Consider the following 51,243-nt stretch of genomic DNA (forward strand, 5'->3'; position numbering starts at 1 on the left):
GCAGCTTGCGCCCTTCCAGTCGCAAAGAAGGTGTCGCGGAACGCAGCGGAGAGGCAGCAGCCTAAGCAATTCAGCAAACAGCAGCTTTACGAGATACTGGCTGAAGCGGTCAAAAATACCGGCTAAGAGGTCACCGCGAGCGCCGTTGCGCTGCGCTCAGTATTCGGCTCGGCTCGGCAGTTCGGGGGTCGTGCACCTTCCCAAGTTCGTCTGCTTCGGGTCACAAGCGGTCCTGCACCGGCTGCGCGCGGCAGGTCGGCTCGGGCCAAGATGCGACGTCCCCGATTGATGAGCTTCCAGTATGAACGGCACAAAAAGCCCGGATCGTGCCGGAGCTTTGGAATGCACAATGATCAGTACTTCGCGATAGCGGAACCGCCGACTCGTGGCTCAGAGGCCCGGTTGCGGGTCTACACGGTTCCCCAATTAACAAATGACCAGAACGTTCCTCACGCAGATCGGACACGTGTGTCTGGCGCGCTACAGCAAATCCGGTGAGGTGGGGTAGCGTTTGGCACACGTTCTTAAACCTGAGAGACTCGAAATGAAAAAGTTCCTTCTCGCTACTGTCGCTTTCGCCGCCTTAGCGGGTACAGCATCGGCAGCTGATATGGCCGCGCGTCCTTACACCAAAGCCCCACCGATGGAGGCCTCGCCGATTTACAACTGGACCGGCTTTTACATCGGCGGTCACGTCGGCGGCGCATTCGGCGGCAGCAACAACATTCTGGCCCCCGGCTTCACCGGCACCAACAGCAACGATGGTGTGTTCATGGGCGGCGTGCAGGTCGGTTACGACCATCAGTTCTCACCGAACTGGGTGCTGGGCATCGAGGCGAACTACAGCTTCCTCGACACCAATGACAATGCCTTCGTCAACCGTGGGCTCGGTTCGGTCACCGGTCGCCTCGGCTACACCTGGGGTCCGGCGCTGCTGTACGTCAAAGGCGGCTATGCCTGGGCCGACTCCCGCCTTACGAACGGCTTCGGCGGCGGCACATTCACCAACAGCGGCGGTGGTCGCGACGGCTACACCGTGGGCGGTGGTCTCGAATACATGTTCGCCCAGAACTGGTCAGGCAAGGTCGAATATCAGTACTACGACTTTGGCACGCGGAACGCTCTCTTCACCAGCGCCGGTGGTGTTGTTACCGCCGTCGGCTTCCGCAATGACGAGCACACCATCAAGGCCGGCCTGAACTACCGGTTCAATTGGGGTGCCGCCTCGGCTTCTCGTTACTGACGGCTTACGTAATATACTCAAAGGGCCAGCCATACGGGCTGGCCCTTTCTCCTAAGCCGGAATGGCTGGCGCGAGTTGGCGCCTTGCGGTTTTGCCAAGCTCTCCAGCAACTACTCGAGGTCAGCTACCGGGCAACAGCGGTCCGCGACCGGCTGCGCGCGGCAAGCTGTGGACCAGAAGCGGACATATGAATTGAAAGAGAAGCCGGGCCCCAACGGGTACGCGGATGCACTTGCTTGCGCTGACGGCGCGGCAGTCCTGGCATTCACTTGGCTGCGAGCCAACTCCGCAGCGGAGCAGTTCGTCCGCTCCTTTGCCGCCCGAGCCAGAGAGCAGATGGCATCACTTGCCGTCCAATGCGCCTTCGAGCCCATCGAACACACTTGCATGTCTGATGCATGGTGGAGCAACCTGAAGCGCCCGATGCGAGCCGCACTTCCCGAGCGGGTCAGGCGCGCAAATTCCCTGGCTTACCGCCGCTCGCCCCGTTGCTTATCCTATCGCATACATTATGCAGACTGGCGTGTTGCGGACATCCGTGGTCACAGCATTCCCTGAGAGCGACCAAGGCCCTCCCCCTCACCTCTCCACCGGCACCCCCGCCCCGCGATGATACCGGCTGGAAAAGAACACCAGCGGCGTGGTGTCGCGATGGTCGCAGGTCGAGACTTCGGCGATGATCAGCGTGTGGTCGCCGACATCGACGTGCCGGGTCACCTCGCAGCCGAACCAGGCGATGCATCCCCGAAGGCGTGGCAGGCCGTCCACGATGTCGTAATCCGGACTGGCGCCGGTGTGCGGCTGGCTCGCGAAATGCCGCGACAGGTCGCGGCCATGGTCGGGCAGGACGTTGACGCAATAGCGTCCGGTCGCGGAGATCGCCCGGTGCATCCGGCCGAGCATGATGGAGACCAGCACGGTCGGCGGCGACAGGCTGACAGTGACAAAGCTGTTTGCAGTCATGCCGCAGACACGGCCGTGCTCGTCCAGCGCAGTCAGTACTGCGACGCCGGTCGCAAAGCGCGACGCGGCTTCGCGGAACGACGCCGGATTGGCGCGTTGCATCTCAGTCTCCGCTCGCGAGGTGGAGGAGCGTTGCACTATCGATCGTCACGCACTGGCTCTGACGGGCTCAGGCGGCGCCGACATGCGTTCGATCCAGGCCTGGATGCGCTGCGGTGTCGAGATGCGGTCCCATTGACGGTCCGGGAAGTTGAAATTCTCGGTGAACTCGTTTGCCAGCGCGGGATTCTGGCTCATCGCGCCGATCAGCATACCGAGCGCGTCCGTCGGCGGCTGCAGCATCACGTTGGTCCAGCGCGACGCCGCCAGCACGCGATCCTGCCGCCTCAGATCGATCTTCTCGCAAAGACGCGCGTCGAGCGCGTCGGAATGGACGATCTCCTCGCCGAGCACGAAGGCGGCATAGGAGGCGATATTGGCGCCCTGGCCCATCATGGGATCGACAATGGCATGGACGTCGCCGAGCGCGATCGCGCATTTGCCGTCGTCGAACTCGACCACCGTGTGGCGCACCGTCGGCACCACACCGCCTTGCAGCAGATCCTGCGGCTGCGCCAGATCGAAGCGCGCCGTGTCGATCCGATCGTAGGTCGTCGGGTGATGCTTCTCCAGCTTGCCCAGCAGCACCTTCAAAAAGTGCTTCGGGTTGTCGTCGTAGCTGAGCGTCGCCAGCTCTTCCATGTCGCCGCCCGGCACGTTTTCCATCAGCAGCGCGTTGGCAACACCGCCGAAGGTGACGGTCGGGATCACGATCATCTCGCCGTGCCCGGGTGACACCGAGAGCGTGACATTCATGGGATCGGGCTGCCGCACGCCGGTGTAGAGCCCGACGCACAGTCGCCGTTGCGGCTGCGAATAGGGCGTGTGCTCCGGACGGTAGGTGAAGAGCTGGCCCAGCGGCCCCTTGCCGGTCGAGACGACCAGCAGGTCGAAGCGGGCGACCAGCGGACGGATGTCGCGCTCTTCGATGCGGCGGTATTCGATCCTGCCGCCGCGGCTGACGAAGTCCTTCATCAACGCGGGAAGATAGATCCGATAGTCGACGGCGCGGCTCGGCTTCGAGAAGTCACCGCGAAAGCTCAGCGGCTGCGGAAAATTGAAGACGTGATCGTGGTAGTAATAATGATCCTTCGGATCGGTCCAGTGATTGACGCCGAGATAGTCCTCGCGCGCGATCGTCACGTGGTGATGCGCGACGGTGTTGAGCAACCGGATATTGCGATAATCATCAGGCGGCCGGTCGGTGATGACAGTGGCGTCCACGCCATGCTTCTGCAGGTAGAGCGCGAGATGCAGCCCGGCGATTCCGGCGCCGATGATGCCGATGTTGCGTGCCACCGTCGTGTCCTCCCCTGTGATTGTTCGTTTCGAGGAAGCCTAGCCGCCCGCTGTGTTGCACACTACGGAATAAATGGGATATAATTTATTCCGGATCGGAATGAATGATGAACCGGATCGATTGCCTACGCGCGTTCGTTCGCACCCTCGAGGGCGGCAGCTTCTCGGCTGCGGCCAAGGAGCTCGGCATCGGTCAGCCCGCCATCAGCAAGCGCATCGCGATGCTGGAAGGCGAATTCGGCACGCAGCTGTTTTTGCGCACGACGCGCACGCTGAAACCGACGGCTGACGCGCACCGGATCTACGATCTCGCGCGGCAGATTCTCGACAGCTTCGACATGGCGCGATCGAGTGTCGAACAGGCAGCGCCCCGCCCCGCCGGCACGCTCCGGATTGGCGTGCCATCTTCGTTCGGGCGACGCTACATGATGCCGGTCATCGCCGAGTATGTCCGGAATTATCCGGAGGTTCGGGTCGACATCCGCTTCAGCGAGCGCTTCGTCAATCTGGTGGAAGAAGGCATTGAGCTCGCGTTGAGGATTGGAAATCTGGAGGCGAGCACGCTGGTGGCCCGCCGGCTCGGCACCGTGCAGCGCTATCTGGTCGCGACACCCACCTATCTGCATGGCCGTCCGATGCCGCGGACGCCGGATGATCTCGGCTCACACCAGTGCATCGTCTATTCGCGCATGACGCCGGCGCAGCAATGGGTCTTCGAATCCGAGCATGGCCGTCACGTCGCATCCATCAACGGCCCCATCCACGTCGACGATGCCGACGCGATGCAGGAGGCAACGATGCATCATCTCGGCATCGCCATCCTGCCCGAGTGGAACGCGGCGGACGGCCTCCGCAGCGGCGAGCTCGAGCATCTGCTTCCGGACTACGCCATCGCCGCACTGCCCCTGCATGCGGTCTATCCGGAGACGCAGTGGATGTCGCTGCGCGCGCGAAGCTTCCTGAACCTCCTGGTCGAACGCGCCGAGCACTTCGCGCCGGCCTCGTCGCATACCCGTACCGCCAGCGCCGGCGGTTGACGCCATCCCGGCCATCATTAGATGACGCCCATGAAAAAGATCGGATTTCTCTCCTTCGGGCACTGGACGCCCTCGCCGCAATCGCAGACCCGCTCGGCCGCGGACACGCTGCTGCAATCGATCGAGCTTGCGGTTGCGGCGGAAGAACTCGGCGCCGACGGCGCCTATTTCCGTGTGCACCATTTCGCGCGGCAGCTCGCCTCGCCCTTTCCGCTGCTTGCCGCCGTCGGCGCCAGGACCAGCAAGATCGAGATCGGCACGGCCGTGATCGACATGCGCTACGAGAACCCGCTCTACATGGCGGAGGACGCAGGCTCTGCCGATCTCATTGCCGGTGGGCGCCTTCAGCTCGGCATCAGCCGCGGCTCGCCCGAGCAGGTGATCGATGGCTGGCGCTATTTCGGCTACCAGCCCGCCGATGGCGAGAGCGACGCCGACATGGGCCGGCGTCATGCCGAGGTTTTTCTCGACATCTTGCGCGGCGAAGGTTTTGCAAAACCCAACCCGCAGCCGATGTTCCCAAATCCGCCGGGGCTGTTGCGGCTCGAGCCCCATGCGGAAGGCCTGCGCGAACGAATCTGGTGGGGTGCCGGCTCGAACGCGACGGCGGTCTGGGCCGCCAAGCACGGCATGAATCTGCAGAGCTCGACGCTGAAGAACGACGAGACCGGCGAAGCCTTCCATGTGCAGCAGGCCGCGCAGATCCGTAGCTATCGCGCAGCCTGGAAAGAGGCCGGCCACCCCCGCGAGCCCCGCGTGTCCGTCAGCCGCAGCATCTTCGCGCTGATCGACGATCGCGACCGCGCCTATTTCGGCTCCGAGCGCGGCGGCGAAGACCAGATCGGCTTCATCGACCCGCGCACCCGCGCGATCTTCGGCCGCTCCTATGCGGCAGAGCCGGATGTGCTGATCGAGCAGCTCCGGCAGGACGAGGCGATCGCGGAGGCGGATACGTTGCTGCTCACGATCCCGAACCAGCTGGGCGTCGACTATTGCGCGCACGCCATCGAGGCGATCCTCACGCACGTGGCGCCGGCGCTCGGGTGGCGATGACGGGAAGGGCAAAGCCAGGTCCGTGTGACCCCGACGGGAGCCGCAGTCGCACGACCTGAAGTCGCGGTTGACTTCAGTCACTACCCTGACAATGATGCTGCCGGGGATTTGGAATTCATCAGGGGCGAAAATGCGGGGTGGTTATCTGGGGGCTCTGGTCGTGGCCGCGTGTCTTGCGGGCTGCGCATCGGGGCCGATGGGCAGTGCGGCTCTCACTGACAACGTCAAGTCAAATACTGCACGGCTTGTGGTCTATCGGACGTCGGCGCTGGGATTTGCGGTTCAGCCCAACTATGTGGTCGACGGGCGCGTGATTGGCGGCAGCCAGGCCGCAGGATTCGTGGCGTGCGAGCTGCCTCCGGGCCGCCACGAGGTCGCCGTCAACAATCTGCCGCTGAGCACCAACCTGTTCGGACAGGGCAGCGAGAAGGTGAGCCTCGATCTGCGCGCCGGCAGCACGACCTATCTCTCCGCCCAGCCGCAGATGGGGATCGTGACACCAGGCGCGATCACGCTGATCCAGGTCACGGAGGACCAGGGTCGCGCGGACGTCGCCAGCCTGCATCAGAGCAACGGGTCGTGCGGCAAGGCGTGATTCGAATCGTTCCGCTCTCGAAGCGCTGATGAGACGCCTTGCCCTGACGATCATCCTGCGTCTTGGCCGCTACGCCGTTCTTCCGGTCGTGGCACTGGCCTGCGTGATGCTGGCTGTCTGGCTGATGGCAATGGATCGTTACACGGTCGCGACGCTGGCGACCGCACCAATCGTGTTCTCCATATTCACGGCCGCGGTGGCGGTCGCCATTGGCCTGCTGCTCCTGCCCACGCCAAAGCATCGGAGTTTCGAGGCGAGCGAGGAGACCGCCCCAGGCCTCTGGGCGGCGTGGAAGGAGCTCGACCATGGCTTCGTCCGATCCAACCGCAGCTTGCGGATCGACACCAATTTCAACGCATCGATCAGCGAGGTCAGCCGATACGCCGGGCTGTTCGGGCGGCAGATCACGATGATCGTCGGCCTGCCACTGCTGATCATCCTGGATGAGCGTGCAGTTCGCGCGGTCATCGCCCATGAAGTGGCCCATGCCCGGCTTCGCCATACTTCGGGAAGCATCAACCTTTCGGATTTCATCGCGGCCTCCGAGAACGTGCTGTTCTACGCCGATCCGGACCACACCATCACGGGACGCATTGCCCGAGCCCTGCTCCGCTCCATGCTCGAATGGCTCGACAGGGAATATCGCACCCTGTCGCGAGAGAACGAGCTTTACGCCGATCTCGGGGCCGCCGAACAAGTTGGCCGCGCCGAGATGGCGCGGGCGCTGGTCCTGATGGAGGCGTGCGGAACGCGTCTCACCGATCTCATCTACGCCCCTTTGGAGAAAGAGGTGCTGGGCGCCATCCATGCACCCCGCCCGCCCTTCGAGCGCGTCTCGAACCAGCTCGGGGACATCAGGGCGCCTGAGCCGATGACCGCGGCTGCCGTCGCCGGCCTGACGCGCGAGCACGATCCGGACGCGACGCACCCGCCCTTTGCCAAGCGGCTTGCCAATCTCGGATACACCGGCGTTCCCGATATTGGCGACATCGAGACATCCGCTATCGAGCAGCTTCTCTCGCAGGGCGCGGCAAAGGACATCGCGGCCCGCTTCGACGACGAATGGCGGAAAAAGGCGCGGGCTTGGGTGACCGTCGGCTGGTGAGCTACGGGCTACGTCGCGGGCTGGTAGTGTGCCAGCTGCTCCGGGTCGGCATCCGGAGCCGAGACCGTCTGCGCCCTGATGTGGCTGCCGATGACCAGCCCGGTGAGCGAGAGCATGAGCCCAAGCGCCAGCGGCGCGAACAAGGCCTCTTCCTGAAACAATCCATTCAGCAGCACGACCATGACGCCGAAGCCTGCGAGCCCCTGCGTCAAATATCCGGAGAACGCATAAAGACGCCAGGCCTTCAGCGCCACCGCGAAATGAAACGCCAGCGGAACGAGGGCCGCGATGCCCATCTGGTACAGCAGGACGCCGATCGCACTCTCGACGGCGCCGTTGGTCGTTCCGGCGGCCTGCGCGGCGCTCCAGTCGATCGAGAAATAGTCGTCCGACAGATTTCCGCCAACTCCCAGGCCGCGGCCAAACGGCTTTTCGAGAAATCCGTTCAAGCCGCCCATGAGGCCAAGAACGTGATAGTCGCCGATCTGCAAGCCAACGCGGATCGCGGCAATTGCAAACACGATCAACGCCACGAAGCCGAGCCATAGCGTCACCACGGCGCCGAGCAGACGGGTCGATATCCAGGCCGCAGCCACGAAAGCCACCACGATGAGCGCTCCCTTGACGCTGCAAACGATCAGCAGCGGCAACGCCACAAGGGCCAGAACCGGCCGTCCTACCGAAAAAAGGAAAAGCCCGAAAAAAGCGATCCCGTACGCGAAGCTGATCGGGTGCATATTCGGTCCATGGATGCGGAGGATCTTCGACAGGCCGAACCCTTCGAGCAGGGGCGTATTGAGAAAGTCGAAGCTGAAGCGATCCTTCAGATCGACCGGTACGTTGCCGGTAGCGCGCATCTCGGCTTCCCAAACGCCGGAACGGGCCGCCTTGAGCTCGTCGAAACCCCAGAACGTGTAGCCGTTGGTTATGGCCAGCCAGAAATCCCGAAACGCAAACTCGACGTATCCGCACAGGATCAGAATGGCTCCAAGCGTCACCAGGAATGGCGTGGCGCGAACCTCATAGGTCGCGGCCGTCAGCAGCGAGAGCTGGAACAGGAACAGCGGCAGCACGATGTTGCGCAGATAGACCGTTGCCGCCTGGCCATCCTGCACGAAGCCGATCGCAAAATACAACGACACCACGGCGAGGGTCACGACACCCCAGCGCATGATTTGATTGACGTCCGTCGACCTGTTCCTTTGGCCGGCGACGTACAGCCCAAACGTCGTCAGCCACATCACGGAGCAGACGAGAAAATTGTAGCCTTTGATGAAGTCCAGGTCGGACGGCGCCGAAATCAGCGGCGACAGGATCGAGACGAAAAGGTTCTGGAAAAACAGGACGAAGATAGCGATGGCCGGCGCGTAGGTTGGAACCGCAACCACGATGGCGATGGCGACGAGAACTTCGACGGTCAGAGACAGGACCGGGCTCGCCACGTGCAGGACCGGCACAAAGCCGATGGTTGCGATGGCGATGCAGAGCGTCGGGATCAGCTCGCGCCAAGGCGAACGTGAAGGCGAACGCGTTGGCTCGGGACAGCCCGCCTGCACGGCTTGAAGATGCGGTGAGGTCCCGCCACTCATGACTCGTCCTTTGGCGCAGCGCGGCGGCCACGATAGCGGCAGGAAGCGTAAGGATTCGTTAACGATGGCGGACCGGGTTCAGCGCCGGCCGGGCCTGGTCGCGCCGAGCAGCGCGCGCATGACGTCGGGATCGGGCTTGCCTGTGCCGTTTTCGAGCAGGCCGAATCCCTGCGCCAGCTCCCAATGCGTCCAGCCCCAGCAATGCGCCCGCGCATATGCGGTCACGGCCGCGAGCCAGCGCGCGCGGCTGTCCCGGGGTGCCGCGGCTTTCAACACGCCAAATTCGTTGATGATGATCGGGCGCGAAAATTGCTGCTGCCACGCGATCGCGGGCTCGAGCCAGCGGCTGACATCCGGCTTGTCCCTGGCGACGGCAATCGCCGTGTCGAGCATGCCGAGCGCCTTCGTCGCGCCTCTGTCCTGCAAGTCCCGGCGGAGCGCCCGAACCCCGGGATCGCCGGCGCTGATCGGATAAGGCAGATCCGTGATGTCGTGCAGCGGATCCTGCACGTCCCAATGGCCCTGGTGTGTGAACACCATGGGATCGTAGAAATGGATGGCGTAGACGACGTTTGGATCCGGCAACGGGCGAAACCGCGGCAGCGAGTCGGCGCGTTGCCAATCGACCGGGCCGACGATCAGCGTGGTCGCGGGAAGCAATTGTCGAACGAAGGCAGCGAGCGTTTCGACCTGCTTTTGCCATCTATCGGCTTCGATGTCGGGCTCATTGAGCAGCTCGGCAAAGACGCGGTCGGCCGGAAACGATTGAATGACCCGCGCGAGCGTGCCCCATGCATCCTCCAGCTCGCGCAGCGACGCGTCGGCGTCGTCCTTGTGCAGGCGATTGAAACGATCGCCGGGATGAAGATCGACGGAGATTGAATAGCCGAGCGAGATGAGCTGCTTCAATGCCTTGTCGAGCGCCCGGAGCGTCTCATCGCGTTCCGCGTTCGAGGTGAAGCGCAGCATCACGCGCTCGGCCGGTACCGGCAAGCGGACATGACTCATCCCTGCCTTGCGAAGTTGCTGCAGCAACTCGCGAGTTGGAGGCGCGGATTTTTCGCCATTGATCCAGCCGTCGGCATTGAACCCGCGCGACAGCGCGGCGAGCCTGTCCGGCGCGACGGTCTGCGGGACAGGCACGCAAGTTTCGGCCGATGCCACTGATGCGAGCGACATTGGCATCAAGATCGTAGACAGCAAGATCGTGGAGAGGAGCAGACGACGGCACGTCGCCATCGTCAAATCGCCCTGCTAAGCGGGCCGCCGCCGGGGTGAGGCGCGGCAGAGCCCGCGGGCGCGTGATTGACGACGAGGCCGGTCGCGATGGTGTCGTACTTCGATAGCGCGGCGGTCACCCGTCGCATCGCCGCCGAACCGAGCTCGCCGGCGCGCACCACCGGGATGATCAGGTCCGCGTGCGCGGCGAGCGCGATCGCATCTGGCTGCAAGGCAAGATTGTTCGCATGGACGATGATCAGGTCGAACTCCGAGCGAATGTCGTCCTGTGGCCGCGCATTGGCCTTCCTGCCGGCGCTCAGCAGCTCGTCGATCGACTGGAGCCCCGCAGTGGTGGAGCCGTCCTGCCATTCGGTCACCGGCGGCTGGGCGCCCGCGAATTCCGGCTGCAGCCTTATCAGCACGCTCATCATCCCGCGATTGACCGCCGCGCGGTTGAGGGAGCGCGCAACGGTGTTGCCGCCCGCGCTCTTGCCGACCGACAGCACGAGTGCGACCTTGCAGCCACGCACCGGGGCACGATCGATACGCTCGAGCAGCGGACGCAAGTAAGTGCCGAGATCGAGCTCGGCTGTGGCGGCAATCGGTCGTTGCCAGACAGTGTTGGGCGCAGCTCCCGACATCAGTTCGGGAATGCGGGACCAGACCGGAAGGTTCGGCATCGCCTCGGGTTGCTGCACGGCCGGAGCCGGACGCTGGACTTGCCGCTTGAGCATCTCCCTCGCCTCCGCATGCGCCGGCGTTCGAGCCGGAGCCTCGGCAGGATCGGACTTGTCGGACATGCTCGTCATTGCCGCAACCGCAGCGGTTGACGTCAGCAGCGAGCCGATCGCGAGCGCGGCGAGCAGCAGCGCGAGCGGCGGACGCGTGGAGCGCAGCGGCGGGATCGCGGGCGAGGCGATCTTGGTCTGCGAGCTCTGAAGCTGACGCTGCTCGTTGGTCGTCTTGAACCGCGACAAGAACTGCTCGTAGATGTTCTTGTTGGCATCGGCATCGCGCTGCAGTTCCTGCAGCTTCACGAGCGCCTGACCGTCCACCAGCATCTGCGTCTCGACCGCCTTGAGCTGCTTCTCCAGCGCAGCCTGCTGCTCGAGCTGGGCCTCGTATTCGGACTTCGCGGTGTCGATGTTCTTCTTGCGCTCGACCTCGATCTGCCTGTTGATGTCAGCCAACTGGCTGTAGGAAATCGCAAGATCAGGATGGCGGTCGCCGTAGACCGCCTTCTTCTGTGCGATCTGGTCGTTCAGGGTCGAGCGCTGCGCGCGCAGCATGCTCAGGAGATCCTGCTTCACCGGACCTTCGACATTGGCCTTGAGATCGCGCTGCACCTGCTCGTAACGCGCCTTGGCTTCCTCGGTGCGCGCGCGAGCGGCGGAGACCTGCTGGTTCAGGTCAGTCACCCGCAATTGCTGGGTGGTGGAATCCTTGCCGGCATTGAGGATCTTGTGCTCGAGCCGGAAGGCTGCGACGGCGTCTTCCGAGACGCGCAGGCGCTCGTTCAGCGCCTTCAGCCGGTCCTTGAGCCAGTCGGCCGCCTCGTCCGTCGCATCGCTGCGGACGCGGCTCTGGGTCGCGACGAACGCCTCTGCGATGGCATTGGCATAATATGCCGCCCGCTCCGCACTGTTCGAGGTGAACGAGATGGCGATGACGTAGGTCAGGCCGCGACGCGAGATATCAAGACGGCTGCGGAGTTTTTCGAGCAGGCGGGTCATGTCGGTATGACCGCCTGCGATATCTTCGTCGTCGGCGATCTTGAGCTTCTCGATCAAGGGCCGGAGAAAGCCGTCCGACTTGGCGATCTCGATCTGGCTCTGAAGCGCAGCGGCGTCCTGGCCGATGCCAGGCAGCACGTCCTGATCCGTGGTGACGCGCAGCTCGCGGGGATCGACCACGACGAGCGCCGTCGCGGCATACCGGACCGGCAGCACCATCAGCACGACGAGGCCGAGCGCGAAAAGTGCCAGCGCCAGCATCAGGATGCGCCGGCCGTTCTCGTGCAGGAAAGAGAACGCGCCGGTGAGGGTCAGCGATCCCTTGATCAGCGCGGGTGCGGTGTTGTCGGGCGTCGCCGCCGCAGCCCGCGGCGCTTCCCACGAAGCCGCGGGCTCCGTCGGGGCGATGCTTCGCGGAGATGCGCTTCTACCGAACGCCATGGAATTGGACTCGAAATCAACTGACAGGCACAGCCTAGAGACTTGCTACACCGTAAATATCCATGGTTAACCCGCGGTTACGGCGGCCGCGAAGCTCGGTAAACGGTTCGTTAAGAGACGACGCACGGCCCTGCGCGTAGAGCGGTCCCGCGCGTCCGGGCACCGGGCGACACCGAATGCACACGCTTACGAATGAGTTTTCTTGTGCGCTTCGACGACCAGGCGCCGGATTATGCCGCGCCGGATCTCAAAACAAAGCGGCGCTGGCAGCCTGTCCGTAGATCATTGCGGCAACCAGAGAGAGCAGCAAGCACGCGCCCGAGAAGATCACGAGGACTTTCAGAGCTTCAACATCAACTTCGGTTCTCGTTCCCGGGATATCGCCTTTGCCAGTGCAGCCATCATCGCCAGCTCCGAACAGGCCGCGTGGAGGCGCGCCTGATTCCCATCGAGTGTCATTGGGCGCGTTTGCGTGTGAAGCAGATTACAGGTGATGTTGCGTGCCGAACCTCACAGGGCAGCGATGCGCGAAGTAGATCCAACCGGATTGTCTCGCCTTCGAGCCATGATGCCGCGGGCAAACAAACGCTGGATAATCCGGCCCTCAAATCCCGCCGGGAAGCTCGACGCCCGCTTCCGTCAGGTCACGGAGGAATTTCCGCACCAGGAGCATGTTGGTTCTCTGCAGCTCGTGATTATTGCCGAACTTGAACTGGTTGGCTTCGGTGACGATCAGTCCCTGGTCGGTCTCGCGGAAAATGCCTTGCTTCTTCAAGCGATCGGCGCGCCGCCGCACGGTTTCGATCGGCAGACCGAAAAAGCGGGACAGGGCGGCACGGGAAACGCCCTGCTTGATCTTGTCCGGCTCGACCGCCTGGATGCTGCCAAATTGCCGGTCCAGTTCGGGGTTCTTCATGATCTTGAGAACGTTGGCGTTCAAGACCGCATGAATGATCATCAAGTCCAGCGGATCGAAATCGTAGTGGCGGAACATTTCGCTGGCTGCGCACAGCATGTAGGCCAGCGAGTGGCGAGAGACGGTTCGGATCAAATCCGACGCGATTTCCTCGCCTTCAGTCGTACCAACCATGGCCAGTGCCCGCTTCTACGGATTTCCGGTTCGACGCCCACAAGCCGGTTCTATGTATCAGTGGCGCACCGCGCGTGAGGCAGGACCGGTCTGCTGTTTCCCCCAATATGGGTATGGTCGCTGTTCCATCGGGTCAATAGCTGGCTTGTCGGCAATATCATTTTCACCGATACGGCGTTGAATTGTCAGGCGCGCAATTGGCGCGTGCCAATTGTGGTCATGGGCCAAATGTCATTTATCATCGAAGCTATTAAAGACGACTGCCGCACCGTGGATTTCCGTGACAGCGCGATCGTTGCGGTGATCGTGGCCCGCAAGCACGCGGTGAATGGTTTTGTGGTTTCGATCACGGCTCCGGACGGGCAGCTTTTTTCCGCCGATCAGTTCAGCCGTTTGCTGACGAGCAAGGGGCTCGGTTCGGACCCGGCAGCGCAGGAAGTTGGGCGGCGCTAAAGCGGGCTTTGTTACGGCACGCGGAATCCTGGAAGCAGTGCAGCGAGTTATAATCGCGACATCGCGTACGCCGCTGGGGATGAAACCGAACGGGTCGGGTGGGGAAATCGGCGCTGATCGCGTATTCCGAAATGGCGCGCCGCGCCCGATGAAGATGGGCACTATTGCTTCGCCGTGGCGCTATGATGCTGTATTCAAAATCACGTCAGAACCCGAAGACGTGTGATCGCCTGTGATTTAGCGCGCTCAAGCGATGGAATCATTAGACCAACAACTTCATGACGGCATCGCTGAGGTCGCCCCTCAGATCAGCCGGTTGTGCGATGAGGCCCGTGACGTATGCGCCGTTAATGATCAGCGCTATTTGTGACGCGGTGCGGTTGGGATCACCGACGCCAAGTTTGCCAAGCACGGCCGCAAGCCTCGTCCGCATTTCCTCCTTGTTGCGCCGGGCGATGACCCGGCCCGGATGGTTGTCGTCAGGAAATTCCGTCGCTAGGTTGAGGAAGGGACAACCGCGATAGGCGGGGTGCGTGATCTGCTTTGCGATACCGGATAGCAAAGCCTCGAGAATAGCGCGTGGATCACCCGCGTGCTGGTCTTCAATACGATCCCACCACGCCCAGAACAACCGATCCTGTTCGGCGGCGAAGGCAGCAATCAAAGCGTCCTTCGATTCAAAAAGGCGATAGAGACTCGTCTTCGAGACACCGGATCGCTCGACGACCGTGTCTACGCCGATGGCGCGGATGCCTTCGCGGTAAAACAGTTCGCTTGCCGTCGCAAGGATACGCTCGCGGGCGCTCACTTCGCCCTTTGGCGGGGCGCCCCGCCGGGGTCGGGTTACTGTCTCCATATCCGCTTGCTCTCGCCTTGGCGACTTATCGTTTGACAATGTTACAGACCTGTCCGTAATATTCAAGTTACTAACAGGTCTGTAACTTTAATGGAGAAATATCGATGCGTGCGATGCAGGCGGAAACGTTCTCCGGCTATGGCGGGCTGCGGCAGATCGAATTGCTCAAACCGAAACCGGCAAAGGACAGGTTGCTGGTTCGCGTCACGGCCGCCGGCGTCACGCCGCTTGATCACACAATTCTGTCGGGTGGGCTGCCCCGGGCGAAGGCGCCGTTGGTGCTCGGCAATGAAGGCGTCGGCGTGATCGAGGATGCCGGCGACTCCGGTTTGGCGGTGGGAAGTCGCGTGATGTTCGCCGGTCCCTATGGCGTTCGCGAAAACGGCGCATGGCAAGAATGGCTGCTGGTGAGCCCCAAAGATGCAGCGCTCGTGCCCGACGCGATCGACAATTTCGTCGCGGCCAGCCTCCCGGTGGCCTATCTGACGGCGCAGATCACGCTGACGCTCGCAGGGTTCAAACCGGGCAAATCGGTGCTGGCTCCGGCAATCGGTGGGTCGGTGGGCAACGCGACCTATCAGCTCGCGCGGGCACAGGGCGCCGGCAAGGTGATTTCAACGGCCGGCAGCGCTGCGAAAGCTGCCAGAGCACGCGAGCTTGGTTTCGAAGACGTGATTGACCTTTCCGCGGAAGATCTTGCCGACGGCGTACGCCGGATAACGGACGGCAAGGGCGTCGACATCGTTATCGATGGCATCGGCGGCACCGTGACCAGTGAGGCGCTGAGCACCCTCACACTCGGCGGTGTCCTGATTACGCTGGGCTATTCCGCCGGACGCAAGACCACGATCGATGTGACAGACCTGATCTGGAAAGGCGCGCGTATGAGCGGTTTCTCTTTGTTCGCCCAGTCACCGCTCGACGTTGCCGCGGCATGGCGGGACATCATTCCGTTGATCGTGGGCGGATCAGTCAAACCTGTCGTCGAGCGGGTCTATCTCCTCGGTGAAGCGGGCGAAGCCCTGCGCCATCTGATCGAGGATCGACCGTTTGGCAAAGTCGTCCTGGCTGGATGATGGACATGCCAACGCTATCCGCACAGCTCCCGCGCGAACGCACAATTCGCTGGGACGATCCGCGAGCCTTGGCCGCAGCAGGTCAGACGATGAGCGGGCGAGATTTCCTCGAAGCTATGCTTCGAGGCGACGTTCCGCTCCCGCCGATCTGCCGTCTGGTCGATTTCAGCATCGACCGAGTTGGGGATGGCAGCGTTGAAATGGTTCTGAAGCCGCAAGAGTCGCAATACAATCCGATCGGCTCAGTCCATGGCGGCATAATCGCCACGGTTCTCGACTCGGTAATGGGCTGCGCCGTCCACACCAAGCTTCCCTTCGGACGGGCGTACACGACGCTGGAGATCAAGGTGAATTACCTCCGGGGCGTCAATCGCGACTCCGGACCAATGAAGGCGGTCGGGCGCGTCATCCATCTGGGCCGGCAGACAGCGATGGCGGAAGCGAGCTTGTCGGATGCGAGTGGCAGGCTTTTCGCCCAGGCGAGCACGACCTGCCTGATCTTCGAGGTGGTACCGGATAGAGAACCGTGACGTCGCATGATCGCTGCCGCCGTGAAAGGTCGGTTGCTGCGAGCTAGTGACTGCTACTTCATCACAGCGCCAACCAGACCAAATCAGAGCTATATAGCTGGTCAAACAGCGCGCGAGCTGTGGGAAAAATGGCGGAGATCAAGATGCGCTTGCGTCGAACGGTAGCCGCAGGCCGTCCATATCGTGCTTTGGCGTAAATGGCGCGCCCGGAACGATTCGAACGTCCGACCCTCAGATTCGTAGTCTGATGCTCTATCCAGCTGAGCTACGGGCGCGTTTTTCGCTGACAGTGCGGGCGTGGCCCGCAGGCAGCCCCCGGCGACGCCGGAGGGGTGCGAAAGAGCGCTCTGACTAACCGCTCTTGCCCCGATTGGCAAGGTCCGGATTGGGGAGATTTTGCCGGGAAATGACGGTTTCCGCGCTCGGCCGCCGGTCGACCTACGCCCGCGCCCGCTCGTTACGGACGGAGAGCAGTTCCACGGGACGGTCGGGAATGACGATGCGGAAGGTGGCGCCGATGGTGCCTTCGACCAGATGAATGTCGCCGCCATGGGCGCGGACCAACTCGGCGGCGATGGCAAGGCCAAGTCCGCTGCCGCCGGGGCGGCCGGAGGTCTGGAACGCCTCGAACAGGTGATCGCGGGTCCTCTGGGGCACGCCGGGGCCGGTGTCGGAGACCTCGAGGATGGCGACCGCGCCCTCGCGTTTTCCCGTGATCCGGATCTGCTGCGCGCCGCCCTCGGCCGACGCATGGCTTTCCAGCGCCTGGGCGGCGTTACGGACGAGGTTGAGCAGCACGCGGAAGAGCTGGTCGGGATCGGCGTCGACCGCGAGCCCGCGCTCGATCGCAGCGACCCAGGAGATCGACGCGTCGGAGGCAAGGCCGGCGGTCTCGCGCACCTCCAGCACCACCGGCTCGATCATGATCATGCGCCGGTCGGGCGCGGCTTCCTGGGCGCGGCCGTAAGACAAGGTCGACTGGCAGAAGGCGATGGCGCGCTCGAGCGAGCGCACGAGTTTTGGCGCAAAGCGCTGCACCCGCGGATCCGGCACGCTGGCGAGCTGGTCCGACAGGAGTTGCGCCGAGGCCAGCAGATTGCGCAGATCGTGATTGATCTTGGAGACGGCGAGGCCGAGGGCGGCAAGCCGGCTCTTCTGATGCAGCATCGACATCAGGTCGCGCTGCATGTCCGACAATTCGCGCTCGGCGACGCCGATCTCGTCGCTGCGCTGGCTCGGCACGATGATCCCCGCCGAACTCTCGGGATTTTCGTGGAAGCCGACCAGGCTCGCGGTCAGCCGGCGCATCGGGCGCACGAAGAGATAATGCATGGCGAGATAGACGAGGCCCGCGGTCAGCACCGCGATGATCAGAGCGACCACCACGACGTTGCGGGAGAACCGGTACATCGACTGCCGCAGCGGCAGCTCGTCGGTGACGATCTCCATGAACTGGGCGTTGCCAACGCCCGGCCCGACGATCCGGATGGCCTGGTTGCCGGTCTCCAGCATCATCCGGAACGAGCCGGTGATCGCCTCCCAGGCCGTCATGTCGCGCAGGTCGATGTCGTGCTCGATGGCGGCGGGCAGATTGTCGCTGGCGAGCAGACGGCGCTGCTGGCCCATCTTGATGGCGACGGCGCGGGCATTGATGCTCTTCAGTATCTCGCGCGAGAGCGAATCGGGGACCATGCCGAGCGGCGCCGCATCGAGCACCAGCGCTGCCGTGTTCGCCGCGGCGACGCGGTCGTTGAGTCGGTTGACCCAGAAGTTGGCGATGGCCGGCACGTAGAGCAGGATGGCCGCGATCATCACCAGGGGAACGGTGAGCAGCAGCAGCTTGCCGGACAGCCCAAGCCCGCGCGTCCCACGCGGCAGCGCCGCCGGCGGGTCCCGCTGATCCCCATCCTGGATCGGCTGGAGGTCTGTCGCTGCCACGAAATTCGCCCTCGCTGCCTTTGCCGGATTAAAGATGTCGCCGGGTGAAGGGATTTGGCGCGTATGAAGATGCGGCCCGCCCTCAGCGCGGTCAAATTACAGATCGTCAATCTGCCAAAGTCGGATGTAAGCGCAGATCTGGCGAGTCGCTACCTCAAGGGTTAAAAACCCCGCACAAACAGCGATATTCGCCGGAATTGAGCGCTTGTGCGGCGTTGACGAAAAGAAGGCGCTCGCTTATAAGCCGGCCAATTGTCCGCGATGACCCGGTGTGAGGCCGGGAGCGGCTCTCTTGGGGCCGAAAAAGGCCCGTTTTGGGCAGCATCTTCCGGACTTTACCATCAATTCTACAGGCAAATTGCCCGGTCAGCGGAGAAAAACCCGTGAAGCGGACTTATCAACCCAGCAAACTGGTGCGCAAGCGCCGTCACGGCTTCCGTGCCCGTCTCGCCACGGCCGGCGGCCGAAAGGTGCTCGCCGCCCGCCGCGCCCGCGGCCGCAAGCGTCTGAGCGCCTGAGCCGGACCCCCTTTTTGGGATTTCATCATGGATCGGCTGAGGCAGCGAGCGGATTTCCTCGCCGTTGCCAATGGCGCGCGGGTGAATAGTCCCGCGTTCGTCCTGCAAAGCCTTGACCGTCAAAGCCTTGACCGAGACGACAGCGGCCCGATCCGGATCGGCTTCACCGTCACCAAAAAGAACGGCAACGCCCCCGAGCGCAATCGCATCCGGCGCCGGCTTCGCGAACTGGTGAAGCGGCTCGATCCGGTGTCGATGCAGCCCCATCATGATTATGTGCTGGTCGGCCGAAGGGACGCGCTCTCGCGCGACTTCGCCACCATGCTCGACGATCTGCGCATGGCGTTCGCGAAGCCCGCGCGGCATACGCACAAGGGACGCGGCCCAAAACCTGGCCAAAAAACCGACGGCCCAAGAACCGACGGCTTAAAGCCCGGCCCCGCTCCTGCGACCAGCCGCAAACCGGATTGATGACGAGAGAATGATGACCGACAACCGCAATACCATCCTCGCCGTCATTCTGTCGGGCTTCGTGCTGATCGCCTGGCAATATTTCTACAACATGCCGGCGATGGAGAAGCAGCGCGCCCAGCAACAGGCGCAGGCCGAACTGCAGAAGACCACGCCGCAGCCGACGGCCCCCGGGACGCCGAGCGCCACGCCGCAGCCCGGCACCGCAGGCGCGCCCTCCGCTCCCCAGGCTGCCAATCAGCCGGGCCAGCCGACCGTCAGCCGCGAGGCGGCGATTGCGGCCTCTCCGCGCGTCAAGATCGATACGCCCCGCCTGACCGGCAGCATTGCCTTGAAGGGCGCGCGCATCGACGATCTTGCGCTGGTGCAGTATCGCGAAACGGTCGACCCGAAGTCGCCGCCGATCGTTCTCTATTCGCCGTCGGGCACCGCAGAACCCTATTATGCAGAATTTGGCTGGGTGGCCGGGACAGGTGGCACAAAGGTGCCAGACCGGACCACCGATTGGCAGCAGGAGGGCACCAACAGCCTGACGCCGTCCACGCCGGTCATGCTGAAATACGACAATGGCGAAGGCCTCACCTTCCGCCGCACCGTCGCGATCGACGACCACTACCTCTTCAGCATCAAGGACGAGGTGACCAATGTCGGCAACGCGCCGGTCAAACTCTTTCCCTTCGCACTGATCTCGCGCCACGGCACGCCGCAGGTCTCGGGCTACTACATCCTGCATGAAGGCCTGATCGGTTACCTGGGCGAGCAGGGCTTGCAGGAGAAGGCCTATAAGGCTGTCGGCGAAGCACCCGCGATCGGCAATGGCGGACACGGGTTCGAATTCAACAACGTCACCAATGCCTGGCTCGGTATTACCGACAAATATTGGGCGTCTGCGCTGCTTCCCGACACGTCGGCAACGCTCAAGGCCCGTTTCGTCGCCGAACCCGGCACCCAGATCCGATACCAGACCGACTATCTGCAGAGCGAGCAGACGGTCCCGATCGGCGGCACGACGACGACGAACACGCGGCTGTTCGCGGGCGCCAAGGAAGCCGGCGTGGTCGGCATCAACTTCCCGCTCGCCGGCCATGGCGGCTACAACAAGGAGCTCGGCCTCAACCATTTCGACCTGCTGATCGACTGGGGCTGGTTCTACTTCATCACCAAGCCGATGTTCCTGGGCCTCGACTTCTTCTACCGCTTCTTCGGCAATTTCGGCATCTCGATCCTGCTCGTGACCGTGATCGTGAAGCTGTTGTTCTTCCCGCTGGCGAACAAATCGTACGCCTCGATGGCGAAGATGAAGTCGGTCCAGCCGCAGCTTCAGGCGCTGAAGGAGCGCTACCCCGACGACAAGGTGAAGCAGCAGCAGGAGATGATGGAGATCTACCGCAAGGAGAAGATCAACCCGGTCGCCGGTTGTCTCCCCGTGGTGATCCAGATCCCGGTGTTCTTCTCGCTCTACAAGGTACTGTTCGTCACCATCGAGATGCGGCACGCGCCGTTCTTCGGCTGGATCAAGGACCTCTCGGCGCCGGACCCGACCAATCTGTTCAACCTGTTCGGGCTGATCCCGTTCGATCCGACCACCATTCCTGTGTTCGGCCACTACCTCGCGCTCGGCATCTGGCCGATCATCATGGGCATCACGATGTGGTTCCAGATGAAGCTGAATCCGACGCCGCCGGATCCGACGCAGCAGATGATCTTCAACTGGATGCCGCTGATCTTCACCTTCATGCTGGCGGGCTTCCCGGCGGGCCTCGTGATCTACTGGGCCTGGAACAACACGCTCTCGGTGCTCCAGCAGAGCTACATCATGCGCCGTAACGGGGTGAAGGTGGAGTTGTTCGACAACATTCGAAACTCCTTCAAAAAAAAACTGACGACTGAGGCGACGTAGCCGTCATTGCGAGGAGCGAAGCGACGAAGCAATCCAGAGTCCCTCCGCGGATGCATTTCTGGATTGCTTCGCTTCGCTCGCAATGACGCGGACAGACAGAAAGCTTTCGCATGAATGACGACAAGGATGCGAAGCTGATCGAGGTCGGGCGAAAGCTGTTCACGCGCGACTGGCAGTTCATCTGGGCTTCGCCCTCAACTGAAACGCTGCCGCCGATGGCGGGGCTGGAGATCGCCTTTGCCGGCCGCTCCAATGTCGGCAAGTCCAGCCTGATCAACGCGCTGACCGGCCGCAACGCGCTCGCGCGCACCTCCCATACGCCGGGTCGCACCCAGGAGCTGATCTTCTTCGAGGTCCCCGGCAAAACCGAGCTGCGCCTCGTCGACATGCCCGGCTATGGCTATGCCAAGGCGCCGAAGAGCCAGGTCGCGTCCTGGACCGAGCTGATCCACAAATTCCTGCTCGGACGCGCCAGCCTCGCGCGCGTCTACGTGCTGGTCGACGCGCGGCACGGCCTCAAGGACGTCGATCTCGAAGTCCTGAAGACGCTCGATCGCTCCGCGGTCAGCTACCAGCTCGTGCTGACCAAGGCCGACCAGATCAAGGCCACCGAGCTTCAATCGCGCATCGTCGAGACCGAGGCCGCGCTCGCCAAACGTCCGGCCGCGTTCCCCAACGTGCTCGCGACCTCGTCACGGAGCGCGACTGGGATGGCCGAGCTGCGCGCCGCGATCGCAAAGTTGCTGGAAGAGCGGACCTCGTGATGGCGGCATTCCGCCTGCTGATCGCGCTTGCCGGTCTGATGGGCGCTGCCGGCGTCGCACTGGCCGCTGCCTCCGCGCATGGCGGCGATACGAGCCGGCTCGCAGCCGCAAGCACCATGCTGCTGTTTCATGCAACTGCCATACTCGCGGCCGTCGCCCTGCTCGGACGCGGCCTTCTGCACGACGGAATTGGCATCATCGCCGCGTCCGGCTTCGCAGCCGGCGCCGCGCTGTTCGCGGGCGACCTCACCTTGCGGCAATATGCCGGCCATTCGCTGTTTCCCTATGCGGCGCCGACGGGTGGATCGGTGATGATTCTGAGCTGGCTGGCGGTGACGCTCGCTGCGGTGGTGGTGAAGAAATAAGTCTCGTGCCCCGGACGCCGCGCAGCGCTTCAGCGGTGCGCTGCTGAGCCGGGGCCCATGCCGCTTCTGGATCCCGGCTCAGCGGCGCGGCACTGCGCGCCGCACCGCGTCCGGGACACGAGAGCGGCATGCCAGCCACACTTTGCGCCCCGCCCGCCAATCGGATAGAACGCGGCCCGAGTATCCCGCCAGCGAGATCCGCCTCATGACCGAAATCTCTCCGCTCGACCAGGCCCGCATCCTGTCCGAAGCGCTGCCGCACATGCAGCAGTATGACGAGGAAACCATCGTCATCAAGTATGGCGGCCATGCCATGGGCGACGAGGAGACCGCGAAGAATTTTGCCCGCGACATCGTGCTGCTCGAGCAGACCGCGATCAATCCCGTGGTGGTGCATGGCGGCGGGCCGCAGATCGCGACCATGCTCAAGCGCCTCGGCATCGTCTCGGAATTCGCCGCCGGCCTGCGCATCACCGACGCCGCGACCATCGAGATCGTCGAGATGGTGCTTGCCGGCTCCGTCAACAAGCAGATCGTCGGCTACATCAACGAGGCCGGCGGCAAGGCCGTGGGCCTGTCCGGCAAGGACGCCAACATGGTGAAGGCGTCCAAGACGACGCGCACCATCATGGATCCGGACTCGCACATCGAGAAGGCGGTCGATCTCGGCTTCGTCGGCGATCCCGAGAAAGTCGATCTCACGCTGCTCAACCAGCTGATCGGCTATGAGCTGATTCCGGTGCTCGCGCCGCTCGCGACCTCGAAAGAGGGCCAGACGCTGAACGTCAACGCCGACACTTTCGCGGGTGCCGTGGCCGGCGCGCTGAAGGCAAAGCGGCTGCTGCTGCTCACCGACGTGCCGGGCGTGCTCGACAAGTCCAAGAAGCTGATCCCGCAGCTCTCGGTCAAGGACGCGCGGAAGCTGATCGCCGACGGCACCATTTCCGGCGGCATGATCCCGAAGGTCGAGACCTGCATCTACGCGCTCGAACAGGGCGTGGAGGGCGTCGTCATCATCGACGGCAAGATGCAGCATGCGGTGCTGCTCGAGCTCTTCACCAACACGGGCACGGGAACGCTGATCCACAAGTGAGAGATGAGGCGCCACGCATGAAAGCCGTCATGGCCGGGCAACAGCGCGAAGCGCGTCTTCGCGAAGATGTCCCGGCCATCCACGACCTTTCTTCTGGTGGCAAAGACGTGGATGCCCGGGACAAGCCCGGGCGTGACGAGCGGAGAGCTCGGCGGCACGGTCGTTCCGCCTTCACACGCTTCCTGATGACCCTCCCTGCCGCGGCCATCTCGTTCGTGTTCTCCTCCGCACCGGCTTTCGCCGACCTCAAGATCTGCAATCGGATGTCCTATGTCGTCGAGGCCGCGATCGGCATCGACGACAAGGCGGCGACCGCGACGCGTGGCTGGTTCAGGATCGACCCCGCCACCTGCCGCGTAGTGGTGCAGGGCACGCTCTCCGCCGACCGCATCCTGCTCAACGCCCGCGCGCTCGGCGTTTACGGCGCATCCCCGATCCCGCAGAACGGCAGCGACACGCTGTGCGTCGCGCAGGACAATTTCGTCATCGCGGCCGCGCGGCAGTGCCGCAGCGGCCAGACCCAGGCCGCCTTCACCCAGATTACCCCGACGCAAGGCGCGGACGGCAATTTCGTCGCCTATCTCGCGGAGGATTCCGAATATGACGACGAGCAGGCCCGCCTCGCCGGCATCCAACGGCTTTTGGTGATCGCAGGCTACGACGCCGCGCCGATCGACGGCGTCGACGGGCCGAAGACGCAAGGCGCGCTGGCCGCTTTCCTGAAGAGCCGCGGATTGTCGTCCGACATCCTGTCGTCGCCGAACTTCTTCAAGACCATGGTCGATGCCGTGCAGACGCCGTCTGCGACCGGCCTCACCTGGTGCAACGACACCACGCACAAGGTGATGGCGGCGGTCGCCACCGACGACGGCAAGTCGGTGACGAGCCGCGGCTGGTATCGCATCGACCCCAAGACCTGCCTGCACCCTGACGTGAGCGGCCAGCCGAAGCAGATCTTCAGCTTCGCGGAAGCCATCGACGCCGACAATCGAATCGTCAAGCTGAAGGACAAGCCACTGAACTGGGGCGGCGACAGGCAGCTTTGCACGCGCGAGACCAAGTTCGAGACCAACGAGCAGACCGACTGCGGCGCGCGCGGTTTCGCGGCGACGGGCTTCGGCGCGGTGGACATGTCGAGCGGCGGCAAGACGCTGCGGTTTGCGATGCCGTGATGGTGGAGCTGTGATCGTTCCGGTGCCACGCACTCCGCTGTCGTCCTGGCGAAAGCCAGGACCCATTACCCCAGGATTGGGTTTGGCGAAGAACGACGACCAGAGTGCCCCAATGATCGGTCACGGAGTATGGGTCCTGGCTTTCGCCAGGACGACGATTGAGGGTGGGGCGCCGCCGCTGCGGTCAACGGATAGAGAGTGAAAATGAAATCACCCCGCGCCTTTGCTCATGTCGACACCTGGGTGTTCGACCTCGACAACACGCTCTATCCGCACCACGTCAATCTGTGGCAGCAGGTCGATGCTCGCATCACCGAGTTCGTTTGCAACTGGCTGAATCTGACGCCGGTGGAAGCGCGCAAGATCCAGAAGGATTATTACCAGCGCTTCGGCACCACCATGCGCGGCATGATGACCCTGCATGGCGTCCGCGCCGACGACTATCTCGCCTACGTCCACAAGATCGACCACTCGCCACTGGAGCCTAACCCTGCGCTGGGCGAGGCCATCGCAAAACTGCCGGGACGAAAGCTGATCCTGACCAACGGCTCGGTCGATCATGTCGATGCGGTGCTCGCGCGGCTCGGCCTTGCCACGCATTTCGACGGCGTGTTCGACATCATCGCCGCCGAATTCGAGCCGAAGCCGGCGCCGCAGACCTACCGCAAGTTTCTCGCCGACCACGTGGTCGATCCGACCCGCGCCGCGATGTTCGAAGACCTCGCCCGCAACCTCACCGTCCCGCACGAGCTCGGCATGACCACCGTATTGGTGGTGCCGGATGGGACGAAAGAGGTCGTGCGCGAGGACTGGGAGCTGGCGGGCCGTGATGCGGCCCATGTCGACCATGTCACGGATGATCTGTCGGGGTTTTTGGAGAGGCTGTCCCATTGAATCGTAGCCCGGATGGAGCGCGAGCGAAATCCGGGGGTTTGTTGCGGTGAGACCGCCCCGGAATGCGCTTCGCTCCTTCCGGGCTACGGTCTTCGCGGGTGATGACCCCGAACCAAGCTTGACTCCGTCCCCCCAAATCCCGAAAAAGCGCTCCAATCCGTCAAAATTCCCGCCTGTCTCTGAGGAAATCCCGATGTCCCTGTCCGCCCTCGAATCCACCATCAACGGCGCCTTCGAGGCGCGCGACGGCGTCTCGACCTCGACCAGGGGCGAGGTCCGCGAGGCCGTGGATCACGCGCTGGAGATTCTGGACAAGGGTGAGGCCCGCGTTGCCGAGCGCGACGCCGACGGCAAGTGGAAGGTCAATCAATGGCTGAAGAAGGCGGTGCTGCTCTCGTTCCGCCTCAACGACATGGGCGCCATTCCCGGCGGCCCCGGCAAGGCGACCTGGTGGGACAAGGTGCCCTCGAAGTTCGACGGCTGGGGCGAGAACCGCTTTCGCGACGCCGGTTTCCGCGCCGTCCCCGGCTCCATCGTGCGCCGCTCCGCCTTCATCGCCCGCAACGTCGTGCTGATGCCGTCCTTCGTCAATCTCGGCGCCTATGTCGATGAATCCACCATGATCGACACCTGGTCGACGGTCGGCTCCTGCGCGCAGATCGGCAAGCGCGTGCACATCTCCGGCGGCGTCGGCATCGGCGGCGTGCTCGAGCCGCTGCAGGCCGAGCCCGTGATCATCGAGGACGATTGCTTCATCGGCGCGCGCTCCGAGGTCGCCGAAGGCGTGATCGTGCGCAAGGGCGCGGTGCTGTCGATGGGCGTGTTCCTGGGTGCCTCGACCAAGATCGTCGATCGCGACACCGGCGAGATCTTCCTCGGCGAAGTGCCGGAATATTCGGTCGTCGTTCCCGGCGCGCTGCCCGGCAAGCCCATGAAGAATGGCCAGATTGGCCCGAGCACCGCCTGCGCCGTCATCGTCAAGCGCGTCGACGAGCGCACGCGCTCCAAGACGAGCATCAACGAGCTGCTGCGGGATTGATCCGTCGATCGTCGCCCCGGCCTAGTGCGCAATGCGCACGGGGGCCGGGACGACACCAAGGGTCCATCGAACCCGCCCTCCCCCTATCGCGACCAACATTCGGGCGACCTCTCCCGCCCGGAGCCTTTGGCATGGACTGGACCTGGTATCTGTTCCGCTTCGACGGCCGCATCAACCGCGCGCTGCTGTGGCAGGCTCTGCTCATCGTCATGGTGCTGGCGGCGCTGCTCGGGATGATCGACCAGGCCATCAAGGTGCTGAACGGGGCCGCAACTTTCGCCTTCAACTTCAATTTCGACTTCGATTTCGGTGTCGACGACATCTTCAACGCGGTCGATCCCAGGGCCTATCGTCAGCTGGCTACGACCGATCGCGCGACCCTCGTCCTCAAAGTGTTCGGCAATTTGCTATTCCTGTGGATCTATCTCGCGACCGCGACCAAGCGGCTGCACGATCGCGACCGGAGCGGCTGGTGGCTGGTTCCGTTCTTCGTCGTGCCCGCGTTGTTCGACCAGTTCTCGGACCTGCTGCCCACCGAATCAAACTGGGTTCTTGCCCTCGCCTGGGCCGTGCACATTCCGTGGTTTTGGGGCCTCGTGGAAATGTTCATTGTGCCCGGCACCTCCGGCGACAACCGGTTCGGCCCCGATCCACTGGCCGACGTTGAAGATGGCTCCGCGCCCGCCTCCCCTGCGGCAAAAAGCTGGGACCAGCAGAGCGAGATCGAATTTGTCCCGCCCAGTGCTAGCCCACCCGGCGGCATGCATGTTAAGCGGGGCGCATGACCGATGCTCTCTCGATTGCCCGCGATCTCATCCGCTGCCCCTCGGTAACTCCGGCCGATGCCGGTGCGCTGGGTGTGCTCGAACATGTCCTCAACGCGGCAGGCTTCACATGCCACCGCGTCACCTTCAGCGAGCCCGGCACCGCCGACGTCGACAATCTCTATGCGCGGATCGGCACTGACGGGCCGCACATCACCTTCGCCGGCCACACCGACGTGGTGCCGCCGGGCGACGAAAGCGCCTGGAGCGTCGGCGCGTTCTCCGGCGAGGTGAAGGACGGCTTTCTGCACGGCCGCGGCGCGGTCGACATGAAAGGCGGCATCGCCTGCTCGGTTGCCGCGGTGCTGGAGCATCTCGCCGCGAACGACGGCAAGCCGCGCGCGGACGGACAGGGCTCGATCTCGTTCCTGATCACCGGCGACGAGGAAGACGTCTCCATCAACGGCACCATCAAGCTGCTGAAGTGGGCGGCGGAGCGCGGCGAGAAATTCGACCATTGCGTGCTCGGCGAGCCCTCCAATGTCGAGACCCTCGGCGACACCATCAAGGTCGGCCGCCGCGGCTCGCAATCCGGCACGCTGTACGTCGACGGCGTGCAGGGCCACGTCGCCTATCCGCACCGCGCCGCCAATCCGGTGCCTGATATCTCGCGGCTGATCGTGGCCATCTCGGACGAGCCGCTCGACCATGGCAGCGCGCAATTCCAGGCTTCCAATCTCGAATTCACCTCGGTCGACGTCGGCAACACCGCCAACAACGTCATCCCGGGACAGGCCCGCGCAAAGTTCAACATCCGCTACAACGACAACCACACCCAGGCGAGCCTGCGCGAGCTGGTCGAGACGCGGCTGACAAAAGCCTGCGGCAACCGCATCCGCGCCCGCATCGTCTGGGAGCCCTCGAACTCGAACGTGTTCGTGACCAAGCCCGGCCCGTTCACCGAACTCGCGGTGTCCGCGATCGAGGAGGTGACGGGCCGCAAGCCGGAGCTGTCGACCTCAGGCGGCACCTCGGATGCGCGCTTCATCTCGAGCTATTGCCCGGTGATCGAATTCGGCCTGGTCGGCCAGACCATGCACCAGGTCGACGAACGCGTACCGGTGGGGGATCTGGATCAGCTGACGAAGGTGTATCGCGGGATCTTGGCGAGGTATTTTGGGTAGGCTCTTCTGCCCGCCCAAACTCCGCTGTCATCGCCCGACTTGATCGGGCGATCCAGTATTCCAGAGACGGCAGCGACTGAGCCGAGAGGCCGCGGCGTACTGGATGCCCCGGTCAAGCCGGGGCATGACAGTGGTGGATGTAGCGAGAGCGCGCGCCCTCACCCCAATCAATAATCCACCTGCATCAGATACAGCCCGTCCGGCGGGGCGACGATGCCGCAGGCGGCGCGGTTGCGGGCTGCGAGCGCGGCCGAGAGATCGTCGGCGGTCCAGCGGCCTTCGCCGACCCACATCAGCGACCCCACCATCGAGCGCACCTGGCTGTGCAGGAACGAGCGCGCCGAAGTGAGAATCGTGATCTCGCGCCCGTCGCGCAGCACGTCGAGCTGATCGAGCGTCTTCTCCGGCGACCTGGCCTGGCACTCGGTGTCGCGGAAGGTGGTGAAATCGTGCTTGCCGAGCAGGCGCTGTGCCGCCGCATGCATCGCATCGGCGTCGAGCCGGCGCGGCACGCGCCAGGCGTGGCCGGCATCGAGCGCGAGATTGGCGCGGGTGTTGACGATGCGGTAGCGGTAGTGGCGCTTCACGGCCGAGAAGCGCGCCTCGAACGTTTCAGGCACGATGTCCGCTTCGAGCACCGCCACCGGATGCGGACGCAGATGCGCGTTCAAGCCGTCGCGAAAACGGCCCGGCGGAAACTGCTTGTCGATATCGACATGCGCGACCTGGCCGCGCGCGTGCACGCCGGCATCGGTGCGGCCCGCACCGTGCACACGCGCATCCGCGCCGGTCATCGCCTTGACGGCAGCCTCCAAAGCGCCTTGCACCGAGGGCAGCGTCTCCTGCACCTGCCAGCCGAAGAACGGCGCGCCGTCATATTCGATGATGAGCTTGTAGCGGGGCATCAGGCCAGCCGCATCGGCGGCTTGAGCGGCACGCCGCGCAGGAAGTCCGCGGCCTGCATGCGTGCCTTGCCTTCGCGCTGAAGCTCGATAAGGCGGATTGCGCCATCGCCGCAGGCGATGGTGAGGTGATCGTCGAGCACCTCGCCGGGTGCGCCCGCGCCTTTTGCCAGCTCGCAGCGCAGGATCTTCACCCGCGCATTCTCAAGCTCGGCCCAGGCGCCGGGAAACGGCGACAGGCCGTGGATATGGCGCAGCACCTTGCGCGCGGGCCTGGTCCAGTCGATCCGCGCTTCGGCCTTGTCGATCTTGGCGGCATAGGTGACGCCGTCCTCGCTCTGCTTTTTGAGCTGGAGCCCGCCGCGGTCGAGCGCGGCCATGGCGCGCACCATCAGATCGGCACCGAGCCGGGACAGACGATCGTGCAGATCCGCCGCGGTCATGTTGTCCGTGATCGCGAGCCGTTCCGCCATGGCGACGTCGCCGGTGTCGAGGCCAACATCCATCTTCATCACCATCACGCCGCTCTCGGCATCGCCGGCCATGATTGCGCGGTTGATGGGAGCGGCACCGCGCCAGCGTGGCAGCAGCGAGGCGTGCAGATTGTAGCAGCCGAGCTTTGGCGCATCGAGGATCACCTGCGGCAGGATCATGCCATAGGCGACGACGACCGCCGCATCGGCGTCGAAGGCACGAAATTCTTCCAGCGCCTCCGGCGTTTTCAACGTCTTCGGCGTCAGCACGGGAATGCCAAGCTTTCGCGCGGCCTCTTCCACCGGGGTCGGCTGCAATTGCAGGCCGCGGCGGCCGCCGGGCTTCGGCGCGCGCGTATACACGGCCGCGATCTCGTGGCCATGCGCGACGAGCTCGAGCAGCGTCGGCACGGAGAAATCGGGCGTGCCCATGAAGATCAGGCGGAGGGGCATGTGGCGGCGCTCGGTAAGGCTTGTTTCTCCGTCATGCCCGGGCTTGTCCCGGGCATCCACGGTCTTGGCGACAAAGCAAGCAAGGCGTGGATGGCCGGGTCAAGCCCGGCCATGACGGTGAGAAAGAACCTACTCACTCCGCGCGCTTGGCGGCTTTCTCGAACTTCTTCAGCACGCGGTCGCGCTTGAGCTTTGACAGATAGTCGACGAACAGCACGCCGTTGAGATGGTCGATCTCGTGCTGGATGCAGGTGGCGTAGAGGCCTTCAGCATCCTCCTCGTGCACCTTGCCGTCGAGATCCATGTAGCGCACCCGCACCTTCGCGGGGCGCTCGACCTCCTCGTAATATTCGGGGATCGACAGGCAGCCTTCCTCGTAGACCGACAGGTCCTCCGAGGAGGCGATGATTTCCGGATTGATGAAGACGCGCGGCTCGGGCTTGGTCTCGCCGTCCTGATCGGGCTTGGCGAGGTCCATGGTGATCAGCCGCAACGGCTGCGCGATCTGGATCGCCGCGAGCCCGATGCCGGGCGCGTCATACATGGTCTCGAACATGTCGTCGGCAAGCTTGCGGATCTCCGGCGTGACCTTCTCGATCGGCTTGGAGACCAGACGCAGCTGCTTGTCGGGCAGGATGATGATTTCTCTGAGGGCCATGGCCGCGATTTAAGCCGCGCGTTCGATGCGGTCAATCCGGCCGGGAACCCTGTTAACCCTCCACTAACCATAAAACTTCGGGTTTCGTTAACCATAAAAATTAACAGGGCGTTTACCATAAATGTTCGCTATTCGTTCGTGCCCCCAAGCGAATCGGCTAGAAGCAGGGGCATGAACGAGATCATTTTCATGCTCGGCGACTGGCCGGTGCGCACCGTGGACGCGCTGATCGGCTTCGGCGCCCTGGTCCTCATCCTGATGGTGGTGATCGCAGTCGTGATCGCGCGCTCCGGGCGGCGCGGCGCGGAACTCGCGATGGCCAACGCGATCCGCGCCGACGAACTCGAGGAGCGCATCAGCCAGATGTTGCATGCCCAGAGCGAGGCTTCGGGGCGCGTCGACGCCATGACCCAGACGCTGGCCGGCCGCCAGGCCGACATGGCACGCGCGGTCAACGAGCGGCTGGATTCGGTGACCCACCGGGTCGGCCAATCCATGGAGCACACCACCCGCAACACCATGGAGAGCCTGCGCGCGCTGCACGAGCGGCTCGGCATCATCGACAGCGCGCACAAGAACCTCACCGACCTCACCACACAGGTGACGACCCTGCGCGACGTGCTCGCCAACAAGCAGTCGCGCGGCGCCTTCGGTCAGGCGCGGATGGAGGCGATCGTCCAGGACGGTCTGCCGAAGGGCGCCTACGAGTTCCAGTTCACGCTTTCGACCGGCAAGCGCCCGGACTGCGTCGTGTTCCTGCCCGACCAGCGGCCACTCTGCATCGACGCGAAATTTCCGCTGGAAGCGATGACCGCGCTGCATGACGCGCGCACCGACGAGGAAAAGAGGATCGCCACGCAGCGGCTGCGCGGCGACGTCATGAAGCATGTCAGCGACATTGCCGAAAAATATCTCGTCGCCGGCGAGACCCAGGACATGGCGCTGATGTTCGTGCCGTCGGAATCGGTCTACGCTGAGATCCATGACGGTTTCGACGACGTGATCCAGAAGGCGTATCGCGCCCGCGTCGTGCTGGTGTCGCCGTCGCTACTGATGCTGGCGATCCAGGTGATGCAGCAGATCATGAAGGACGCGCGCATGCGCGATGCCGCCGACCAGATCCGCACCGAAGTGATCAAGCTCGGCGACGACCTCGGCCGCCTGCGCGACCGCGTGCTGAAATTGCAGAAGCACTTTGCCGACGCCAACGAGGACGTGCGGCAGGTGCTGATCTCCGCCGACAAGATCGAGAAGCGCGCCGGACGCATCGAAGAACTCGATTTCAGCAAGAGCGATGCACCGGAAGCGCCGCATCTCGTGGCCACCGGTGCTGCCGAGTTGTTCCCGAGGAAGCTTCAGGCGGGGGAGTAGAATATAGAACACACTGTCGTCGCCCGGCTTGACCGGGCGACCCAGTATCCCAGAGGCGGCAGATGGGCGGGCGCTGCTACTACGTGTACATTCTCGCCAGCAAGATGGGCGGCACGCTTTACATTGGCGTAACGAACGATCTCATCCGCCGTGTGGCCGAACACGAATTGCAGTTAGTCGAGAGCTTCACGAAGGAATATGACGTTGTGAAGCTAGTCTATTTCGAGCAATTCGATGATCCCGAGAATGCGATAAAACGCGAGAAGCGCCTGAAAAAATGGAAGCGCGCCTGGAAGATTGCGCTGATCGAGAAGGATAATCCTGATTGGAACGATCTCTATGCGGGGATCGCGGGTCCTCCATAACTCCCGCCTCTGGGATACTGGGTCGCCCGGTCAAGCCGGGCGACGACACCTCACTTGTGGCGGCCAGAATCTGCTAACACCCTGCCATGACCGCACCCGACGCGACCTCCCCTGCCGGCTCCGGCACGGCCCCCACCTCCTGGCGTGACAGCCTTGCCGTTTACCTGCAACCGCGGGTGCTGATCGTGCTGTTCCTCGGCTTCTCGTCCGGGCTGCCGCTGGCGTTGTCGGGCTCGACACTGCTGGTGTGGATGCGGGAATCCGGCGTCGATCTCAAGACCATCGGGCTGTTTGCGCTGGTCGGCACGCCCTACACGCTGAAATTCCTGTGGGCGCCGCTGGTGGATGCGATGCATGTTCCGCTGTTCACGCGCGCGTTCGGGCGGCGACGCGGCTGGTTGCTGTTCTCGCAATTGCTGCTGATCGTCGCCATCCTGCTGCTGGCGCTGACCGATCCCGCGCGCTCGCCGTTCTATGTCGCGCTCGGCGCCTTGCTGGTGGCGACGGCCTCGTCGACGCAGGACATCGTGGTCGACGCCTTCCGGGTCGAGAGCCTGCCGGAGAGCGAGCAGGCCGCCGGGATGGCGTCCTATGTCGCGGCCTATCGCATCGGCATGCTGGTCTCGACCGCCGGCGCGCTGTTCATCGTCTCGGGCTTCGAGAGCACCGGCATCACCCGCACCTCGGCCTGGATGTGGGGCTATGTGGTGATGGCGGCGATGGTGCTGATCGGGACGATCACAGCGCTGGTCGCGACCGAGCCGGAGCAGTCGGTGCGGGCGGAAGCCGCGACGCAGACGCAGACCGCGTTCGCGCGCGTGCTGCACGCGGCGATCGGCGCCTTCTCCGAATTCCTGACGCGCAAAGACGCGCTCGCCGCGCTCGCCTTCGTCGTGCTGTTCAAATTCACCGACGCCTTCTCCGGCACGATGACCGCGCCGTTCGTGATCGACCTCGGCTTCTCCCGCAACGACTACGCGGCGATCGTGAAGGGCGTGGGCCTCGCTGCGACGCTGATCGGCGGTTTTGCCGGCGGCTTCGTCGCGCGGCGCTATTCGCTTGCGAGCAGCCTCTGGATCGGCGGCGTGGTGCAGGCGCTCGCGAACCTCTCCTTCTCCTGGCTGGCCTTCGTCGGTACCAGCCAATGGGCGCTCGCCTTCGCCATCACCTGTGAGAACTTCACCAGCGCCATCGGCACGGTGATCTTCGTCGCCTATCTTTCGGCGCTCTGCCAGAACCCGCTGCACACGGCGACGCAATATGCGCTGCTCACCGCACTTGCCGCGGTGGGGCGGACCTATCTCTCGTCAGGCGCCGGCTTCGTGGCTGATACCACCGGTTGGCCGCTGTTCTTCGTGATCTGCATGCTGGTGGCGATCCCGAGCCTGGTGCTGCTGGCCTGGCTGCAGAAGCGCGGACATTTCGAGACGCTGGGGCCGGTAAGGGTTTGACACCACTGCTGTCATGCCCCGCGAAGGCGGGGCATCCAGTATTCCAGAGAAAGATGTGACTGACCGAGAAGCCGCGGCGTACTGGATCGCCCGGTCAAGCCGGGCGATGACACCGCAAGCGCGGTGAGGACATCGCGTGTGCCCCTACTGCTTCTTGATCAGGCTCCACTTCGTGATCACGGCTTCGCTCATCTGGCCCGGATCGCTGGCGCAGGCGATCTCGTCGACCTTGACCGAGATCTCCTTGCCGGCGAACGTCTTCAGCTGTGCGGCCTGCGCGTCGCCGCTCGGAACGAGCTGGAAGGTTTCGGGGCCGGTCTCGAGATTGCACAGCCCGCTCGGCGGCGGCAGCCGGCGCGGCTCGGAGGTGATCTGGTAGGTCGCAACCCGCTTGCCGACGTTCTTGACGTCGCGCACCTTCATCGTGTTCAGCTCGCCCGACAGCACCTCGCCGGCATTGATCGGCTTGCCGGGCTTCGACGGCGGCGGAGCCCCGTCGTCCTGCTGCGCGGAGACGGCCGGCGTGGCCAGCATCGTCAGCGTTGCGACCAAAGCCCATCGTGTGGCGAAAAGTTTCGTCATGTCGTCTGTTCCGTAAGTCTGGATGGCTAGAACAGGGTGCGCTGCCGCATCGCGGCCGATAGCGTACCTTCATCGAGATAATCAAGCTCGCCGCCGACCGGCACACCATGGGCGAGCCGGGTTACTTTTACGTTGGCGTCCTGAAGCAGGTCGGTGATGTAGTGTGCGGTGGTCTGGCCGTCGACGGTGGCATTCAGCGCCAGGATGACCTCATGCACCTGTGCCTCATGCGCGCGCGCGACCAGCGCCTCGATGGTGAGGTCCTGCGGGCCGACGCCGTCGAGCGGCGACAATGTCGCGCCCAGCACGTGATAGCGCCCTTGAGTGGCATTAGCCCGCTCCAGCGCCCAGAGATCGGCAACGTCGGCGACGACCACGATGATCGAGGGATCGCGCCTCGGATCGGTGCAGACCGTGCAGGGACTTTGCGTGTCGATGTTGCCGCAGGTCTTGCAGACCTGGACCTTGTCGAGCGCGACCTGCATGGCCGAGGACAGCGGCATCATCAGCGCTTCGCGCTTCTTGATCAGATGCAGCGCGGCGCGCCGCGCCGAGCGCGGGCCGAGGCCCGGCAGCCGCGCGAGAAGCTGGACCAGCCGCTCGATTTCAGGACCCGCAACAGCGCCCATCCTACTGGCCGAACAACCCCGACAGCCCCGGTGGCAGACCGAGCCCGCCGGTGAGCGACTGCATCTTCTCCTGCATGGCGGCTTCCGCCTTGCGGCGGGCCTCGCCGAACGCGGTGACGAGCAGATCCTCGAGCACCTCGCGCTCTTCCGCCTTCATCAGCGAGGGATCGATCTTGACGCCCTTGACGTCCATCTTCGCGGTCATGCGCACGGCGACGAGACCGCCGCCGGAGATGCCCTCGACCTCGACGTTGGCGAGCTGATCCTGCATCTCCTGCATCTTGGATTGCAGCTGCTGCGCCTGCTTCATCATGCCGAAAATATCGACCATCGGTGCTGTCCTTGGAAAAATTTGGCTCTAGAGATCGTCGCCGTCCGAACCGTCGGGCGGATCGTCACTGCCATAGTCGGCATTAATATCGGATTCCGGCGCCTCGGGGGCAAGCCTGCGGACCTCGACGACCTTCGCACCCGGAAAACGCGACAGAACCTCCCGCACGCGCGGATCGGCCTCGGCGGTGCGCGCATGTTCCTGCTTGGCCGCCTGGCTCACCGAGCGCAGCGTCGGCTGGCCCGGCTCGTTGGAGACGATCACGGTCCAGCGGCGCCCGGTCCAAAGCTCGAATTTGCGCGCGAGATCGGAAATCATGTTCTTCGAGGCGTTGGGCTCGAGCGCGACTTCCAGGCGCCCCTCCTCGAAACGAACGAGGCGCATGTCGCCTTCGAGCGCGCCCTTGGTCAGGAGGTCGCGCTTCTGCCCGGCCAGCGCAACGAGTTGGGTGAAGCTCGTGACGCGCAACACGGGCGCGGCAGCTTGCGGATCCGGCGCAGGCGTTGCCATCTGCGGACGGGCACCACCGCCGCCGCCGAACGAGGACGATGGCGATGTCGGCATGCGAACCGGAGCCGCGGACGCCACCGGCCCGGCCGGCGCGTTGCGCGCGGCACTGCCGCCGCTCACGACCGGCGAACCGCCGCCGTTCTGCTCCAGCATCTTGATCGCTTCGTCCGGCGTCGGCAGGTCGGCGACATAGGCGATGCGCACCAGCACCATCTCGGCGGCCGCGGCGGGCCGCGTCGCGGCCTGCACCTCGGTGATGCCCTTGAGCAGCATCTGCCACATCCGCGACAGCACGCGCATCGAGATCTTCGAAGCGAAATCCCGCGCGCGCACGCGCTCGGTCTCGCCATAGGCGACGTTGTCGGCGGTCGCCGGCACGATCTTCACACGGGTGACGAAATTGACGAATTCGGCGAGATCGGAGAGCACGACGATCGGATCGGCGCCGACGTCGTACTGGTCGCGGAACTCCCTGAACGCGGACGCGATGTCGCCACGCGCCAGCGAATCGAAGAGATCGATGACACGGGTGCGGTCGGCAAGCCCCAGCATCTGCCTGACGGCATCGGCCTTCACGGTGCCTGCCGCATGCGCGATCGCCTGATCGAGCAGCGAGAGCGAATCGCGCACCGAGCCTTCCGCGGCGCGCGCGATGATGCCGAGCGCTTCCGGCTCGATCTCGACGTTTTCCCTGGCCGCGATGTTGGCCAGATGCTTCATCAGCACGTCGGCCTCGACGCGGCGCAGGTCAAAACGCTGGCAGCGCGACAGCACCGTGACCGGAACCTTGCGGATCTCGGTGGTCGCGAACACGAATTTGGCGTGCTCCGGCGGTTCCTCCAGTGTCTTCAGGAAGGCGTTGAACGCCGCCGTCGACAGCATGTGGACTTCGTCGATGATGTAGACCTTGTAGCGGGCGCTGGCCGGCGCGTAGCGGACGCTGTCATTGATCTGACGAACGTCGTCGACGCCGGTATGGGACGCCGCGTCCATCTCCAGCACGTCCATGTGCCGGCTTTCCATGATCGCCTGGCAATGCACGCCGAGCGTCGGCATCTGGACCGTCGGGCCCTTCACCGAGCCATCCGGCATCTCGTAGTTGAGCGCACGGGCAAGGATTCGCGCGGTGGTGGTCTTGCCGACCCCGCGGACGCCGGTGAGAATCCAGGCCTGCGGAATGCGGCCGGTCTCGAACGCATTGGAGACGGTGCGGACCACGGCCTCTTGGCCGATCAAATCGTCGAAGCTGGAGGGACGGTATTTCCGCGCCAGCACCCGGTACGGCGTGCTGGCCTGGCCGGCGCTATCAGGGTTGGGAGGGGCGCCAGCGTCGGTCATCGGTCGATCCGCAATGAAGTGTCTTTCGGCCGGCTTTGCGGAAAGGAGCGCGCTGGCGGCCCGAGCCGCCGGCGCAATTCGCTCGGAAAAACAGGTAGGAGACTGACGAGCGACCCGATCCGGACCTCGTTAGGGCTGCTTCCTTCCGGACCTGACCCGGTTGGCGAGTGGCTCGTCCACCGCCAATCTCCCGGTCCCTATTTGGGGCCAAAAGGACCGGAAAGCAAGCGGGCATCGGCTTGAACGGCTGGGCTTCATCGTGACTTGCCCAGCATCCGGGCAATTCCCGGCCTGCCCAGCCGATAGGCTGTGCTTTCACTGCCGGAGGCGCCTTGGTAAGAACGCTGCCGGAACCCCTTCCAACAGAAAAGCGATTGATCCCAATGGTTACACGTCGTGATGTTGCATCGATTGTCGGACTTGGCGCGATTGGCGCGGCGACGCTGGCCTCCCCGGCCGTGGCGCAGACCGCCGATTCCAACGAATCGACCTTCGCCCGCATCCGCCGCACCAAGAAGATGCGGATCGGCGCGGTCGGCGGCGGCGCGCCCTATTACATGAAGGATCTTTCGACCGGCCAGTGGAAGGGATTTTACGTCGACATCGCGAAAGCACTCGCGGAGGACATGGAGGCCGAGCTCGAGATCACCGAAACCACTTGGGGCAATTCGGTGCTCGACCTGCAGTCCAACAAGATCGACATCTTCTTCGGCCTCAACCCGACCCCGAAGCGCGCGCTGGTGGTCGATTTCTCGGTGCCAGTCTTCAACAACGCCTTCGGCATCCTCTGCAAGAAGGACTTCAAGCCGAAGAGCTGGGCCGAGCTGAACTCGCCCGACGTCAAGATCGCGGTCGACCAGGGCTCCTCGCACGACCAGGTCGTCAGCCGCCTGACGCCGAAGGCGCAGATCTCGCGGCTGAAGACCGCCGACGACGCCACCGCCGCGCTCCAGACCGGCCGCGTCGATGCGCAGTGCCTGATCACCATGCTGTCGCTGACGGTGCTGAAGAAAAACCCCTCGCTCGGCCAGTTCGTGCTGCCGACGCCGATCTTCGCCACGACGTCGAATGCCGGCTTCCGCCGCGAGACCGACAAGACCTGGCGCGACTACGTCAACACCTGGATCGACTTCAACAAGGGCCTCGGCTTCATCCGCAACGCGATCATCACCAACATGGAGCTGGTGGGCGTGACCGAGGCGGACATTCCGCTGGGCGTTTCGCTGTAGTCTTCCACTGTCATTCCGGGGCGCCCGAAGGGCGAACCCCGGAATCTCGAGGTTCCGGGTTCGATGCTTCGCATCGCCCCGGAACGACAATGCCGGCTGTCAAGGCGTACGACGAGTAACACACGCATGTATCAGTGGGACTTCGGTATCCTCTGGAGCTATCGCTGGCTCTTTCTCAACGGGCTCGGCGTCACCGTCGGCTTCACCGTGGTCATTGTGGTGCTCGGCCTCGTCTTCGGCCTGTTCGGCGCCTTCGGCACCCTGTCGCGCTTTCGCGCGGTGCGCCTTCTCGCGCTCACCTTCATCGAGGCGTTCCGCTGCACGCCGATCCTGGTGCAGCTGATCTGGTTCTATTACGCGCTGCCGATCCTGGCCGGTGTCGAGATGACGCCGATCACGGCCTCGGCGCTGGCGCTGTCGCTCTATGGCGGCTCGTTCTATTCGGAGATCATCCGCGGCGGCATCATCTCGATCGACCGCGGCCAGCCTGAAGCCGGCGCCGCGCTCGGCATGACGCCGGGACAGAGCATGCGCCGCATCGTGCTGCCGCAGGCGATCAAGCGGATGATCCCGGCGCTGATGAACCAGTCGATCATCCAGTTCAAGAACACCTCTCTGGTCTCGGTGCTGGCGGTGCCAGACCTGGTCTATCAGAGCCAGGTCGCCGCTCATGACAGCTACCGTCCGCTGGAAACCTACACCGCCGTAGCGGTCGCCTATGCGGCGATCCTGATTCCCCTGACCATCATGGTCCGGCGCGGCGAGAAACGACTGGCGGTCGGCGAATGAGCGAGACCCCTTCCAAGATTGAGATCCGGGCGCTGCGCAAAAGCTTTGGCAGCAACGAGGTCTTGAAGAACATCAATCTCGATGTCGCCAAGGGAGGCGTCGTCGCGCTGATCGGCCCGTCCGGCTCCGGCAAGTCGACGCTGCTCCGCTGCATCAACCTCCTGGTGACGCCCGATGGCGGCAGCGTTCGCGTCGGCGACACCCGCTTTGCTTTCGGAGAAGGCACAAAGCTGCCGGACGTGAAGACGCTGGCAAGATTTCGCGCCACCACCGGCATGGTGTTCCAGCATTTCAATCTGTTCCCGCACATGACGACGCTCCAGAACGTGATGGAGGGGCCGGTCACGGTGCGGCGCATGGCGAGGGCTGACGCCGAGAGGCTGGCCCGGGCTCAACTCGCGAAGGTGGGCCTTGCAGAGAAGGCCGACCAATATCCGGCAACGCTCTCCGGCGGACAGAAGCAGCGCGTCGCGATTGCGCGGGCGCTCGCCATGGAGCCGGACGTAATGCTGTTCGACGAGGCCACCTCCGCGCTCGATCCCGAGCTTGTCGGCGAGGTGCTCGCCGTGATCCAGCAGCTGGCGTCGGAGGGCATGACCATGGTGATCGTGACCCACGAGATCGCCTTTGCCCGCGAAGTCGCCGACCGTCTGATCTTCATGCGCGACGGCGTCGTGGTCGAGGAAGGCCCGGCGCGGCAGGTCATCGACAATCCGCAAGCAGCGGCGACGCGCGCCTTCCTCAGCCATTTCCACCGCACCGGCGCGCTGCCGCCGGTTACAACGGCATCGTGATGTCCGAAATCAATCGCGTCTATCTCGTCACCGGCGCCGCCAGCGGCATCGGCCGTGCCACTGCAAAACTGCTCGCGGCCCCTGGCACCGCGCTGCTGCTGCACACGCGCTCCAACGCAGTCGGCCTCGACGCCACGGCGGCGGAGGCCGAAGCGCAAGGTGCGATCGTCGCGAAATGCCTCGGCGATCTCGCCGAGGAGGCTGCGGTCACCGACGCCGTCGCCGCCGCGCAAGCCGCCTTCGGCCGGCTCGATGGATTGATCCTGGTCGGCGGCCATGCCCGGCGCGGCAGCGCGATCGGCACGCCGGCGGATCAGTTCCGCAAGGCGATGGACGAATCGGCGTTGGCGTTCACGCGGCTGGTGGACGCCGCGCTGCCGCTGCTGCGTGCGGGACGAGATGCGCGGATCGTGGCAGTGTCGTCCTTCGTCGCCCACGCGATCCGGCCGGAGTTCGCGCCCTTCGCAGCCACGGCCGCGAGCCGCTCCGCGCTCGAAGCGCTGGTGCGCCTCACCGCAGTCGAGCTCGCCAGGGAGGGCATCACCGTCAATGCCGTGGCACCGGGCCTCATCGTCAAGGACAAGCCCAGCGAAAGCCGGCTTTCACCCGAACAGATCGCAGCGACCGAGGCGCTGATCCCGATGGGCCGCCGCGGACGGCCGGAGGAAGTGGCCGAGATCATCGCCTTCCTGGCCTCCCCGAAAGCATCCTACGTCACCGGCCAGGTCTGGCACGTCAATGGAGGCCTGACATGACCGAAGCAACCGTCGAACGGATCAGGCTGTTCCTGATCGAGAGCCCGATCAAAATGGCGCGCCTCCAGGGCGTCGGCAGCGTCAAGGGCACGGTGAAGCGCGTGCTGATCGAGCTCACCGCGAGCGACGGCGTGATCGGCTGGGGCGAGGCCGCACCGTGGGAAGTGTTCACGGGAACGCCGGAAGCCGCGTTCGCCGCGCTCGACATCTATTTACGGCCGATCGTGCTCGGCAAGTCGGTGCGCCGCATCCGCGCGCTGATGGCCGAGCTCGATCGCGCGCTGGTCGGACATGCCGAAGCCAAGGTCGCGATCGAAATGGCGCTGCTCGACATCGTCGGCAAGTCGTCGGGACTTTCGGTCGCCGACCTGCTCGGCGGCCGCGTGCGCGACACGATCCCGCTGTCGTTCTCAATCGCCGATCCCGATTTCGCCGCCGATCTCGAACGCATGCGGAAAATGGTTCCGGACGGCAATGTCATCTACAAGGTCAAGACCGGCGTGAAGCCGCATCGCGAGGATCTCGATCACCTCGCGGCGATCCGGAAAGAATTCGGCGACAAGGTCGATCTTCGCGTCGACTACAACCAGGCGCTGGCGCCGTTCGGCGCCATCAAGATCCTGCGCGACATCGAGCAGTTTGCGCCGACCTTCATCGAGCAGCCGGTGCCGCGCAAATTTCTCGACGTGATGGCGCAGCTCACCGCGGCGCTTGAGACACCCGTGCTCGCGGACGAAAGCTGCTTCGACCGCCGCGACATGATGGAGGTGGTGCGCCGCGAGGCGGCAGATGCCGTCTCGATCAAGCTGATGAAGGCCGGCGGCCTGTTCGAGGCGCAGGCGATCATGGCGATCGCCGACATCGCCGGCCTCCCCGGCTATGGCGGCACGCTGTGGGAGGGCGGCATCGGGCTTGCCGCCGGCACGCAGCTGATCGCAGCGACGCCGGGGATCTCGCTCGGCTGCGAATTCTACATGCCGCACCATGTGCTGACCGAGGACGTGCTGGAAGAGCGCGTCGCCAATCGCGGCGGCCACGTCGTGGTGCCCGACGGCCCCGGCCTCGGGATTCGTGTGAGCGAAGCCTCGGTCCGCGCCAATGCGCGGGTGCTTGCGGAGGCGTAAAGGCACGCCCCCACCGTCGTCCTGGCGAAGGCCAGGACCCATTACCCCAAGGAGAAGTTTGTGGCACGAAGTTGGTAACCCCGAATCTTCGCCAAACCGAATCCTGTGGTAATGGGTCCTGGATCTGCGCTGCGCTTGTCCAGGACTACGATCGCGTATGCGGCCCCTGCGGAGCCTCATCCTTCCCCAATCAGATTCGGTATCGTATGGTCGGAGCCAATATTCAGGGGTTCCGCCCCGCCACGCCCGACTCCCATCGGGCCATCCGGAAACCTTCATGTCCGAACCCGCCTGGTCGCTGCACTCTCGCCTGAAAGAGGACACCATCGACATCGGCGATTTGCCGCTGTCCAAGGTATTGGTCATCAAGGACGCGCATTATCCCTGGCTGCTGCTGGTGCCGCGGCGCGCGGATGCGGTCGAGATCATCGATCTCGACGAGGTGCAGCAGGCGCAGCTGATGACCGAGATCTCCCGCGTCTCGCGTGCGCTGAAGGAGATCACCAGATGCGACAAGCTCAACATCGCGGCACTCGGCAACCTCGTGCCGCAGCTTCACGTCCACGTCATCGCGCGCCGCACCAGTGACGCCGCCTGGCCGCGGCCGGTATGGGGCGTGATGCAGCCCTTGGCGCACGACGCCACGGAGGTGCAGACTTTCATCAGCGCGCTTCGCCGCAAGATCTGGTTGGGTTGAAAGAACAAGAAATGTCAGCATTCGACTCGTTTCCGCTGGGGCAGCCGGCCTTCGTCACCAACATTCTCGACCGCGCGGCGCATCTGCGGCGCGACGACGAAAAGCTGTTCGCGATGGAGCAGAAGCCGTCGTCGCGCGCCTATGTCGTCTACCGCGACTCGCTGCTGGTGAAGCGCGAGGGCGAAAAAGTGCGCGCGCTGCTCGGAATCGACGAGGCGCTGAAATGCGGCGCCAATCCCGGCACGATTTTTCTCGGCCTGCGCGACGGCGCCGCGATGTTCGGGATGGGCCTGTCGCAGGCCGCGTCCGAGAAGCTGATCGGGCGCGAAGACTACGCGCTGAGCGAGCTGCGCGGCATGGCGATGCAGGGCGCGGTGCCGCCGAAGGAGCTGTCGGCGATCGCGATGGCGAAGTCGATGGTGAGCTGGCACCAGCGCCACGGCTATTGCGCCAATTGCGGCACGCGTACCGGGATGAAGGAAGGCGGCTGGAAGCGGGAGTGCCCGAGTTGCAAGGCCGAGCATTTCCCCCGCACTGACCCGGTCGTGATCATGCACGTCGCCGCCGGCGACAAATGCCTGCTCGGCCGCCAGAAGCAGTTTCCGCCGGGCATGTATTCCTGCCTCGCCGGTTTCGTCGAGGCCGCCGAAACCATCGAGGACGCGGTGCGCCGCGAGATCCTCGAAGAGTCCGGGATCCGCTGCACCGACGTGCAATATTACATGACCCAGCCTTGGCCCTATCCGTCGTCGCTGATGATCGGCTGCAGCGCGCGGGCCGTGAGTGAGGACATCGTCGTCGATCATTCGGAGCTGGAGGATGCGCGCTGGTTCACGCGCGAGGAGGCCGCCTTGATGCTGACGCGGACCCATCCCGACGGGCTCGCCGGTCCGCACCCGTTCGCCATCGCCCATCATTTGCTCGGCCGCTGGGTGCACGACAAGAGCTGAGACCGGAGATGGCGCCCTCTGTGATCGCGCCGCGCGTCCTCTGCATCGGCATTCCCGTGCGCGACCTGACCTTTCGGGTCGAGGCCGTGCCCGCGCGCGGCAGCAAGGCCAATGCCACGCACCTCGCGGAGATCTGCGGCGGCAACGCGCTCAATGCCGCGATCGCCATCGCGCGGCTTGGCGGCCGCGTCTCCTTCGCGGGCCCCATGGGCGATGCCCGGGAGACGTCGAGCCGCTTCATCCTCGAACGGATGGAAGTTGAAGCGATCGAGACCACGCACATCGTCCGCATGCCGGGGCTCACGACGCCGGTGTCGGCGATCATGATCGAGCCCTCGGGCGAACGAACCCTCACCATCTATCGCGATCCCATGTTGTCGACCGTGCAGCTGCCGGACGCCGACAAGCTGCTCGCCGATTGTCAGGCGGTCCTCGTCGAGAGCCGCTGCGCATCGTTCTGCACGGACCTCTGCACTGAGGCACGCCGGCGCGGTATTGCCGTCGTCGTCGGCGTCGATCGCGCGATGTCGCTGCAGGACAGCCTGCTCACGGCCGCCTCGCATTTGCTGTTCGCCAGTGAACAGGTGCAGGAGACCGCCGGCATCACCGATGATGGCGAGGCGTTGCAGCGCCTGGCCGCGCTCACGCCCGCCTTCCTCGCCGCCACCCGCGGCCCGCGCGGCACGATCTGGCTGAACGAGAGCGGCGAATTGGAGCAGACGCCGGCGGTCTCGGTTCAGGCGGTCGATACGCTCGGCGCGGGCGACGTCTTCCAGGGCGCCTTCACGCTTCGCCTTGCTGAAGGCAGCGGCGCGCGGCAGGCGCTGCAATTCGCCGCGGGCGCCGCGGCGCTGAAATGCACCCGCCACGGCGGCGGCCTGGCCGCCCCGCAACGTCTTGAAGTCGAAGAGCTTTTGAACACGCCGCGCGCGACGACGCTCGGACGGACGCCGAGATTATAGACTTGCTATAGAAAGATTTTCTCTATATCAGGGAAATCAACCCTTGATATGGAACAAAGTTCTTCAAATGACCGATCTCGCCGTCCCGCTCCCCGAGACCAGCCGCCGCCTCGACGCCATCGACCGCAAGATTCTGATGGTGCTCCAGGACGATGCCTCCCTCTCCGTCGCCGAGATCGGCGACCGCGTCGGCCTGTCCTCGACCCCCTGCTGGAAGCGTATCCAGCGCCTGGAGGCAGACGGCGTGATCACCAAGCGGGTGGCGCTGGTCGACCAGAACAAGATCGGCCTCGGCATCTCCGTGTTCGTGTCGGTCGAGAGCTCCGACCATTCCGACGCCTGGCTGAAGAAATTCGCCGAAGCCGTCAGCGCCATGCCCGAGGTGATGGAGTTCTATCGTATGGCCGGCGACGTCGACTACATGCTGCGCGTCGTCGTCGCGGACATGCAGGCCTATGACGTGTTCTACAAGAAACTGATCAGCGCCGTGCCGCTGAAGAACGTCACCTCGCGCTTCGCGATGGAGAAGATCAAGTCGGTCACCGCGCTGCCGATCCCGGCGGTGGTGGCGGCTTAGACGTCACCACAGAGAAGCTGTCATCGCCCGGCTTGACCGGGCGATCCAGTACTCCGTGACGCCTGAAATCGATCGAGAAGCCCCGGCGTACTGGATGCCCGCCTGCGCGGGGCACGACAGCAAGTGAGGCTAGCCTCGCGCCTCAGATCTTCTGATTGTACTCGCCGACTTCGGGATGGGTGCGCAGCACGCTGTTCACCATCTCGAACATGTCGTGCATGCGCTGCTCGGAGACCGGGCTCTCGACCACGACGACGAGCTCGGGCTTGTTGGAGGAGGCACGCACCAGGCCCCAGCTGCCGTCCTCGACCGTGACGCGGACGCCGTTGACGGTGACGAGATCGCGGATCGACTGGCCGCCGATCTTGGCGCCCTTGGTCTGCAAGCCCTCGAAGTGCTTCACCACCTTGTCGATGACGCCGTACTTCACCTCGTCGGCGCAATGCGGCGACATGGTCGGCGACGACCAGGTTTTTGGCAGCGCGTTCTTCAGATCGGCCATCGACTTGCCGGGGGCGCGGTCGAGCATGTCGCAGATCGCGAGCGCCGAGACGAGACCGTCGTCATAGCCGCGTCCATACGGCTTGTTGAAGAAGAAATGGCCGGACTTCTCGAAGCCGGCGAGCGCACCCGTCTCATGGGTGCGGCGCTTCATGTAGGAATGGCCGGTCTTCCAGTAGGTGGTTTTTGCACCCTGCTTCTGCAGCACCGGATCGGTGATGAAGAGGCCGGTCGACTTCACGTCGACGATGAACTGCGCGTCCTTGTGGATTGCCGACATGTCGCGCGCCAGCATCACGCCGACCTTGTCGGCAAAGATCTCCTCTCCGGTGTTGTCGACGACGCCGCAGCGATCGCCGTCACCGTCGAAGCCGAGGCCCACATCGGCCTTGTGCTGCAGCACCGCGTCGCGGATCGCGTGCAGCATCTCCATGTCTTCGGGGTTCGGATTGTATTTCGGGAAGGTGTGGTCGAGTTCGGTGTCGAGCGGGATCACCTCGCAGCCGATCGCCTCCAGCACCTGCGGCGCGAACGCGCCGGCGGTGCCGTTGCCGCAGGCCGCGACGACCTTGAGCTTGCGCTTGAGCTTCGGGCGGCTGGTGAGATCGGCGATGTAGCGCGCCGGATAATTCTCGTGGAATTGATAGGAGCCGCCGGCCTTGTTTTTGAACTCGGCGCCCAGCACGATCTCCTTCAGCCGCGTCATCTCGTCGGGACCGAAGGTCAGCGGGCGGTTGGCGCCCATCTTCACGCCGGTCCAGCCATTGTCGTTGTGAGAGGCCGTGACCATGGCGCAGCAGGGCACGTCGAGGTCGAACTGCGCGAAATAGGCCATCGGCGTCACCGCGAGCCCGATGTCGTGCACCTTGCAGCCTGCTGCCATCAAGCCGGAGATCAGCGCATATTTGATCGAGGCCGAATAGCCGCGGAAATCATGACCGGTGACGATCTCCTGGCTGACGCCGAGCTCCGCGATCAGCGCGCCCAGCCCCATGCCGAGCGCCTGGATTCCCATCAGGTTGATTTCCTTCTGGAACAGCCAGCGCGCGTCGTATTCGCGAAAGCCCGTGGCCTTCACCATCGGCTCGGATTCGAAGGCATAGGTGTTGGGCAGCAACACGGATTTCGGCTTGGGGAACATTGAGACGGTCTCGTGAAAAAGAGCCAGGATTTGATGCAGCCTTAGCGAATGCCGGGCTGCAGCGGAAGGCGGGAATGGCAGCTTATGGATGATAATTGCGGCAGTTTGGTAACGGGGAAATCTGGCCGCGAGAGCGGTCGGAATAGAGATTTTCTTGAAATATGCGGTCGCCGGAGCCTTTGAGAGACCCTTACTGCTCCAGCACCATCTGACCGTTGGCGTATTCGAAGCGCTTGAGGCGGGAGAGGAAGGAGAGGCCGAGCAGGTTCTCGGACAGCGCCTCGTCCGGCAGCACCATGGCATCGACATCGCGTACCACGAGGCCGCCGACATCGAGCATGGCGATGCGGGTGCGCGCGGCCTTGATGGTGCCGTTGGCGGTGGAGACGGTGGCATTGTAATCGCTGCGCGAGGGACGCAGGCCGAAACGGGCAGCCGAGGTCTCGTTCAGCGCAACCACGGAGGCGCCGGTGTCTACCATGAAGCCAATGCGCTGGCCTTCGATCCGGCCATCGGTTTGGAAGTGGCCGCGGCCGTCGCGGGGGATGTTGAGGCTGCGGCCGCCGGCCGGCGCCATGGACGCGACTGCTACCGTGCGCGGCACCGACGTCGCCGAGGCGGAGCTCATCCTGTCCGCCATCTGGGCCATGAAGGTGCCAAGGCCGATCATGATCGCCGCGAAGATCATTATGTTACGCATCACACCACTTCCGAGCCGGAAGCTCGATTTCACCACGCGGCAGGCCGCTCCGCGAGCGACGCTGCGGCCAGAGCTGTGCTATTTTGACGAAAAGGATGAGCGGACGGTTAATGGGTCTTCGTAACGCTCACGTCCCGCGCGGCTTGACCCGCCGGGTCGGCAGCGCATTCGCCGGATCTTCCGGCCAGGGATGGCGCGGGTAGCGGCCGCGCAAATCGGAGCGCACGGCATTGTAGCTGCCGCGCCAGAAACCGGGGAGATCTCGGGTCACCTGCACCGGGCGTTGCGCCGGCGACAGCAGCTCGAGCACCAACGGCACCTTGCCGGCGGCGATCGACGGATGGGTGTTGAGGCCGAACAATTCCTGGAGCCGCACCGCGATGGTCGGCCCCTGCTCGGCTTCATAGTCGATCGCGAGCACGCTGCCGGTCGGCGCCTCGAAATGCGTCGGCGCCTCGCGGTCGAGCCGCGCGCGCATCTCCCACGGCAGCAACGTCATCAGTGCGTCGGAGAGATCGCCGGCGGAGATATCCTTCAGCGCGATCTTGTCGTAGAGCGCCGGCACCAGCCAATCGTCGCGCCGCGCGATCAGCCCGTCGTCCGAAAGATCCGGCCAGCTGTCGCCTTCGGCCTTGCGCAAAAACATCACGCGATCGCGCCATTGTTTGGCGGCCTTCGACCAGGGCAGCCGGTCGAGGCCGGCGGCGATCAGCCCGTCCGCCAAGATGCGCGCGGTGTCCTCCGAAGGCGATACGGCAAGTGTCGCCTCGGAGAGAGTGATCGCGTGCAGCGCGCGCTTGCGCCGCGCCCGCAACGCCATCGCGCCGCGATCGAACGATATCTCCTCGACGGATTCGATATGCTCGGCGAAATGCTGCTCGATCTCGTCCTGCGAGATTTGCGCTGCGAGCAGAATGCGTCCGCTCGCCGCCGTGCCTGTCATCTCGCCGATCGCGATATAGGGCGCGCGGGCGAGTGACGAGGTCTGATCGACGGCGGCACCACGGCCGTTGGCGAGCACGAAGCTGCCATTGCCGCGGTTGCGCGCGACGCGATCCGGGAAGGCGTAGGCGAGCATCAGGCCGGCCGAGAGGTCACCTTCTCCGGTCGCCGCCTTCTCTGACGCCGCCACCTGCGAGGCCCAGCGCCGCGCGAGGTCGCGCGCGCTTGCTGCACGCGGGGAATGGTCGCGGCGGAACTGATCGCGCCGGTGCTCGAGATCGACGCTGTCGCCGCCGAGCCCGCGCTCGGTGATGATGGCGGCGATCTCGGCGGCGGCGTCGCCCTCGCCGGCACGATGCGAATCCACGATCATGCGCGCGAGCCGCGGCGGCAGCGCCAGCGCGCGCAGGCTCTTGCCTTCCGCGGTAATGCGGCCGTCGCCATCGAGCGCATTGAGCTCGGAGAGCAGGCTTTTTGCTTCTTTCCAGGCCGGCTGCGGCGGCGGGTCGAGAAACGACAGCGCGGCAGGATCGGCGACGCCCCATTGCGCGAGATCGAGCACCAGCGAGGACAGATCGGCGCTGAGGATCTCGGGCTGGGTGTAGGGCGCGAGCGAGGCCGTCTGAGGTTCGTCCCAGAGCCGGTAGCAGACACCGGGCTCGGTGCGGCCGGCGCGGCCGCGGCGCTGGTCCGCCGCCGCGCGCGAGACGCGCACGGTCTCGAGCCGGGTCAGGCCGATGTCGGGCTCGTAGCGCGGCACGCGGGCAAGACCGGAATCGACCACGATGCGCACGCCCTCGATGGTCAACGAGGTCTCCGCGATCGAGGTCGCCAGCACCACCTTGCGCGTGCCCTTGGGCGCCGGCGAGATGGCACGGTCCTGCACGGCGGCGTCGAGCGCGCCGAACAGCGGCACGATTTCGATGCTGGAATCCTGCACGCGTTCGCCGAGGAAATTCTGGGTGCGGCGGATTTCAGCGGCGCCCGGCAGGAACGCCAGCACCGAGCCGGCATCGGCGCGCAGTGCCGAGGCGATCGCATCCGCCATCTGCCGTTCCACCGGCACGTCCGCCTTGCGGCCGAGATAGCGCGTCTCGACCGGAAAGGCGCGCCCCTCGCTTTCGACGACGGGCGCTTCGCCGAGCAATCTTGCCACGCGGGCGCCATCGAGCGTTGCCGACATCACGAGGATGCGCAAATCCTCACGCAGGCCGGTTTGCGCATCGCGCGCCAGCGCGAGGCCCATGTCGGCATCGAGCGAGCGCTCGTGGAATTCGTCGAACAGGACGGCGGCGATGCCCGACAGCTCGGGATCGTCGAGGATCTGGCGGGTGAAGATACCCTCCGTCACCACCTCGATGCGGGTCGCGCGCGAGATCTTCGAGCCGAAGCGGACGCGATAGCCGACGGTCTCGCCGGCGCGTTCGCCCAGTGATTTGGCCATGCGGTCGGCGCTGGCGCGCGCCGCGATGCGCCGCGGCTCCAGCACGATGATCTTCTTGCCCTTCGCCCATGGGGCATCGAGCAGCGCCAGTGGCACGCGCGTGGTCTTGCCGGCGCCCGGCGGCGCCACCAGCACGGCGGCGTTATGCGCCTCCAGCGTGCGCGAGAGGTCGTCGAGCACGGCATCGATCGGGAGGGGCGTGTCGAAACTGCGGGGCAAAGAACTATCCGATCGTCATGCCCGGGCAATAGCGCGAAGCGCGTCCTCGCGCAGAAGTCCAGGGCATCCACGTTCTTTCAGCCGAGAGTGAACAAGACGTGGATGGCCGGGACAAGCCCGGCCATGACGGTTTTAGCCCGACAACGACATGTAACTTTCAGCCCTGCACCGGCGGCCGTCCGACACTCTCATAAACGAAGCCGGCCGCAGCCATCTCCTCGGGGCGGTAGATGTTACGCAAGTCGACGATGACGGGCTGCGCCATGGTCGCCTTCAGCCGGTCGAGATCGAGCGCACGGAACTGCACCCATTCGGTGACGATGACGATCGCATCGGCGCCTTCCGCGCAGGAATAGGCGTCCTCGCAATAAGTGATGCTGGGCAGCTCGCTCTTCGCCTGCTCCATGCCGACGGGATCGAAGGCCTTCACCTTCGCGCCCATGTCGATCAGGCCCGTGACCAACGGGATCGACGGCGCATCGCGCATGTCGTCGGTGTCGGGCTTGAAGGTGAGGCCGAGCACGGCGATGGTCTTGCCGCGCAGCGAGCCGCCGAGCGCCTGGCTCACTTTTCGCGCCATCGCCCGCTTGCGGTTCTCGTTGACCGCCAGCACGGATTCGACGATGCGCAAGCTCACGTCGTAGTCCTGCGCGATCTTGATCAGCGCCTTGGTGTCCTTTGGGAAGCACGAGCCGCCGAAGCCGGGACCGGCATGCAGGAATTTGGTGCCGATGCGGTTGTCCAGGCCAATGCCGCGCGCGACTTCCTGCACGTTGGCGCCGACCTTCTCGGAGAGGTCCGCGATCTCGTTGATGAAGGTGATCTTGGTCGCGAGGAACGCATTGGCGGCGTATTTGATCATCTCGGCGGT

Annotated in this window: 51 protein-coding genes, 1 tRNA gene and 1 other RNA gene; 32 read left to right on the plus strand and 21 right to left on the minus strand. The window is 64.4% G+C overall.

The genetic code is table 11. The features are described from left to right. The first annotated feature begins 544 nt into the window (after positions 1-544). The gene (locus AC0L27_RS36015; protein WP_354254236.1) at positions 545-1,243 is read left to right on the plus strand and encodes an outer membrane protein; all 699 of its coding nucleotides are present in this window, start codon (positions 545-547) and stop codon (positions 1,241-1,243) included. A 579-nt stretch (positions 1,244-1,822) separates the two neighbouring features. Here the strand turns inward: AC0L27_RS36015 and styB are convergent. Then, the gene (gene styB / locus AC0L27_RS36020) at positions 1,823-2,308 is read right to left on the minus strand and encodes a styrene monooxygenase NADH-dependent flavin reductase subunit StyB (RefSeq protein ID WP_354206418.1); all 486 of its coding nucleotides are present in this window, start codon (positions 2,306-2,308) and stop codon (positions 1,823-1,825) included. Between the two features lie 45 nt (positions 2,309-2,353). Further along, positions 2,354-3,604, minus strand: coding sequence for a styrene monooxygenase subunit StyA (gene styA, locus AC0L27_RS36025; protein ID WP_354206416.1), 1,251 nt, complete (start codon positions 3,602-3,604; stop codon positions 2,354-2,356). A gap of 107 nt (positions 3,605-3,711) precedes the next feature. On the opposite strand from styA, the gene AC0L27_RS36030 reads away from it, so the two are divergent. From AC0L27_RS36030 to AC0L27_RS36045, 4 genes are all read left to right on the plus strand, one after another. Further along, positions 3,712-4,641: a LysR family transcriptional regulator gene (locus AC0L27_RS36030; protein ID WP_473322516.1), complete on the plus strand. Its 930-nt coding sequence runs from the start codon at positions 3,712-3,714 to the stop codon at positions 4,639-4,641. 30 nt (positions 4,642-4,671) lie between these two features. Next, positions 4,672-5,694: an LLM class flavin-dependent oxidoreductase gene (locus AC0L27_RS36035; RefSeq protein ID WP_354206414.1), complete on the plus strand. Its 1,023-nt coding sequence runs from the start codon at positions 4,672-4,674 to the stop codon at positions 5,692-5,694. 130 nt (positions 5,695-5,824) lie between these two features. Then, positions 5,825-6,289 carry a DUF2846 domain-containing protein gene (locus tag AC0L27_RS36040; RefSeq protein ID WP_354064140.1) on the plus strand — a complete coding sequence of 155 codons (465 nt, stop codon included), beginning with the start codon at positions 5,825-5,827 and terminating at the stop codon, positions 6,287-6,289. A 28-nt stretch (positions 6,290-6,317) separates the two neighbouring features. Continuing rightward, positions 6,318-7,394 carry a M48 family metallopeptidase gene (locus AC0L27_RS36045; protein WP_354206411.1) on the plus strand — a complete coding sequence of 359 codons (1,077 nt, stop codon included), beginning with the start codon at positions 6,318-6,320 and terminating at the stop codon, positions 7,392-7,394. Positions 7,395-7,402: 8 nt separating this feature from the next. On the opposite strand, the gene AC0L27_RS36050 is transcribed toward AC0L27_RS36045, so the two are convergent. The 3 genes from AC0L27_RS36050 to AC0L27_RS36060 form a co-directional block, all read right to left on the minus strand. Then, positions 7,403-8,983 carry a hypothetical protein gene (locus tag AC0L27_RS36050; protein ID WP_354254239.1) on the minus strand — a complete coding sequence of 527 codons (1,581 nt, stop codon included), beginning with the start codon at positions 8,981-8,983 and terminating at the stop codon, positions 7,403-7,405. A gap of 78 nt (positions 8,984-9,061) precedes the next feature. Then, positions 9,062-10,126: a glycoside hydrolase family 5 protein gene (locus AC0L27_RS36055; RefSeq protein ID WP_354206407.1), complete on the minus strand. Its 1,065-nt coding sequence runs from the start codon at positions 10,124-10,126 to the stop codon at positions 9,062-9,064. 98 nt (positions 10,127-10,224) lie between these two features. Further along, on the minus strand, positions 10,225-12,378 hold the full coding sequence (locus tag AC0L27_RS36060) for a GumC family protein (protein WP_354254241.1): 2,154 nt from the start codon (positions 12,376-12,378) through the stop codon (positions 10,225-10,227). 232 nt (positions 12,379-12,610) lie between these two features. Here AC0L27_RS36060 and AC0L27_RS36065 point away from each other — a divergent pair, with 232 nt between their 5' ends. Beyond that, complete coding sequence (locus tag AC0L27_RS36065; RefSeq protein WP_354206403.1) at positions 12,611-12,820, plus strand: hypothetical protein; 210 nt, start codon at positions 12,611-12,613, stop codon at positions 12,818-12,820. Between the two features lie 162 nt (positions 12,821-12,982). Here the strand turns inward: AC0L27_RS36065 and AC0L27_RS36070 are convergent, their stop codons facing one another. Beyond that, a complete protein-coding gene (locus tag AC0L27_RS36070) occupies positions 12,983-13,468 on the minus strand; it encodes a hypothetical protein (protein WP_354206401.1) in 486 nt (161 codons plus the stop codon). A gap of 228 nt (positions 13,469-13,696) precedes the next feature. On the opposite strand from AC0L27_RS36070, the gene AC0L27_RS36075 reads away from it, so the two are divergent. Further along, complete coding sequence (locus tag AC0L27_RS36075; protein WP_275172819.1) at positions 13,697-13,921, plus strand: hypothetical protein; 225 nt, start codon at positions 13,697-13,699, stop codon at positions 13,919-13,921. 262 nt (positions 13,922-14,183) lie between these two features. Here AC0L27_RS36075 and AC0L27_RS36080 read toward each other — a convergent pair whose 3' ends face one another. Continuing rightward, positions 14,184-14,729 (minus strand): TetR/AcrR family transcriptional regulator, encoded by a 546-nt coding sequence (locus AC0L27_RS36080; RefSeq protein WP_354206398.1) that lies wholly within the window; start codon positions 14,727-14,729, stop codon positions 14,184-14,186. 152 nt (positions 14,730-14,881) lie between these two features. Between AC0L27_RS36080 and AC0L27_RS36085 the strand changes: the two genes are divergently transcribed. Together AC0L27_RS36085 and AC0L27_RS36090 are read left to right on the plus strand one after the other, a co-directional pair. After that, positions 14,882-15,853: a quinone oxidoreductase family protein gene (locus AC0L27_RS36085; RefSeq protein WP_354206396.1), complete on the plus strand. Its 972-nt coding sequence runs from the start codon at positions 14,882-14,884 to the stop codon at positions 15,851-15,853. Between the two features lie 5 nt (positions 15,854-15,858). Continuing rightward, a complete protein-coding gene (locus AC0L27_RS36090; RefSeq protein WP_354254242.1) occupies positions 15,859-16,383 on the plus strand; it encodes a PaaI family thioesterase in 525 nt (174 codons plus the stop codon). 198 nt (positions 16,384-16,581) lie between these two features. Here AC0L27_RS36090 and AC0L27_RS36095 read toward each other — a convergent pair. Both AC0L27_RS36095 and AC0L27_RS36100 read right to left on the minus strand, forming a co-directional pair. Continuing rightward, a tRNA-Arg gene (locus tag AC0L27_RS36095) sits at positions 16,582-16,658 on the minus strand. 163 nt (positions 16,659-16,821) lie between these two features. Continuing rightward, positions 16,822-18,321: a HAMP domain-containing sensor histidine kinase gene (locus AC0L27_RS36100; protein WP_354206287.1), complete on the minus strand. Its 1,500-nt coding sequence runs from the start codon at positions 18,319-18,321 to the stop codon at positions 16,822-16,824. Between the two features lie 383 nt (positions 18,322-18,704). Here AC0L27_RS36100 and rpmH point away from each other — a divergent pair, with 383 nt between their 5' ends. The 11 genes from rpmH (at position 18,705) to dapE (ending at position 28,485) form a co-directional block, all read left to right on the plus strand. After that, on the plus strand, positions 18,705-18,839 hold the full coding sequence (gene rpmH / locus AC0L27_RS36105; protein ID WP_008542748.1) for a 50S ribosomal protein L34: 135 nt from the start codon (positions 18,705-18,707) through the stop codon (positions 18,837-18,839). Between the two features lie 27 nt (positions 18,840-18,866). Beyond that, positions 18,867-19,310: a ribonuclease P protein component gene (rnpA, locus tag AC0L27_RS36110; protein WP_354206285.1), complete on the plus strand. Its 444-nt coding sequence runs from the start codon at positions 18,867-18,869 to the stop codon at positions 19,308-19,310. A 13-nt stretch (positions 19,311-19,323) separates the two neighbouring features. Continuing rightward, entirely contained in the window at positions 19,324-21,210 is a 1,887-nt protein-coding gene (gene yidC / locus AC0L27_RS36115; RefSeq protein ID WP_354206283.1) for a membrane protein insertase YidC, read from the plus strand. 110 nt (positions 21,211-21,320) lie between these two features. Continuing rightward, positions 21,321-21,974 (plus strand): ribosome biogenesis GTP-binding protein YihA/YsxC, encoded by a 654-nt coding sequence (gene yihA / locus AC0L27_RS36120; RefSeq protein ID WP_275172865.1) that lies wholly within the window; start codon positions 21,321-21,323, stop codon positions 21,972-21,974. Further along, on the plus strand, positions 21,974-22,339 hold the full coding sequence (locus tag AC0L27_RS36125; protein WP_354206281.1) for a DUF423 domain-containing protein: 366 nt from the start codon (positions 21,974-21,976) through the stop codon (positions 22,337-22,339). Before yihA ends, AC0L27_RS36125 begins: the two co-directional genes overlap by 1 nt. Before the next feature lie 205 nt (positions 22,340-22,544). Continuing rightward, positions 22,545-23,432 carry an acetylglutamate kinase gene (gene argB, locus AC0L27_RS36130; protein WP_007597683.1) on the plus strand — a complete coding sequence of 296 codons (888 nt, stop codon included), beginning with the start codon at positions 22,545-22,547 and terminating at the stop codon, positions 23,430-23,432. A gap of 185 nt (positions 23,433-23,617) precedes the next feature. After that, positions 23,618-24,604, plus strand: coding sequence for a DUF1036 domain-containing protein (locus tag AC0L27_RS36135; protein WP_063996732.1), 987 nt, complete (start codon positions 23,618-23,620; stop codon positions 24,602-24,604). Between the two features lie 204 nt (positions 24,605-24,808). After that, on the plus strand, positions 24,809-25,498 hold the full coding sequence (locus tag AC0L27_RS36140; RefSeq protein ID WP_354206278.1) for a pyrimidine 5'-nucleotidase: 690 nt from the start codon (positions 24,809-24,811) through the stop codon (positions 25,496-25,498). A gap of 193 nt (positions 25,499-25,691) precedes the next feature. Continuing rightward, positions 25,692-26,537, plus strand: a complete 846-nt coding sequence (gene dapD / locus AC0L27_RS36145; RefSeq protein WP_473322497.1) for a 2,3,4,5-tetrahydropyridine-2,6-dicarboxylate N-succinyltransferase — start codon at positions 25,692-25,694, stop codon at positions 26,535-26,537. A 131-nt stretch (positions 26,538-26,668) separates the two neighbouring features. Then, entirely contained in the window at positions 26,669-27,322 is a 654-nt protein-coding gene (locus AC0L27_RS36150; RefSeq protein WP_354206274.1) for a DUF805 domain-containing protein, read from the plus strand. Beyond that, the gene (gene dapE, locus AC0L27_RS36155; protein WP_354206272.1) at positions 27,319-28,485 is read left to right on the plus strand and encodes a succinyl-diaminopimelate desuccinylase; all 1,167 of its coding nucleotides are present in this window, start codon (positions 27,319-27,321) and stop codon (positions 28,483-28,485) included. The genes AC0L27_RS36150 and dapE overlap by 4 nt, the downstream gene beginning before the upstream one ends. Before the next feature lie 167 nt (positions 28,486-28,652). Here dapE and truA read toward each other — a convergent pair whose 3' ends face one another. From truA to def, 3 genes are all read right to left on the minus strand, one after another. Next, a complete protein-coding gene (truA, locus tag AC0L27_RS36160) occupies positions 28,653-29,390 on the minus strand; it encodes a tRNA pseudouridine(38-40) synthase TruA (RefSeq protein ID WP_354206270.1) in 738 nt (245 codons plus the stop codon). After that, positions 29,390-30,313 carry a methionyl-tRNA formyltransferase gene (gene fmt / locus AC0L27_RS36165; protein ID WP_354206268.1) on the minus strand — a complete coding sequence of 308 codons (924 nt, stop codon included), beginning with the start codon at positions 30,311-30,313 and terminating at the stop codon, positions 29,390-29,392. Before fmt ends, truA begins: the two co-directional genes overlap by 1 nt. 133 nt (positions 30,314-30,446) lie before the next feature. Further along, entirely contained in the window at positions 30,447-30,971 is a 525-nt protein-coding gene (gene def / locus AC0L27_RS36170) for a peptide deformylase (protein ID WP_007604684.1), read from the minus strand. A gap of 171 nt (positions 30,972-31,142) precedes the next feature. On the opposite strand from def, the gene AC0L27_RS36175 reads away from it, so the two are divergent. The 3 genes from AC0L27_RS36175 (at position 31,143) to AC0L27_RS36185 (ending at position 34,158) form a co-directional block, all read left to right on the plus strand. Further along, positions 31,143-32,342, plus strand: a complete 1,200-nt coding sequence (locus AC0L27_RS36175; protein WP_247357676.1) for a DNA recombination protein RmuC — start codon at positions 31,143-31,145, stop codon at positions 32,340-32,342. A 62-nt stretch (positions 32,343-32,404) separates the two neighbouring features. Continuing rightward, positions 32,405-32,707: a GIY-YIG nuclease family protein gene (locus tag AC0L27_RS36180; RefSeq protein WP_473322502.1), complete on the plus strand. Its 303-nt coding sequence runs from the start codon at positions 32,405-32,407 to the stop codon at positions 32,705-32,707. A gap of 86 nt (positions 32,708-32,793) precedes the next feature. Further along, positions 32,794-34,158 (plus strand): AmpG family muropeptide MFS transporter, encoded by a 1,365-nt coding sequence (locus AC0L27_RS36185; RefSeq protein ID WP_354206261.1) that lies wholly within the window; start codon positions 32,794-32,796, stop codon positions 34,156-34,158. 144 nt (positions 34,159-34,302) lie between these two features. Here AC0L27_RS36185 and AC0L27_RS36190 read toward each other — a convergent pair whose 3' ends face one another. The 5 genes from AC0L27_RS36190 to ffs all read right to left on the minus strand — a co-directional run bounded on the left by AC0L27_RS36190 (position 34,303) and on the right by ffs (position 37,739). Further along, entirely contained in the window at positions 34,303-34,740 is a 438-nt protein-coding gene (locus tag AC0L27_RS36190) for a hypothetical protein (RefSeq protein WP_354206259.1), read from the minus strand. A 26-nt stretch (positions 34,741-34,766) separates the two neighbouring features. Continuing rightward, on the minus strand, positions 34,767-35,369 hold the full coding sequence (recR, locus tag AC0L27_RS36195; protein ID WP_275172876.1) for a recombination mediator RecR: 603 nt from the start codon (positions 35,367-35,369) through the stop codon (positions 34,767-34,769). Between the two features lies 1 nt (position 35,370). Then, positions 35,371-35,700 (minus strand): YbaB/EbfC family nucleoid-associated protein, encoded by a 330-nt coding sequence (locus AC0L27_RS36200; protein ID WP_007597704.1) that lies wholly within the window; start codon positions 35,698-35,700, stop codon positions 35,371-35,373. Between the two features lie 27 nt (positions 35,701-35,727). Then, on the minus strand, positions 35,728-37,548 hold the full coding sequence (locus AC0L27_RS36205) for a DNA polymerase III subunit gamma/tau (RefSeq protein ID WP_473322503.1): 1,821 nt from the start codon (positions 37,546-37,548) through the stop codon (positions 35,728-35,730). 94 nt (positions 37,549-37,642) lie between these two features. Further along, positions 37,643-37,739: signal recognition particle sRNA small type (gene ffs / locus AC0L27_RS36210), an RNA gene on the minus strand. A 192-nt stretch (positions 37,740-37,931) separates the two neighbouring features. Between ffs and AC0L27_RS36215 the strand changes: the two genes are divergently transcribed. From AC0L27_RS36215 to AC0L27_RS36255, 9 genes are all read left to right on the plus strand, one after another. Continuing rightward, on the plus strand, positions 37,932-38,777 hold the full coding sequence (locus AC0L27_RS36215; protein ID WP_473322505.1) for a transporter substrate-binding domain-containing protein: 846 nt from the start codon (positions 37,932-37,934) through the stop codon (positions 38,775-38,777). A 126-nt stretch (positions 38,778-38,903) separates the two neighbouring features. After that, on the plus strand, positions 38,904-39,566 hold the full coding sequence (locus tag AC0L27_RS36220) for an amino acid ABC transporter permease (RefSeq protein WP_354206252.1): 663 nt from the start codon (positions 38,904-38,906) through the stop codon (positions 39,564-39,566). Next, on the plus strand, positions 39,563-40,360 hold the full coding sequence (locus AC0L27_RS36225) for an amino acid ABC transporter ATP-binding protein (RefSeq protein ID WP_354206250.1): 798 nt from the start codon (positions 39,563-39,565) through the stop codon (positions 40,358-40,360). Before AC0L27_RS36220 ends, AC0L27_RS36225 begins: the two co-directional genes overlap by 4 nt. Next, positions 40,360-41,115, plus strand: coding sequence for an SDR family NAD(P)-dependent oxidoreductase (locus AC0L27_RS36230; protein ID WP_354206248.1), 756 nt, complete (start codon positions 40,360-40,362; stop codon positions 41,113-41,115). The genes AC0L27_RS36225 and AC0L27_RS36230 overlap by 1 nt, the downstream gene beginning before the upstream one ends. Continuing rightward, on the plus strand, positions 41,112-42,239 hold the full coding sequence (locus AC0L27_RS36235) for a muconate cycloisomerase family protein (RefSeq protein WP_275172881.1): 1,128 nt from the start codon (positions 41,112-41,114) through the stop codon (positions 42,237-42,239). The genes AC0L27_RS36230 and AC0L27_RS36235 overlap by 4 nt, the downstream gene beginning before the upstream one ends. Positions 42,240-42,516: 277 nt before the next feature. Then, positions 42,517-42,936, plus strand: coding sequence for an HIT family protein (locus tag AC0L27_RS36240; RefSeq protein ID WP_354064093.1), 420 nt, complete (start codon positions 42,517-42,519; stop codon positions 42,934-42,936). Positions 42,937-42,947: 11 nt separating this feature from the next. After that, positions 42,948-43,886 (plus strand): NAD(+) diphosphatase, encoded by a 939-nt coding sequence (gene nudC, locus AC0L27_RS36245; RefSeq protein ID WP_354064091.1) that lies wholly within the window; start codon positions 42,948-42,950, stop codon positions 43,884-43,886. A gap of 8 nt (positions 43,887-43,894) precedes the next feature. Then, complete coding sequence (locus AC0L27_RS36250) at positions 43,895-44,848, plus strand: PfkB family carbohydrate kinase (RefSeq protein WP_354064089.1); 954 nt, start codon at positions 43,895-43,897, stop codon at positions 44,846-44,848. A gap of 67 nt (positions 44,849-44,915) precedes the next feature. Beyond that, positions 44,916-45,425 (plus strand): Lrp/AsnC family transcriptional regulator, encoded by a 510-nt coding sequence (locus AC0L27_RS36255; RefSeq protein ID WP_007604670.1) that lies wholly within the window; start codon positions 44,916-44,918, stop codon positions 45,423-45,425. A gap of 142 nt (positions 45,426-45,567) precedes the next feature. On the opposite strand, the gene AC0L27_RS36260 is transcribed toward AC0L27_RS36255, so the two are convergent. From AC0L27_RS36260 to AC0L27_RS36275, 4 genes are all read right to left on the minus strand, one after another. Beyond that, positions 45,568-47,067, minus strand: coding sequence for a phosphomannomutase/phosphoglucomutase (locus AC0L27_RS36260; protein WP_275172885.1), 1,500 nt, complete (start codon positions 47,065-47,067; stop codon positions 45,568-45,570). A 190-nt stretch (positions 47,068-47,257) separates the two neighbouring features. Next, positions 47,258-47,767, minus strand: a complete 510-nt coding sequence (locus tag AC0L27_RS36265; RefSeq protein ID WP_354101180.1) for a TIGR02281 family clan AA aspartic protease — start codon at positions 47,765-47,767, stop codon at positions 47,258-47,260. Between the two features lie 127 nt (positions 47,768-47,894). Continuing rightward, positions 47,895-50,372 carry an ATP-dependent helicase HrpB gene (hrpB, locus tag AC0L27_RS36270; RefSeq protein WP_354206243.1) on the minus strand — a complete coding sequence of 826 codons (2,478 nt, stop codon included), beginning with the start codon at positions 50,370-50,372 and terminating at the stop codon, positions 47,895-47,897. 157 nt (positions 50,373-50,529) lie between these two features. Beyond that, positions 50,530-51,243: UDP-glucose dehydrogenase family protein (locus AC0L27_RS36275; RefSeq protein WP_473322514.1), on the minus strand; the 714-nt coding region annotated here is incomplete at its 5' end.

Source organism: Bradyrhizobium sp. Ken51 (assembly GCF_055807435.1).

Excerpts from the sequence above, each read along its gene's own strand:
- AC0L27_RS36015 (WP_354254236.1), top strand. The coding sequence starts at position 545 with ATGAAAAAGTTCCTTCTCGCTACTGTCGCTTTCGCCGCCTTAGCGGGT.
- styB (WP_354206418.1), bottom strand. The coding sequence starts at position 2,308 with ATGCAACGCGCCAATCCGGCGTCGTTCCGCGAAGCCGCGTCGCGCTTT.
- AC0L27_RS36030 (WP_473322516.1), top strand. The coding sequence starts at position 3,712 with ATGAACCGGATCGATTGCCTACGCGCGTTCGTTCGCACCCTCGAGGGC.
- AC0L27_RS36035 (WP_354206414.1), top strand. The coding sequence starts at position 4,672 with ATGAAAAAGATCGGATTTCTCTCCTTCGGGCACTGGACGCCCTCGCCG.
- AC0L27_RS36040 (WP_354064140.1), top strand. The coding sequence starts at position 5,825 with ATGCGGGGTGGTTATCTGGGGGCTCTGGTCGTGGCCGCGTGTCTTGCG.
- AC0L27_RS36045 (WP_354206411.1), top strand. The coding sequence starts at position 6,318 with ATGAGACGCCTTGCCCTGACGATCATCCTGCGTCTTGGCCGCTACGCC.
- AC0L27_RS36050 (WP_354254239.1), bottom strand. The coding sequence starts at position 8,983 with ATGAGTGGCGGGACCTCACCGCATCTTCAAGCCGTGCAGGCGGGCTGT.
- AC0L27_RS36060 (WP_354254241.1), bottom strand. The coding sequence starts at position 12,378 with ATGGCGTTCGGTAGAAGCGCATCTCCGCGAAGCATCGCCCCGACGGAG.
- AC0L27_RS36065 (WP_354206403.1), top strand. The coding sequence starts at position 12,611 with ATGCCGCGCCGGATCTCAAAACAAAGCGGCGCTGGCAGCCTGTCCGTA.
- AC0L27_RS36070 (WP_354206401.1), bottom strand. The coding sequence starts at position 13,468 with ATGGTTGGTACGACTGAAGGCGAGGAAATCGCGTCGGATTTGATCCGA.
- AC0L27_RS36075 (WP_275172819.1), top strand. The coding sequence starts at position 13,697 with ATGTCATTTATCATCGAAGCTATTAAAGACGACTGCCGCACCGTGGAT.
- AC0L27_RS36085 (WP_354206396.1), top strand. The coding sequence starts at position 14,882 with ATGCGTGCGATGCAGGCGGAAACGTTCTCCGGCTATGGCGGGCTGCGG.
- AC0L27_RS36090 (WP_354254242.1), top strand. The coding sequence starts at position 15,859 with ATGCCAACGCTATCCGCACAGCTCCCGCGCGAACGCACAATTCGCTGG.
- rnpA (WP_354206285.1), top strand. The coding sequence starts at position 18,867 with ATGGATCGGCTGAGGCAGCGAGCGGATTTCCTCGCCGTTGCCAATGGC.
- yidC (WP_354206283.1), top strand. The coding sequence starts at position 19,324 with ATGACCGACAACCGCAATACCATCCTCGCCGTCATTCTGTCGGGCTTC.
- yihA (WP_275172865.1), top strand. The coding sequence starts at position 21,321 with ATGAATGACGACAAGGATGCGAAGCTGATCGAGGTCGGGCGAAAGCTG.
- AC0L27_RS36125 (WP_354206281.1), top strand. The coding sequence starts at position 21,974 with ATGGCGGCATTCCGCCTGCTGATCGCGCTTGCCGGTCTGATGGGCGCT.
- argB (WP_007597683.1), top strand. The coding sequence starts at position 22,545 with ATGACCGAAATCTCTCCGCTCGACCAGGCCCGCATCCTGTCCGAAGCG.
- AC0L27_RS36135 (WP_063996732.1), top strand. The coding sequence starts at position 23,618 with ATGACCCTCCCTGCCGCGGCCATCTCGTTCGTGTTCTCCTCCGCACCG.
- AC0L27_RS36140 (WP_354206278.1), top strand. The coding sequence starts at position 24,809 with ATGAAATCACCCCGCGCCTTTGCTCATGTCGACACCTGGGTGTTCGAC.
- dapD (WP_473322497.1), top strand. The coding sequence starts at position 25,692 with ATGTCCCTGTCCGCCCTCGAATCCACCATCAACGGCGCCTTCGAGGCG.
- AC0L27_RS36150 (WP_354206274.1), top strand. The coding sequence starts at position 26,669 with ATGGACTGGACCTGGTATCTGTTCCGCTTCGACGGCCGCATCAACCGC.
- dapE (WP_354206272.1), top strand. The coding sequence starts at position 27,319 with ATGACCGATGCTCTCTCGATTGCCCGCGATCTCATCCGCTGCCCCTCG.
- truA (WP_354206270.1), bottom strand. The coding sequence starts at position 29,390 with ATGCCCCGCTACAAGCTCATCATCGAATATGACGGCGCGCCGTTCTTC.
- fmt (WP_354206268.1), bottom strand. The coding sequence starts at position 30,313 with ATGCCCCTCCGCCTGATCTTCATGGGCACGCCCGATTTCTCCGTGCCG.
- def (WP_007604684.1), bottom strand. The coding sequence starts at position 30,971 with ATGGCCCTCAGAGAAATCATCATCCTGCCCGACAAGCAGCTGCGTCTG.
- AC0L27_RS36175 (WP_247357676.1), top strand. The coding sequence starts at position 31,143 with ATGAACGAGATCATTTTCATGCTCGGCGACTGGCCGGTGCGCACCGTG.
- AC0L27_RS36180 (WP_473322502.1), top strand. The coding sequence starts at position 32,405 with ATGGGCGGGCGCTGCTACTACGTGTACATTCTCGCCAGCAAGATGGGC.
- AC0L27_RS36185 (WP_354206261.1), top strand. The coding sequence starts at position 32,794 with ATGACCGCACCCGACGCGACCTCCCCTGCCGGCTCCGGCACGGCCCCC.
- AC0L27_RS36190 (WP_354206259.1), bottom strand. The coding sequence starts at position 34,740 with ATGACGAAACTTTTCGCCACACGATGGGCTTTGGTCGCAACGCTGACG.
- recR (WP_275172876.1), bottom strand. The coding sequence starts at position 35,369 with ATGGGCGCTGTTGCGGGTCCTGAAATCGAGCGGCTGGTCCAGCTTCTC.
- AC0L27_RS36200 (WP_007597704.1), bottom strand. The coding sequence starts at position 35,700 with ATGGTCGATATTTTCGGCATGATGAAGCAGGCGCAGCAGCTGCAATCC.
- AC0L27_RS36205 (WP_473322503.1), bottom strand. The coding sequence starts at position 37,548 with ATGACCGACGCTGGCGCCCCTCCCAACCCTGATAGCGCCGGCCAGGCC.
- AC0L27_RS36215 (WP_473322505.1), top strand. The coding sequence starts at position 37,932 with ATGGTTACACGTCGTGATGTTGCATCGATTGTCGGACTTGGCGCGATT.
- AC0L27_RS36220 (WP_354206252.1), top strand. The coding sequence starts at position 38,904 with ATGTATCAGTGGGACTTCGGTATCCTCTGGAGCTATCGCTGGCTCTTT.
- AC0L27_RS36225 (WP_354206250.1), top strand. The coding sequence starts at position 39,563 with ATGAGCGAGACCCCTTCCAAGATTGAGATCCGGGCGCTGCGCAAAAGC.
- AC0L27_RS36230 (WP_354206248.1), top strand. The coding sequence starts at position 40,360 with ATGTCCGAAATCAATCGCGTCTATCTCGTCACCGGCGCCGCCAGCGGC.
- AC0L27_RS36235 (WP_275172881.1), top strand. The coding sequence starts at position 41,112 with ATGACCGAAGCAACCGTCGAACGGATCAGGCTGTTCCTGATCGAGAGC.
- AC0L27_RS36240 (WP_354064093.1), top strand. The coding sequence starts at position 42,517 with ATGTCCGAACCCGCCTGGTCGCTGCACTCTCGCCTGAAAGAGGACACC.
- nudC (WP_354064091.1), top strand. The coding sequence starts at position 42,948 with ATGTCAGCATTCGACTCGTTTCCGCTGGGGCAGCCGGCCTTCGTCACC.
- AC0L27_RS36250 (WP_354064089.1), top strand. The coding sequence starts at position 43,895 with ATGGCGCCCTCTGTGATCGCGCCGCGCGTCCTCTGCATCGGCATTCCC.
- AC0L27_RS36255 (WP_007604670.1), top strand. The coding sequence starts at position 44,916 with ATGACCGATCTCGCCGTCCCGCTCCCCGAGACCAGCCGCCGCCTCGAC.
- AC0L27_RS36260 (WP_275172885.1), bottom strand. The coding sequence starts at position 47,067 with ATGTTCCCCAAGCCGAAATCCGTGTTGCTGCCCAACACCTATGCCTTC.
- AC0L27_RS36265 (WP_354101180.1), bottom strand. The coding sequence starts at position 47,767 with ATGCGTAACATAATGATCTTCGCGGCGATCATGATCGGCCTTGGCACC.